Source organism: Phaeobacter sp. 11ANDIMAR09 (assembly GCF_001294455.1).
Taxonomy (GTDB): domain Bacteria; phylum Pseudomonadota; class Alphaproteobacteria; order Rhodobacterales; family Rhodobacteraceae; genus Pseudophaeobacter.
Genome location: NZ_LIKT01000020.1, coordinates 1 through 57,671, shown reverse-complemented (window position 1 = coordinate 57,671; position 57,671 = coordinate 1). Strand labels below are relative to the sequence as shown.

Here is a 57,671-nt window from a genome sequence, read left to right as displayed (position 1 = left end):
CCCACAATAGCGAGGGTAAAAGACATCGGACCCAACTTTCAGCGTTTGAGACGCGCCCAATAGCGCATCTCGGCGCCCACGGCTAGAGCCGATTGCGCATTAGCGGAAGGCGAGCAGGTTACCCTTACTCGAAACCACGTAAAGAGTATTGCCTGCCACGACCGGTGCCGCAGTGGCGCCGCCAGGGATTTCGATGCTCTGCGACAGGTTACCATCGCGCGGATCAAACAGGCGCAGCAGACCATCATTCGAGGCAATGAGCACCTGGCCACCAGTCACAATCGGGCCGTAATGGGCAACAACGGCTGCCCGTTTGCCAGGCTTATCCTTCAGATACCCCGGCAGATCGACGGCCCAGATCACTTCGCCGCTACTGGCATCAAGCCGCAGCAGCTGGTTCCGGTCACTGATCTGGAACAGGCTGTTTCCAGCAGGCCAAACCGGACCGATTGCCCCCTCCTGCGCAGTCCAGATGCGATCTCCGTTTGTGGCGTCAAAGGCCACGGTACGACCCGAGTGGTTGCCCACATAGGCACGCTTGCCAACCAGCACCGGTTCGCCAGTGACATCGCTGATCCGCGCCAAGGTGGACCCAACCCGCTGTCCCGCAACCGAGGCGCTCCACCGCCGCAGCCCGCCCCGACGGAAGGCCGCAACCAGATCGCCAGAGCCAAAGGCAAAGATCACCAAATCATTGGTCAAAACAGGCGCAGGGGCCCCCAATACGTTAGAGCCGCTTGGCGTGCCTTCGATCTGCCAGGCAATTCGGCCATCTTTGGTGTGGATGGCCCAGGCCGTATCATCGCCGGCAACCAGATACAGCAGTCCATCGCGGATGGTCGGAACCCCGGAACCGGTGGCTTCCAATTCCTGACGCCAGAGCTGTTTGCCCGTCGTCCCCTCTAGGGCTGTCAGCACGCCATAGCCCGAGGAGACATAGAGAACCCCATCGGCATAGGCCATGCCGCCGCCAGTCGCCTGGCCCTCATCATCGCGTGCGGGCAGAATATTGCTGTGCCACAGGGGCTGCCCAGCGGGAGAGACCGCGGAAACCCGCGCGGAACTGTCCAGGGTGTAGATCCGCCCATCGGCCACAACCGGGCGTGTATTGATCCGCTGTTTGCGTCCGTCACCCGCGCCAATCGGCACCGACCAGGCCAAACGGGGTGCATTGCTCAGCGCCGGGTGAGCCGTCCGGTGAGCAGGATTACCGTGGCTTTGCGCCCAGGTCGCATTTGCCACCTGCGCGGGCAGAGAAATGGCGGCAGATTGGTTTGCCGTCTCGATTTCTGCATCGGGGCGGATCGCTTCACGCTTGCCCGGCAGAATCACCTCCGGCTCGGTGCAGGCAGAAAGACCCAGCGCCAGGGCGCTGCTGCACAGCAAGATCCGTACCAAAGAAAAGGAGTTAGCTGCCATCATGACCCTGCCTCGTACCCGTTGTCTGTTTTCGCAAGTTGAACCTACGATTTTTGTTAACCTTCAGAGACCTCAGCCTCGTCCAGCTTGCCCCCCAGGGCCACAATCACTTGCGTTGCCCGTTCTTTCAAGTCCGCAGTGACGCCTGCATCCTCAACAATTGCCTTCAGGCGGTCAATTGCCGCATCCACGTCACCCGCTTCAACATCCAACAGCGCCATCTGCTCTGAGGCCAGCAACGAAAGCGGCGCCCCCGGCTGGGCCAGAGCCTCAAACTGCAGGCGCCGTTCTTCAATGCTCAGGCTGTCCTGTTGCAACCCCAGAGCCTTGAAACTGGCGATATGGCGATAGATCAAAGGCAGCTCAGCGTTGAGCGCAACCTCTTGAAGCCGCGCGACCGCATCCTCTGGCTTGTCGGTCTCTGCCAAGGCACCAGCCTGCAGCATGGCCAGAATGGCGCTGCCACCCGCTGTCTCGGTGGAAATTGCCGCAAGCGCATCTGCACGTCCGGCGTCATCATCCGAAGACAGCGCCGCAATCATCTCGTCCCCGAGTTTTTGCGAGGCCGCGAGTTGCTTGGATTTGTTGTATTCATTGAATGCCGCACCGCCGACGATCAGCACAACCGCCAGGCCGCCGATCCAGCCATAGCGTTTCAGCATCAAAAACAAACGGTCGCGGCGCACCTCTTCCGTGACTTCTTCGATAAAGCTGTCCGTGTCGCTCATGGTATCTGCCCCTGAAGTGCCACCCCTGCCCGATTTGCAGTGGGTGACGTTTTTCCTCTTTTGCCCCTCATATCCTGCCTGTTGCATCAAGCCAAGGGCTGCATTGCAGGGGAAATTTCGCGAAACCTATACTTTTTTCTAATATTTTCGAGCTGAACTGTTCCGTTTAGTATGGACAATACTTAGATCGCAACTATCAATTCGCTTCAGATCTGGCGGGATCTCCGGTGTGTTTGGTCACCTGCGTTTACCAAGCGAAAATGCATTTGAAAGGCCTGAGATGAAACTGATCCCCCTGATAACTGCCATTCTGGTATCCCTTGGCCTGTATTTCCTGGTCATCGACCGCGAGACACTGCTGGCCTTTGCCCGTGGTGAAGAGGTCCAGGAAATCCAGGACACAGAGGCCGCATCTGCTTCAGCCGCTCCGTTAGAGAGCGGCGCACTTGTGGCGGAAAACCGCGTTGGTGTGGTTGCCCTACACAGCCAGGCACAGGAATTTGACCGCGCTGTTGTTCTGCGCGGCATGACCCAGGCGGTGCGTCAGGTGACGCTGCGCGCCGAGACCTCTTCCACCGTTATCTCAGAACCACTGCGCAAAGGAATTCAGGTGAGCAAGGGCGATGTACTGTGTCGACTTGATCCCGGCACCCGCCCGGCCACCCTGCTTGAAGCCAAGGCGCGGCTCATCGAAGCCCGCGCCAACATCCCCGTTTCAGAAGCGCGCCTGGATGAGGCCAACGCAAAACTGGGTGAGGCCATGATCAATCTCACTGCCGCCGAAAAACTCTCAGAAGGCGGCTATGCCTCTGAGACGCGTTTGGCGGCCACCAAGGCAGAAGAGCGCGCAGCCGTTGCTGGCGTCGCCAGCGCCAAAGGCGGGCTGGAAACCGCCAAGGCTGGTATCGAATCCGCCCTAGCGGCCGTGGGGGCGGCGGAAAAGGAACTTGAACACCTGACCATTCTCGCGCCCTTTGACGGGTTGCTGGAAAGCGATAGCGCCGAACTGGGGAGCCTGGTTCTGCCCGGTGATGCCTGCGCCACCGTCATTCAGCTCGACACCATAAAGGTTGTGGGCTTTGTACCGGAAACCCAGGTCAACCGCGTCAGCCTGGGCGCGCCTGCCCGGGCCGAACTGGCGACAGGTGATCAGGTTGAGGGTCTGGTGAGCTTTGTCAGCCGCTCGGCTGATCAGGCGACCCGGACTTTTGAAGTGGAAATCACCGTTGCCAATCCAGACCTCGCCATCCGTGACGGCCAGACCGCCGATATCGCCATTGCCGCGCCGGGGGCGACCGCACACAAACTGCCCCAGTCCGCGCTCACCCTGAACAAGGATGGCCAGCTTGGCGTCAGAATCGTCAATGAGGACCAGACGGCTGGCTTTGTTGCGGTAGATCTGTTGCGCGACGAGGTTGATGGTATCTGGGTGGACGGGCTGCCGGAACAGGCTGACGTCATCATCACCGGGCAGGATTTTGTCACCAGTGGCGTCGCAGTAGCGCCCAGCTATCAGAATGAGGCAAACCAATGATCGGCATTGTCTCCTGGGCGGCTGAACGCGCCCGAATGGTCATCGCCTTTATCCTGATCTCGATCCTGGTGGGGGGCTTTGCCTATTCCAGCCTTCCCAAGGAAGGTGAACCCGATATCGACATCCCGATGCTTTTTGTCTCTGTGGAATTCCCGGGCATTTCTGCGGTGGACAGTGAATCCCTGCTGGTCAAGCCGATGGAAACCGAAATGGTGGACCTGGACGGGTTGGACAAGATGACCGCCACCGCCGCGGAAAACTACGCGGGCATCCTGCTGGAGTTCGACTTTGGCTGGGACAAGAGCGCCACCATCGCGGATGTGCGCGACGCCATGAACACGGCGCAGGCGGATTTTCCCAGCGGTGCTGAACAATACAGCATCACCGAGATCAACTTCTCGGAATTTCCCATCGTCATTATCAATCTCACAGGCGCCGTGCCGGAACGCACCATGGCTCGTATCGCCAAGGACCTGCAGGACGATATCGAAGCGCTGGATGCGGTGCTGGAGGCCGGGATTGCCGGCAATCGCGATGAGATGGTTGAGGTTGTCATCGACCCCCTGCGTCTGGAATCCTATAACATCACCGCCGTTGAGCTGATCAATGTGGTGCAAAACAACAACCAGCTGATTGCGGCGGGTGAGGTCGAAACCGAACAGGGCACCTTTTCGGTCAAAATCCCCTCCTCCTTTGATGATGTAAACGACATCTACGCATTGCCCATCAAAACCAATGGCGACCGGATCGTCACCCTGGGTGAGCTGGCCGAGATCAACTATACCTTTGAAGATCGCATTGGCACCGCCCGGTTTGAAGGCGAAGACACCGTTGCCCTGCAGGTGGTCAAGCGCAAGGGCTACAACCTGATCGATACCGTTGATTTGGTGAAAGAGGTGCTGGCCAAGGCCCAGACCAAATGGCCGGAAGAACTGAAAGCCACCGTGACCCTTGGCACCTCCAACGACCAAAGCCGGGTTGTCGGCTCCATGGTTGGCCAGCTGGAGGGCTCGGTTCTGACCGCTGTGGCTCTGGTGATGATCGTTGTTCTGGCCTCGCTGGGCAGTCGCGCGGCGCTTTTGGTCGGTTTTGCCATCCCAACCTCCTTCCTTTTGTGTTTTGCCTTCCTCGCCCTGATGGGCGTATCGATCTCCAACATCGTGATGTTCGGCTTGATCCTGGCTGTGGGGATGCTGGTGGATGGCGCCATTGTGGTGGTGGAATATGCCGACAAGCGCATAAAAGAGGGCACCGGCCCAATGCATGCCTATGTCGAGGCCGCTCAGCGGATGTTCTGGCCCATCGTGTCCTCCACCGCGACCACGCTCTGTGCCTTTTTGCCGATGCTGTTCTGGCCCGGCGTGCCGGGAGAGTTCATGGGCATGCTGCCGGTCACATTGATCTTTGTGCTGTCGGCGTCCCTGGTGGTTGCCCTGGTCTATCTGCCCGTCATGGGTGGGCTGTCCGGCCGCATGAGTCGCCTGTTTGAGGGCACTTCTGGTTGGCTGCGCCGGGTCTTTCCCTGGTGGCTGCGCGCCATCATGGTGCCGCCTGCCCTGTGGGGAATATTCGCCGGTGCCATGCAGATGCTGAACCCGGGCTATCTGTTGCCCGAAGGCACCTCGGCGAACCTGGGGACTGCCTTTGGCGGGCTGGTCTTTATCCTGGCGGCCTTTGCGGCCTCCATCACGCTGGGGGCGACAAAATTCCAACGTCGCGAACACCGCGTCGAGGCGGGGTATCATCACACGGCCTTTGGCTATGTAATCAAATTCATCACCGGCAACCCGGTGATGCCCATCGTGGCGCTGCTTGTTGTCGCCTTTGGCATTGCAACGGTCTTTAAGGCCTTTGGCGAAAACAACTATGGCGTCGAATTCTTTGTCTCAACCGAGCCGGAACAGGCCACCGCCTATGTCCGGGCCCGCGGCAACATCAGCCTGGCCGAAAAAGACGAGATGGTGCGCCAGACCGAAGAGGTCATCATGGCGCATCCAGCCGTTGTCAATGCCTTCTCCTTTGCCGGTGAAGGTGGCTTGAGCACCGGCGGGCCCTCGGCAGATTCCTCGCCCGCGGATACCATTGGTCAGGTCCAGTTCGAGATCATCCCCTGGGAGGATCGTCCAACGCAGACCGAAACCTGGTTCTTTGGTCTGCTCACCCGCGAAGTCACAGCAACGCTCTATGATGGCAATACCGTGCTGGATGAGCTGACGGCGGAAACCTCCAAGATCCCCGGCATCGCTGTCGAGGTCAAAGCGCTGGAACAGGGGCCAGGCTCTGGCAAACCCCTGCATCTGCGCGTTCGCGGCGACAACTGGGAGGCGCTGACCACCTCGGCCCAGGCCGCCCGTGCCCGCTTTGATGCCACCCCCGGCCTGACTCTCACCGAAGACAGTCTGCCCCTGCCCGGTATCGACTGGCAGATCGACGTGGATGTCGAAAAAGCTGGCCGTTACGGCGCAGATGTCGCCACGGTTGGCGGGATGGTGCAGCTGGTGACCCGTGGCATCCTGCTGGACACCATGCGTGTTGACAGCTCTGACGAAGAGATCGAAATCCGTGTCCGCCTTCCCGATGAAGACCGGGTACTGGCCACGCTGGATACGCTCAAGGTCCGCACCACCGATGGGCTGGTGCCCCTGTCCAACTTCATCTCCCGTAAGCCCGTGCCCAAACTGGCCGAGATCAACCGGGTTGATCAGGAGCGCTATTACGATGTCAAAGCCGATGTTGAACCCGGGCTGAGCAGTGTCCTGGTGCCACAGGACGACGGCGAGGCTCTGGTCACCCTCGGTCTGATCAAAGCCATTCCTGATGGGCTCACCCCTAGGGGTGAGATTGTTACCGATGCCAATGGCACCGAATACACTCTCTATGAGCTGGTTGAGGCTGAGACCACGCAAGCGCTGCAAGAAGCGCTGACCGACGGGGCTAAGATCGCGCCGGTAAATGCCACTGAACGCATCGGCGAAATCACCAAATGGCTGGAAACAGATCCGTTGGATCCCCGGGTAACCTGGGAATGGACCGGTGATCAGGACGAACAGGCCGAATCTGGCGCCTTCCTGTCCAAGGCCTTTGCTGGGGCCTTGGCCTTGATGTTCGTGATCCTACTGGCGCAGTTCAACTCCTTCTACAATTCGGTTCTGGTGTTGCTCGCCGTGGTTTTGTCGACCACGGGTGTGCTGATCGGCATGATGGTGATGCAGCAGCCCTTCTCGATTATCATGACAGGCACCGGGATTGTGGCGCTGGCGGGGATTGTGGTGAACAACAATATTGTTCTGATCGATACCTATCAGGAGTTCAGCCAAAAAATGCCCCGGATCGAGGCGATCATTCGCACCGCCGAGGCGCGGATTCGTCCGGTGTTGCTGACCACCGTCACCACCATGGCGGGGCTTGCGCCAATGATGTTCGGCATCAGCCTCGATTTCATTGATGGCGGCTATTCCATCGACAGCCCAACGGCACTGTGGTGGAAGCAGCTGGCCACGGCCGTGGTCTTTGGGCTGGGCATTGCTACTGTGCTGACGCTGGTGGTGACCCCCTCGCTGCTGGCCATCCGTGTGTGGCTTTCCACCTATATGAGCTGGATGGGACGCCTGCTGGCCCGGATCAGCGGTGGCCGTTCCAGCCGGATTGCCAAGGACATGCGCCTGGCCAAAAAGGCCCGAAAACTCGCCACCAGCGAGATCCTCTGGGATGATCTGATTGGGTCGGGGTCGCAAGCGAGCGCCAAACCCGAGGCAGGCACCGAAGAGGCTTTGGCAAAGCCGGGCGCTGGTGCTCTGCGGGCAGCGGAGTAGGTCCTCGGACCAAAGCTGCCGGGGTCACGTCCTGTCAAAACATAAGCGAAACGCTGCCAGATCCAATCTGGCAGCGTTTTTCATAGGGGCAATTGCCTCTGTTTTGACCTCATTATTTTACGATTTCTTAGAACGGCAGCGTGATTATCCAAAACAGTCACATTTGCTTCAAATAGGGAATTCTAAAACTTGCTGAAAAACCCAATGCCAGAAACGGCAGGCATCCAGCCCCAAGGCGCGGCAGAGGCAGAACGCCTTGTGCAGCGTGCAAAATCCGAACCTCTCGTCGACGGCGGTCTCAAGACCTCACACCTGCTGTCTGCGGCCCTCTCCCATGATCCGCACCACCATGCGGCCCAGGTGTTTCAGGAACGCCTGCATCAGATGTTTGTGCCCCGCTGGCACTTTCCGATGCTCGCAGATACCGCACGCAACCAGGCCTATGCCAAGGCCATTGCAGCCAAGGTGACCCCCGGAGATGTGGTGCTAGATATCGGCTGCGGCGCCGGTCTGACGGCAATGCTGGCGGCACGGGCGGGGGCAAAACATGTCTATACCTGCGAGCAGCAGCCCCTGATCGCCCAGGCCGCACGGCAAGTGATCACGGACAACGGTCTTGCCGACCGCATCACCGTTTTGCAGAAGTGGTCGCATGAAATTGTGATTGGCGAGGACATTCCCGAGCCCGCAGATCTGGTCCTGTCAGAGATCGTCGACACCGTCTTGCTCGGCGAAGGCGCGCTGGCCACGCTAAGCCACGCCATGGCGCATCTGGCCAAACCCAATGCCCGCACGATCCCGGAACGTGGGGTGCTAAAGGCGCAACTGGTTCAAAGCCAGAGGCTTGTGGATCAATGGCAGCCCCAGCAGGCGGAGGGCTTTGACCTCACAGCCTTTAACCAGCTTGCCAATGTGGCACAGATCACGCCTGGTGACTTTTCCACCTGCCAGATGCGGCCCCTAGGGGGCCCAACAGATCTGTTCCGGTTTGACTTTGCCAAGCCAGACATCACCCCCGGCGCAATCACCACGCAGTTGCCCTGCACCGAGCCCGGCACCCTGCACGCGGTTCTGGTCAGTTTTGAGATGGAGTTGGCGCCCGGCATCCTGGTCAGCAACGATCTGCACTCCGGCGGTCATTGGGGGCGTACTGCCTATCTGCTGCAGAGGCCTACAGCGGCGCAGCCGGGAGATCAGATGACCATCACCGCCCAGCATGACGCCTCCCATCTGAGCCTTTGTGCACATGAGGAAGAGTTCAGCGCGACGCGCGTCCCTGCCGCCACCATCTGGGTGAACCAAGCCTGGAGTCAGCCACATCAGATGGTCAAGGCGCCTGCCCCGCAGGTCAATGCCCCATGGCATCCGACTGTGGCTATGCCTGTGGAGCACCAGGTCTCTCCGGTTCACTGACCTGTGCAGACTGGAAAAGACATGAGCTGCGACCCTTCCTCCGGTATCTGCGGGGGAAGGGCCGCATTTTTGATGCAAGCGCTACCAAGTCAAACCATCACGCAGCAGTCTGATCATCCGCCTGCTGTCGATGCCACAGATGCGCATAGCGGCCTTCGCGGGCCAGCAGCGCCTCGTGATTGCCCTGCTCCACCACTTCGCCCTGTTCCAGAACCACAATCAAATCGGCCTCGGCCACAGTCGACAGCCGATGGGCAATAGTCACAACTGTACGCCCCTCTGCGGCCCGCTCCAGCGCGTCCTTGATCTCTTGTTCGGTCTCAGTATCCAACGCCGATGTTGCCTCGTCCAACAACAGGATCGGTGGGTTCTTCAATAGGGTACGGGCAATCCCCACCCGTTGCTTTTCCCCACCTGAGAGTTTTAGCCCACGTTCGCCAACCTGGGTGTCATAGCCTTCGGGCAGGCTGACGATGAAATCATGGATCTGCGCATCGCGGGCCGCCTGTTCGACCTCAGCCGTACTGGCACCATCGCGGCCATAGGCAATGTTGTAACGGATGGTATCGTTGAACAGCACCGTGTCCTGTGGCACCACGCCGATGGCGGCATGCAGGCTCTCCTGGCTGACTTGGCGCACATCCTGCCCATCAATGGTCAGCGCGCCGCCAGTCACGTCATAAAAGCGAAACAGTAGCCGCCCGATTGTGGATTTCCCGGATCCCGTAGAACCAACAATCGCCACCGTCTGGCCAGCCCCCGCCACCAGATCGACGCCTTTCAGGATCTCGCGGTCGCTGTCATAGCCAAAGCGCACGTCTTTGAGCCGGATCTCGCCGCCCGTGACCTTCAGCTCAGAGGCATCCTTGGCATCAGCCACATCGGCGGGCTGCTCCAGCAGGTCAAACATCTCGCCCATATCCACCAGGCTTTGGCGGATTTCGCGGTAGACCGTGCCCAGGAAATTCAGCGGCACGGTGATCTGGATCATATAGGCGTTGACCATAACAAAATCACCGACCGTCAATTCGCCATTTTGCACCCCGATCGCCGCCATCACCATCACGGCAATCAACCCAGCGGTAATGAACAGGCTTTGGCCAAAGTTCAAAAATGCCAGCGAATAGGCGGTCTTCAGGGCAGCCTTGGCATAGGCGCGCATGGCCCCGTCATAGCGGTCTGCCTCACGCTTTTCGGCTCCGAAATACTTGACTGTTTCATAGTTCAGCAGACTGTCGATGGCCTTTTGATTGGCATCAGTATCCTGTTTGTTCATCTCGCGGCGCAGCTTTACCCGCCATTCGGTGATGGCAAAGGTGAACCAAATATAGAGCCCGATGGTCCCCCCCACCGCCAACAGATACCAGGCGTCAAACAGCACCGTCAGGATCACCGCGACCAAGAGCAGCTCGAGTACCAGAGGGCCAATGGAGAACAGCAAAAAGCGCAACAAGAACTCAACGCCTTTGACGCCACGCTCGATGATCCGTGACAGTCCCCCGGTCTTGCGCGTGATGTGATAGCGCATCGACAAGCGATGAATATGGGTAAAGGTCTCCAGCGCCAGATGGCGCAGGGCGCGCTGCCCCACCGGGGCAAAGATCACATCCCGAAGCTGCTGAAACCCGGTGGTAAAGATCCGCGCTACGCCATAGGCGATGGTCAGGCCAACAGCCCCCAAGGCCAGCGGTGGCACGCCTTCGGCCGCCAGACTGTCCACCGCGCCCTTGTACAGCACAGGTGTGTAGACGGCGATCAGCTTCGCCAGAACCAACACCGCAATGGCCAAAACCACCCGCTGTTTGACCCATAGATGCCTGCTTGGCCACAGATATGGCCCCATCCGGCGCAGGGTTCGCAGGCCGGACCGACGCTCGTCGCTGGCGATAGATGTTTCTGCTGGGGGCATGGGGCGTGCTTTCCTGGCTCAATGCATGACAAATAGGGACTGGCAGGTGTCGCCGCCAGGGGTGCAGCAAAAAACGCGCCCCAAGAGGGCGCGTCTTGCGTCAGGTTTCTCTGGTTATTCCGGCAAGGCAAAAACCTGGCCTGGATAGATCAGATCCGGGTCGCGGATGGCATCCTGATTGGCTTCAAAAACCCGTACAAACAGGAACCCGCTGCCGTAGCGCTGTTGCGAAATCGCCCAGAGCGTATCGCCCTCCTGTACGGTGACAGCGCGCACCAATGGAGCGGCCTCGCCTGTCGCACCTTCGGAAACTGGCGGCTGCAGGACCTCAGGAGCCTCGCGTTTGAAAGGCGTTTCCAACCGGCTCAGAACCTTGCCCGCCGCATCGACCTCATCCAGGCGCAGGGTGTAAACACCCGGCTCAACAGCCTCCAGACGACCGCCCCAGCTGCCATTCTCCTGAGCGGTAAACTGCGCTGCCGGCGCATTGTCCAGATAAACCAGGACACCAGAGGCAGCGCCAGCCCGGCCCGCCAATTGCACCTCGCCCCTGTCGGAATAACTGATGGTGTCCAGCACCACCTTGCCCTGGGGCTTTTGCGCGACGGGCTGCACCAGGGTGACCCCGTCAGCATCGGCGCGCAACACCGCAACCTGCGCAGGTTGCGGCTGCGGCGCTGGTTGGGTCACGACCTCAGTTGTGTCTTCGGCAGGTCCCGGGCTGGTGGCCATCGGTTCAGCCCTTGCAGTTGCGGTATCCGCTGCTGCCCCTGCCTCGGGGGAAGTCACCGCAGTCGCGGGCTCTGTGGGCTCAGGTGCATCCGTCGCGACACCTTCGGGTGCCTTGGCTACAAGCGTATCCTGTTCAGCATCAGAAGTATCGAGAGCGGTTTCGGCCATCGCAGATGCCACAGTTGCGGCACCTTCGCCCTCCGTTTCAGCCTGAACCGAAGCGCGTTCTTCACGGTCATCAGACGCGGCCTCGGTTGACGGCACCGTTCCCTCGGCCAGGTCTTGCGCTTCGGACTGCACGATCTCCTCAGAGAGCGGCTGCTCGGGTGCCGATGTTTCCTCCGGCGCGGAGGCAACAACAGATGCAGCAGGCAGCGGGCTGGCCGGCGCGACGATAAAGCTGCTGTCGGACAGCCGCTCTTGGCCCTGGGCACTGGCGCGCAGCGAAATCACTCGCGGTTGGCTGCTAGGCGGCAGATCGGCAAAGGCGACAAAATCCCCGCCTGGCTGGACCTCTGCCTGCTCGACAACTTCGCCGTCCACCAGGATCTCGACCAGAAGCCCCTCGGTGGCGCGACCTGCGATCACTGTTTCGCCACTGGGCCCAACCCGCACCAGGTCAAGCAGTGGCGCATCAAACAATGCCACCTCTGCCCCGTCTTCCAAATCGGCAGAGGTCTGCCCCACAGCGCTGCTGTCTTGGGGGGAAACATCTGTGGCCTCAGCGGCAGCGCCCTGGGCGACAGAGGCGTCAGTATCTAAACTGGTGACACTGTCTGTACTGTCATTCTCTGCAGTTTCGCCTGTTTCGGCTGTTTCGGTGCCCCCCGCAGAGGCCGCGTTCTCGGCCCCGGCAGCAGCCGGTGCATCCGCTTCGTTGTCCGCGCGCACCTCTTCCTGTGAGGTCTCGGCAGCTTCGACCTGATCCATTTCCTGAGAGGCAATCTCCGAGCTTGGCTCCGGCGCAACGGCTTCGGCTTCCAAAACAGTGGGCGCAGCCACGACAGGGTCGGGTTGCTGCGACACCCCTTCGATCACCACCGGCGGTGTCGCCGAGGGAGAAATAGCAACCGAATTGGCAGCCTCATCCCGTGGAACAGGCGCATTGCCACCGCCATTGAACAGGCCAAGCCAGGCCATGGTTGCTCCGCCAACCACGACAACCGCCGCAACAGCCCCTCCCAGAGCCAATCCGCTCAGCCCACCTGTCTCACCTGTGCCCGCCATCTTCTTCCTTCCTTCAGTGCCAATGGGTTTCTTGTTGAAACCACGTCATGCACCTGGTTGAGGCAGCCTATCAATCACGCTATCTAGGGTCAAAACACCAGTTTAGTTTCCCCTTGAAATCTCAGCGAAAGGCCCACTCATGCGTATCAAATCGGTCTGTGTGTATTGCGGATCCCGTTCTGGGGCAATGCCCGCCTACGAAAGCGCCGCCGAAAGCCTGGGGGTGATGCTTGCAACACGCGGATTACGTCTGGTCTATGGTGCCGGAGATGTGGGTTTGATGGGGGTTGTGGCCCGCGCGGCTCAGGGCGCGGGCGGTGAAACCTTTGGCGTCATCCCCGAGCATCTGGTGAAGCGCGAGGTGGGCAAAAGCGATCTTACCACCTATGTCGTCACCGAGACCATGCATGAGCGCAAGAAAGTCATGCTGTATAATGCCGATGCGGTGGTGGTGCTGCCGGGGGGACCGGGCTCGCTGGATGAGCTGTTCGAGGCGCTGACCTGGCGTCAATTGGGGCTACATAGCAAACCCATCGTGATCCTGAACGTGGCGGGATATTGGGACAAGCTGCGCGCCCTGGTGGAGCACATGCTGGAACAGGGCTTCGCCGAAGACACATTGCGCGACTACCTCATCTGGGCCGAGACGCCAGAGCAAGTGATGGAAATCCTGAGCGCCTGATATCAGGCATTGGTGGCCTTGGCGGCAGCGCGTGCTTGTCTCACCTCCTGGCGTGACCGGTGGAGCGCGCCAAGGGAAAAGATGATGACCGCGCCCCAGATCAGGGCAAAGGCCATGCTATGCCACTGGGTGAAGAGCTCTCCAAAAATCAGTGTTGCGACAAGAGCTTGTAGCGTTGGGTTAATGTATTGTAAAACGCCAACGCTGCCCAATGCCACGCGCCGGGCCGCATAGCTGAACAGGATCAGCGGCATCCCGGTCAAGGGACCAGAGAGCATCAAAAACCCTGCATCCAGCGCATTGCCCTGAAAACCGCCCCCCCCTGTGAGCACAATCACCACTAGGGCGATTGGCAGCAGTAGCAAGACTTCGGCGGTGACCGAGACAACAGGGCCAATGTCGAGCCCCTTTTTGACCACGCCGTAAATGGCAAAGCTGCAACCAATCACCAGGGCAATCCAAGGTGCCACCCCCAGGCCATAGGTCAAAACCACAACTGCCAGAGACGCCAGGGCAATCGCCAGGCCCTGCGATGGGCTGAGCCGTTCCGCAAAGATCAGGCGCCCCAAAACCACGCTGACCAAGGGAAAGATGTAATAGCCCAACGAGGCCTCGGTCGCGCGTCCGATCTGCACAGAGGTGATAAAGATAAACCAGTTCAGAGAGATCATCGCTGTCGCCAGCATCAGCACCCGTACCTGCCGCCACTCTGACAGCACCGTTGTCAGCAGCGCCAAGCGTCCCTGCAGAGCCAGAACACAGGCAAAAAACACTGCGGACCACAGAACACGATGAGACAGAACCTGTTCGGGAGGGATATGGGCCAGCAGTTTATAGAAAATCCCGGACAGCCCCCAGACCGTGCAGGCCAGAATCATCGCCGCCACACCCTTGGTGGTCTCGGTCATGGTTTCTGTTCCAAAAGTCACCTGTTCCCATTGCGCACGTTGCGGCCAGCAAAACCAACAACGCCCGGCCAAAAGGCCGGGCGTTGTCGTTAATTCATCAGGCGGTAGGGCTTAGCCCAGACGCGAAGCAACGTTTTCCCAGTTCACCAAGTTGTCGAGGAAGTTCGACAGGTAGGCAGGGCGTTTGTTGCGGAAATCAATGTAGTAGGAGTGCTCCCAAACGTCACAGCCCAGCAGGGCGGTCTGGCCAAAGCACAGCGGGTTCACACCGTTTTCGGTCTTGGTCACAGCCAGCGAACCGTCAGCGTTCTTTACCAACCAAGCCCAGCCGGAGCCAAACTGACCAGCGCCAGCTGCAGAAAACTGAGACTTGAACTCGTCAACCGAGCCGAAGCTTTCGACCAGAGCCTTCTCCAGCTCGCCTGGCATGGTGTAATCGCCGGGGCCCATCATTTCCCAGAACTGGTTGTGGTTCCACAGCTGTGAGATGTTGTTGAAGATGCCGTTCTGCGCCACCGAAGAGGCGTCATAGGTGCCCTTGATGATCTCTTCCAGCGATTTGCCGTCCCACTCGGTGCCGGCGATCAGCTTGTTGCCGTTGTCGACATAGGCTTTGTGGTGCAGATCGTGGTGGTATTCCAGAGTTTCTGCCGACATGCCCTTGGCGGCCAGCGCGTCATGTGCATAAGGAAGATCGGGAAGTTCAAAAGCCATGATGGACCCCTGTAAATTTATTGTTGCGTTCCTGTGCAGATACATGCGGCTCAGGCGGCAGCAGGTCAAGGGCCAAGACACGAAAACCCCGCATGTCTTATGTGCAAAAATGAGGAAATTCGAGATGATCGCACAGAAGGTCACCAAGACCTGGACCGCCGCGCGCAAGATGTTTTACCGCGCCCGGGGCTATTATCTGGGCTCGCTCAATGGCATTCCCTTTCGTCTCGACCCCTATCACTCCAAATTCTGGCGCAAGGCCTCTGCAGGATCCTGGGAGCCGGAAACCTTTGCCGTTCTGGATGCCCATCTGGACCGGGATCACGACTACCTGGATATCGGCGCCTGGATTGGCCCCACCGTTCTTTATGGTGCGGCCAAGGCACGCCGGGTCTATTGCTTTGAGCCCGACCCGGTGGCTTTTCGCCATCTGGCCTGGAACCTGGAACTGAACGCGGTGAACAACGTCTCGGCCTTCTCCGTGGCGCTCAGCCAAGGCGTTGGGCTTGCTCGTATGGCCTCCTTTGGTGGCGAGGCCGGCGACAGCATGACCAGCCTGCTCAATGATGGCGAACACGGCTCTGACGTGATCACCCTGGGCTGGGAAGATTTTGCAAGCTCCGCCAACCTGAGCCGGGTGTCCCTGGTCAAAATGGACATTGAGGGCGCTGAATTTGACGTGCTTCCCAGCCTTCTTCCCTGGCTGAAAGAACACCGCCCAGCCCTGTACCTGTCCACCCATGCGCCGTTTCTGGATTCCGAAACGCGTAAACAGCGCATGCAGGAACTGGCCGACAGCCTGTCCTTTTACAACACCTGCCTCGAGGACAATGGCCGGGCCTCTGGCTTTGACACCCTCACGCAAGAGCGCGCACTGACCCAATTTCCAACCTTTTTGTTCAAAGGTTGATTTCAGCGTCAGGAGAGACCCAATGTCCCGCCGTGAAAAAAGGCATCTCGGTTCACGGTCTATATCTCATGTTGCGTGGATCAAACAGTGCTTGGACCAAAATCGCCCCCTCTCCGTTCCGGATGCTGCGTAGGCCTCCAACACAGAGATCTAGGGAATTGAACCGTCGATGCGAATACAAGTCCCTGCCCCGCGCGGCGAAAGGGTGCCAGGCATTGTTTCCGTCAAAACCTGCAGCGAAACCTTCAGGTTCCCCAGGTTCAAAACCGCCCTGTAGCGATCACTGCTCAGTTCAGTGGCTTTGGCCATGAGGGCCCGGCTCGGGGTCCAGTCCAGGAGATAAGAGCTATCGCTGCGCCGTTTCATCACCGCGGGTGCCGGTCCCCCCTCCTCCGAGGCACGAATACGCGCCATCTCATGCCCTTCCAAAAACTGCACCAAGACCCGCGCTGGGATCCAGCCGGATTTAGTCACAGGTTCTAATGAGCAACTGAATGTCTCTGCCACAGCGATATTGGCGCCGAATATAAAAACACACGCAGGCAACAAACTGTTAAAATACCAAGCCATTCCGCTCTCAGGACCACCTACGCAACATAAAAACCTGCCCGAACCCTCCAGGAAACGCGAGGGAGGCAAGTTTGACAAAATCCACCAGGGGTTGTTTACCACACCGCTTAGTTTCACAAAAGTGAAAAAATAGGTGATTTCCCTTAGGAAACAGCGCGTTTCTCTCAGGGGCAACTGCCTTTCCAGCCCAAAGAACCCTATGTCCTGTTAGTGCGTCCCTTTTCCTAAAATCTCTGGGGAAGTGGCTTGCTCTAGATCACCGGCGGCCCTGCAAAAAAGCGCAAACAAAAAGGGTGCCCCCAAAGAAAATTGAGGGCACCCTAGATTTACTTTTCTGCATTTTGTTCAGCACCTGCCCCTAGGCAGTGTAAACCCCAACCGCGGATTGAGGATGTGCCGAAGCTGACAAGAGATTGAACATATAGGCGCCAACCGAGCGGAAGCAGACCACGCGGAAGCTGCCGTCCTTTTGCAACCAAAAGGCCGCGGCCACCTGGGCTGTCCGGCTGCGGCGGAAGTCCCCAGGCTTGAAGGCCTCAGCCGACAGATCCACCGGTGCGATCTTGGCCAGGGTCTCGCGGGCGCCCTCTCCTGCAATGCTAAGGAAGGAGCGCGCATCCGACACATTGGCGGCCAGGGCGTGCTCGCCCTTCAGCGCCTCTGCCAGTTCCGCAGTCTTGGCCACGGCCTGCTCATAAGGAACCAGCAGCAGCAGCTCATCCGGTGACATCCAGGCGGCAGCGCCGTTGTCAGAAATCTCGATCTTGCGCTGCGCAGGCACCGCGGCCCCGGTGGCGGCCTTAACGGCCGCCTGCAGAACCGAAGAGGAAAGATCGCCGCGCAGGGTGATCATCCCCTGCAGCCCGGCATCTGCGACAGTGGCAATGCCCGCAAACTGGGCGCCATTGGTTGCGGTGACAGGATTAGACATTCTGCTTCTCCCCTTCCTTATCGTAGAAGACCGGGTCAACGATCTTGGCCTTATAGATGGTGCCATCGGTCCCGGGGAACTCGATCACTTCGCCCATGCGTTTTGGCCCGTGTTTAACCAGACCCATGGCAATACCACGGCCCAGCGTCGCCGAATAATAGGTCGAGGTCACCCGGCCAATCACGTTCTGCTGGCCGTTAGCATTGACGCCATTGCCACGTGCATAGGCGCCATCGGGCAGCACTGAGCCATCGGTGGTTTCCAGACCCACCAGTTTCCAGCGGTCCGGATCGGCCATATGCGAGCGCAGATGGGCGCGTTTGCCCAGATAGTCTTCCTTCTTTTTGGACAGGGCCCACTGCAGGTTGAGATCCTGCGGAATTACAGTCCCGTCGGTCTCATCCCCAATCATAATGAAGCCTTTTTCGGCCCGCAGAATGTGCAGAGTTTCAGTGCCATAGGGCATGACATTGAACTCTTTACCCGCTTCCATCAGCGCATCCCAAAAGGCCTGGCCTTCCGAAGCCGCAACCGCGATCTCGTAGGACAGCTCCCCCGAGAAGGAGATCCGATAGGCGCGCGCATCAAAGCCGCCGATCTGACCGTCACGCCACTCCATAAAGGGCAGCGCGTCTTTGCCGAGGTCCATGCCGCCACCGGCCTGTGCGTTGAGCTTTTCCAGCACCTTGCGGGCCTTGGGGCCAACTACGGCAACCTGCGCATATTGCTCGGTCACATTGGCGACATAGACTTTCCAGTCCCACCATTCGGTCTGCAGCCATTCTTCCATATGGGCGTGGATGCTTTCGGCACCGCCCGTGGTGGTGTGGCACAGCCAGGTGTCCTCGTCGATGCGGGCAACAACACCATCATCGGACAAAAAGCCATTCTCGCTGCACATCAAGCCATAGCGGCATTTGCCGATTTTCAGGGTCGACATCATGTTGGTGTACATCATGTCGAGGAACTTGCCCGCATCCGGGCCCTTGACGATCAGCTTACCCAGGGTCGAGGCATCGAGCAGCCCGAGATTTTCGCGGGTGTTCTTCACTTCGCGGTTCACCGCGTCATGACGGCTCTCGCCGCTGCGGGTATAGGCAAAGGGACGGCGCCACTGGCCAACCGGTTCCCAATCCGCGCCATTGGCATCGTTCCAGTCGTAGATCGGCGTCTTGCGCACGGGCTGGAAGATTTCACCGCGCGCCTCGCCGCCAATCGCACCCATGGAAATGGGGTGATAGGGCGGACGGAAGGTGGTGGTGCCAACCTGCGGAATTTCCGAATTCAGACTGTCCGCAAGGATCGCCAGACCGTTGATATTGGAGAGTTTCCCCTGATCGGTCGCCATGCCCAATGTGGTATAGCGCTTGGTGTGCTCAACGCTTTCATAGCCTTCACGGGCCGCCAGCTGCACATCCGAGACCTTGACGTCGTTCTGATAATCCAGCCAGGACTTCATCCGCAGCTTGATATCTGCCTTGGCAGGCATCAGCCAGACCGCTTCCATCGCGGTCTCGGCCTCCGACACGCCTTTGGCAGAAGCCACGGCTTTGGCGGGGAAACCAGCGGCCTCAGCCGCCTGTGAACCTGCCGCAGCTGCATCCTCGAGCACAGCCCCGAGACCCAGATTGCCATTGGCAGCGCCGGTGGCAATCACAAAGCCTGTTCCATTGTCGCCCAGTGGAGGACGGGCGGGATCGGGGCGGAAGAAGGCATGCTCCTTGTCCCAGTTCAGCTTGCCGCCGCAGTGCGACCACAGGTGGACAACAGGCGACCAGCCGCCGGACATGGCAACCGCATCGGCCTCGACCTCTTCCTGAGCTCCGCCTTCGCCATTTTGGGCACAGATGGCGACCTTGGTGACACGGGGCCCATCCTTGACCTTGGCAATGGCGCGGCCCAGCTCAACCCGGATACCTTTTTCGCGCACCGCTTCCATCAGAGCACCGCCGCCGGTTTCGCGGGCATCCACCACGCGGACCACTTCGACACCCGCCTCATGCAGCGCCAGGGCGGTGCGATAGGCATCGTCATTGTTGGTGGCAACCACGACCTTTTGGCCAGGGGTTACGCCCCAGTTCACCACATAGTCGCGCATTGCGGCCGCCAGCATCACGCCGGGCACATCGTTGCCAGCAAAGGAGAGCGGACGCTCAATCGCACCGGTTGCGGTGACGATCTGTTTCGTACGGATCCGCCACAGACGATGACGCGGACCACCCTGGCCTGGTGCGTGATCTGTCAGGCGCTCATAGCCCAGAACATAGCCGTGGTCATAGACACCCGAGGCCATGCAACGATCACGCAGAGTGACGTTGTTCATGCCGCGCAGCGCGTCCAGGGTCTTTTCAATCCAGACCTCAGGCTCTTCACCGTCGATGGTGCCGCCATCCACCGACGCACGACCACCCCAGTGCTTGTTTTCTTCCAGCACCAGAACCTTGGCACCGCTCTCGGCAGCAGCCTTGGCCGCTTGCAGACCAGCCACACCGCCACCGATCACCACAACGTCAGCAAAGAAGTAGAAGTGTTCGTAGGTGTCAGGATCCTTCAGCTCATTGTCCGGCGCTTCGCCCAGACCGGCGGATTTGCGGATAATCGGCTCGTAGACGTGTTTCCACAGCGGGCGCGGATGGATGAACATCTTGTAGTAGAACCCAGCCGTCAGGAACCGGCTCAGCTTGTTGTTGATCGACAGAACGTCGAATTCCAGGCTGGGCCAGTGGTTCTGCGATTTGGCGGTCAGGCCGGAAAACAGCTCGGTGGTGGTGGCGCGCTGGTTGGGCTCGTAGCGATCGCCCGAGCCCAGCTGCATCAGCGCATTGGGCTCTTCCGAGCCTGCCGCAACGACGCCACGGGGGCGGTGATATTTAAACGAGCGGCCCATCATCATCTGATCATTGGCCAGCAGGGCCGAGGCCAGGCTGTCACCGGCATAGCCCTGCATGCGCTTGCCGTTAAAGGTAAAGTCGATCTGTTTGGACCGGTCAATCAGCCGGCCCTGTTTGGCGAGACGCGTGCTCATGTGCTCAGACCTTTCAAAGTAAAGGCGAAGGTTTCAAAGTGGCGGATCATTCGGAAGCATCCGAGAATTCGCGCCAGCTCCAGCCGGGGCGTTTGGCGGTGATCTTGTCCTTGATCTCCTGCGGCGGCTCATAGGTCTGCGCCGAATAGGTGCCAAAGACCTCCATGGTCATGGTGCAGCGCGCGGCATGAAACCACTTGCCGCAGCCATTGGAATGGCGCCAGCGTTCAAAATGCACGCCCTTGGGGTTTTCGCGCATAAACAGGTAATCGTGGAACTGGTCATCGTCCGAGCCAGGGCCATAGCGCTTCAGATGCGCTTCGCCACCGGCGCCCAGTTCGGTTTCTTCGGCTTTGACGCCGCAATAGGGGCATTCAAGGATTAGCATTTGCTCCATCCACTTCCATTTATCCAACAGTGGAAGATATCCCCATATCCCCACTGTAAAGTCGCGACAGTCAACAATATGACTTCAGTAGAATAGACACGGTAAATCAGCCGATTTTCCACATGTGTCATAATCAAAGTCAAACTCTGACGTTCTGAGTTATCTGAGACCCAACGCATCGCCCCTTTTGAAGGGGCCAAGCGCCTCAAAAAGCTCACTTTCGATCCAGAGAACGTTAGTTCCTCCAAACCACTAGGTTCATTTATCAAAGATACTATCCCAGACACGGTCAGGCGCGAAAATCCGAACAGCAACACCAGAATAGCTACCCACAAAGACCCAAGACGTTGAAATGAATCTGCGGTCCAAAAATCGAGCACAAGAAAGTTAACAACCCAAAAGGTAACGTTGACAATGTTCATCCCCCACACCATCGGGCGGGTTAGAGTTTTGGCAATTTCCTTTTGGTCAAAGACAGTCATCAGTGCGCCACACCGGCAGCAACGCTCTCGTCGATGAACTTGCCTTCTTTGAAGCGATCTATCGTGAACTCTTCGGTCAGCGGCGAATGACCCGTGGCCATCAGCTCTGCCATGGCCCAGCCAGATCCCGGGATCGATTTGAACCCCCCGGTGCCCCAACCACAGTTGATAAAGCAGTTGCCCACGGGCGTTTTCGAGATCAGCGGCGAACGATCACCGGTCACATCCACGATCCCGCCCCACTGACGCAGCATCTTCAGACGGCTGACCATCGGGAAGGTCTCAACCAGGGCGCGCACGGTTTCCTCGATATGATGGAAAGAGCCACGCTGGGTGTAGTTGTTGGCCGCATCCGTGCCGCCACCGATAACCATCTCGCCCTTGTCGGACTGAGACATATAGCCGTGCACCGTATTGGCCATGACAACCACATCCATGCAGGGCTTGATCGGCTCTGAAACCAGCGCCTGCAGGGCAACAGATTCCATTGGCAGGCGGAAGCCGGCCATTTCAGAGAGATGCGAGGCATTGCCCGCAACAACCATGCCCATCTTGTCGCAGTCGATCGGACCTTTGGAGGTCTCAACACCCGCAACGCGGCCGTTTTCAACCCGCACACCGGTGACTTCGCATTTCTGGATGATGTCCATGCCCATGTCGGAACAGGCGCGGGCATAGCCCCAGGCCACGGCATCGTGACGGGCGGTGCCGCCGCGTTCCTGCCACAGCCCCCCCAGAACGGGGTAGCGGGGGCCGTGCAGGTTGATGATCGGGACGATCTCTTTCACCCGCTCGGGGCTGATCCATTCGGTCTGCACACCCTGCAATGCATTGGCGTGCGCAGTCCGTTTGTAGCCGCGGATCTCATGCTCGGTCTGCGCCAGCATGATGACGCCACGGGGGCTGAACATCACGTTGTAGTTCAGATCCTGAGACATTGTCTCATAGAGGCTGCGGGCCTTTTCATAGATCGCAGCCGAAGGATCCTGCAGATAGTTCGAGCGAATAATGGTGGTGTTACGACCGGTATTGCCGCCGCCCAACCAGCCTTTTTCGATAATCGCGACATTGGTAATGCCGTAATTCTTGCCAAGGTAATAGGCAGTGGCCAGACCATGGCCGCCTGCCCCCACGATGATCACATCGTAATGGCGTTTCGGTTCCGGCGAGCGCCATGCGCGCTCCCATCCGGTATGATAGCGCAGGGCTTCCCGCGCGACAGCAAAGGCTGAATAGCGTTTCATGGGCGAATCCGATTGGTTCGAGACTGTAAACAGGTATGCCTCAGAGGGCACCGCATCCGACGCCGTTTATCGTCGCATTTTTGCATTCTTGCGACATGCGCCCCGTCTCACCGCAGTTGGACAGGAGCGCGCAGCTGCCCAGTTAGGTCTTTTTTCCCGAGCGCTGCCCCTGTAGACGGGTTCCAGCGGCGACCCAGCCCAATATATGTGACCTGAGAGGCAGCGTAACCATGGTATTCTGGATCCTGATTTCCTTTGTGGCTTTGGCAATGACAGCCCTGTTGGGACTTGTTCTGCTGCGCGCCCATACAGTAGGAGAGCCCCCAGCGGCCTATGATCTGCGCGTTTATCGCCAACAATTGAGCGATGTCGACAAGGATTTGCAGCGCGGCGTCATCAATCAATCCGATGCACAACGCATCCGAACCGAGGTGTCACGCCGCATTCTGGCGGCTGACGCCCAGTTGCAAAAACAAAGCTCCGGCAGCACGCAACCAAAAACCGTAAGCCGCCTGACCGTAGCTCTGACAGCCGCATTGTTGATCGGTGGCACGCTGATACTCTATCGTCTTCTGGGCGCCCCGGGATATGTCGATATGAGTCTGGCCTCGCGCATTCAGGCGGCAGAAATCTATGCCCAGACCCGGCCCGATCAGGCAGAAGCCGAAAGCAAAGCCCCAGCCCCGCCCAACCCTGAATTTGAACCCGGCTACACCGATCTGGTGGCGCAGCTGCGCCAAACTGCAGGTGAGCGCCCCAATGATGCCCAGGGACAGGCGCTATTGGCCCAACATGAGGCCAATCTCGGCAATTTCATCGCGGCCTACAAAGCAAAAGAAAACTACATTCGCATTATGAGCGGCGATCTGGAGGCACAAGACTACGGCGAACTGGCGGAGCTGATGATCATGGCGGCTGGCGGCTATGTCTCACCGGAAGCCGAAGCGCTGCTGGATGACACCCTTGGTCTGGACCCACAAAATGGCCCGGCCCGCTACTACTACGGATTGTTGCAGGGGCAACTCAACCGCCCTGATATCGCCTATAGGGTCTGGGCGGACACCCTCCGCCAAGGCCCCAAGGGCGCGCCCTGGATCAACGGGATCGAGGCCCAGATCGAAGAAATGGCATTCCGTGCCGGGGTTGACTACAGCCCGATCACGCCCCCCGCAGCCCCTGATGCCGCGGCCCCCGTACTGGCCGGCCCCAGTGCCGAAGATCTATCTGCAGCCCAGGAGATGAGCCCGCAAGACCGTCAGGAGATGATCCAAGGCATGGTGGCGCGCCTGTCCGATCGCCTGGCCACCGAAGGCGGCACGGCACCGGAATGGGCGCAGTTGATCGGCGCACTGGGCGTTTTGGGGCAAACAGATCGCGCCAAGGCCATCTATGCCGAAGCAAAGACCCGTTTTGCAGAGGATAACGAGGCCTTGGCAGGTCTTAAAGCCGCAGCACAGCAGGCAGGGCTGACCCCATGATCTATGACGCATTCGAAGAGTTTGCAGCGGCAGCGCCTGGCTTCACCGCGCTGGCGGGGTTGGATTTTGGCGACAAGACCATCGGCATTGCCATTTCGGACCGTATGGGAACCGTTGCAACACCGCTGGAAACCATCCGGCGCAAAAAGTTCACTCTGGACGCCGAGCGCCTGTTTGAAATCGTCAAATCCCGCGAGGTCGGCGGTCTGGTCCTGGGCCTGCCGCGCAATATGGATGGCTCCGAGGGCCCGCGCTGCCAAAAGACTCGCGCCTTTGCCCGCAACCTGGCCAAGCTGACCGAGTTGCCGATTGGCTTTTGGGACGAACGCCTGAGCACCGTTGCCGCCGAAAGGGCGCTATTAGAGGCAGATACGTCACGCAAACGTCGCGCAGAGGTTATCGATCATGTCGCCGCTTCCTATATCCTGCAGGGAGCACTGGATCGTATGAGGCATCTGAAGAATGACTAAGAGCACCGGCAAGGACGTTTGGCAGCGGGATGAAATTCAGTCTCCCTGTATCAATATCTGCGTGGTCCACCCCGAGGCCCGCATCTGCACCGGCTGCTACCGCTCGATTGACGAGATCACCAGCTGGTCCAAGATGTCCAACGATGAGCGTGCCGATGTAATGGCAGACCTGCCGGGGCGTGCCAGCACCCTGACCAAGCGGCGCGGTGGCCGTGCCGCGCGGCTCAAACGCTAGCCCTCCCGGCTAGGGATCCTTGATCCAGGCTGCAACCCCCGAGGTCTGATCCGGGCGAAAATAGGCAATGGCCCGCCCCTGAGTGTCAGCCTTCTCAACCTTCGGCATCTCCTCCCAAGCCGCCACCCCGTGCAGGCAGAGGCGATGCATCAAATAGGCCTCGCCGGGGCGCGCATGCACGCAGACCCGCGAACAGGTTTCAAACACTTCGGCGCGCGCTTTCTTGTAGGCCTCAGTCACATCCACCAGATGCCAGTCCTGCGGATCATGCCCCGCAAAAGCACGGGCAAAGCCGCGCCGCATCACCTCATGGCTGCCCTCCCAGACCACCAAAGGCGCCGCATCTGTGGGACTGTCGGTTAGCGGGATACCCAGCACCCAGGCATGCGGCTCTTCCACCCGGCGATGGCGGGCAGCTCCAAACATCTTGACCCCATCCACATGGGCCGCATCGCGCCGGGACCTATAGCGAAAGGCCGCGTCATTCTCACCGGCACGCGGGCGCGGATAGCCGGGATAGACCACCGAGACCTGCGCCCTGTGCAAATCCGCGACGCCGCCAAAATGCCGGGCGATAAACTCCAAAGGCGCCCCCTGCAGAGGCGGTCCCCCCGCCAGCTGCCCGGAGAGGTCATTGGGCAATGCATCAACACCGATGAACCAGGTGCCTTGGCAATCCAGCCACTCGGCATGGGCGGGATCCTCCGCCGCCTGCAGCGCCAGCGGACGCGCATGCTCGGCCCAGGCCTGCAAGGCTGTGTCCTGGTCAAACCGGATCCAGCCCCTGTCCAAAAATTCTTGCCATTGCGCCATAAGACTCTCCAATGATCGCCCGGCAAAACGCTTGCCTGCAGATCACTTAGGTCCGACTTGTCGCAGATGCTACCGCACAAGCGTCAGATCGTTGACGATCCGCGGCCAGAGGCGGCGATGCCCTCAGCCAGCGGCCAGTTGCCGCGTCACCTGCGCCAGAGCCTCTTGCACCAGCTCAGGCCCCGCTTCCGGACGATGTGCCCCTTCGGATAGGATACGTCGCCAGGCCCGGGCGCCTGGGCGGCCAGAAAACAACCCCAACATATGTCGAGTGATCTGATGCAAACGCGCCCCCTGCCCCATCTGCGTCTCGATATAGGGCAACATCTGCATCACAACTTCAAAGGGGTCGCGCACCGCCTCGCCCCCAAAGATCCGCGCATCCGCTGCCGCCAGAATATCGGCTGGCTGATGATAGGCCGCGCGCCCCACCATGACACCATCAAGGCCCTGCTCCAGTTGGGAAACCACCTCATCCAAACTGTTGACGCCGCCATTGAGCGAGATATGCAGATCGCCAAACTCGCGCTTCATCTCGTGGACCAGGCCATAGTCTAGCGGAGGAATATCGCGGTTTTCTTTTGGGGACAAACCTTTAAGCCAGGCTTTGCGGGCATGGATCGTCACCCTTTGACATCCGGCGGCACGAATTTTCTGCAAAAACACCGGCAGGATCTCACGGGGCTCCTGCTCATCCACGCCAATGCGGCATTTCACCGTCACCTCAACGTCGACCTTGGCACGCATCTGCGCCACACAATCCGCCACCAGATCAGGGCTTTGCATCAAGACAGCACCAAAAGCCCCCGATTGCACCCGGTCACTGGGACAGCCACAGTTGAGATTGATTTCATCATAGCCCGCTTGCGCGCCTAACTGCGCGGCTTGCGCCAATTCAATCGGGTCCGAACCACCCAGCTGCAGGGCCAGGGGGTGTTCTTCGACGTTGTAGTCCAGCAGATGCAAAGCCCGCCCCCGCACCAAGGCCGGCGCTGTCACCATTTCAGTATAAAGCAGCGCCCTTTGGCTCAGCAGTCGATGCAGGTAACGACAATGGCGATCGGTCCAATCCATCATCGGCGCCACGCTTAAACGCGCTGCAGTTTGTGCGTTACTGTTCATAGCGTTAGCTCCATTGGTTGCGCCGTAGCCCTGTGGCGTCCTTCCCTGGCTCCATGCCAATTGGCAGATCTCAGGGGGACGGCGATTCGAGCGTGCTAGGGTGTACCATATTTGACCGGACCGAAAAGAGGCTCATACCCAGTGGATTTCTAGGGTAAGCCAGCATGATGCAGTCCAATACCTCTACCGCTCACAGATCACATCAAGCCCGCCTTCGCATCTCACCCGCAGTTCAGCGCCTACCGATCCGAGCGGCCCGGCCCTGTCAGACCGCTGCAGTTTTCCATCGAGCTGCGCGACCGCAATCCTGGGCGTCAGCCGCAAAGACTACATACAAAAAAGCCCTCTAAGGCATTCACCTTAAAGGACTTTTTATGGCTCCGGCGGTAGGGATCGAACCTACGACCAATTGATTAACAGTCAACTGCTCTACCGCTGAGCTACGCCGGAATATGGCGCTCGTATAGCTTTGGTATTTTTGCGCGTCCAGAAGAAAAACACATCAAACCGATTTTTTTCACCTCCCCCCCACGCGATCAACAAATCACCTCGGAAGACAGAGCAAAATCAGCGCCAAGCGCTTTGGGGTTGTTGAAGATCTAGCCTCTGTGGGTCTGACGCAACCCGAGTTGCAACTCGCTCTCACCTCCCATCATGACGCATCCGGAACAGGGGGCTGCAAAACCGGTCAGCTCAAAATCTGCGTGCAGAGGCAAATAGAAAAGGGGCGGAAGCATAGCCCTTCCGCCCCCCTTTTGAAACGCATTGGTGTTGCCACGACCGCTACTGTGCGAGGCTCGGCAGGTAGAGCACAATCGCTGGGAAGGCCACCAAGAGCGCAATGGTGACACCATCCGCGATGAAGAAGGGCATCACGCCGCGGAACACATCCTGCACGCTCAGATCATCGCGCACCCCGGCCACAACAAAACAATTGAGACCGATGGGCGGGGTGATCAGGCAGAACTCGGCCATTTTCACCACCAGAATGCCAAACCAGATCGCACACATCGGCCCCGACATTCCAAAGGCACTGTCGGCAGCGGCAACGCTTTCGCCGCCGTTCAAGGCCATTACTGCCGGGTAGACCACCGGCAGGGTCAGCAAGAGCATGCCAATGGCATCCATGAACATCCCCAGCACCGCATAGGCCAGCAGGATACAGACCAGAATGACCATGGGCGACATCTCAAGGCTGGTGATCCAGTCAGAGAAGGCCCCCGGCAGATCGGCAAAGCCCAGGAAACGCACATAGATCAGCACACCCCAAATGATGGTGAAAATCATCACCGTGAGCTTGGCAGTTTCCAGCAGGGCCGATTTGAACTCGCTCCAGCGCATGCCACGCCAGAGCGCCATACAGAAGACCACAAAGGCCCCCAAGGCGCCGCCCTCGGTTGGGGTGCCCCAGGCATCGCCGCCAAAGGGGTTATAGACAAAGCAGATGATGATCACGACGACAAAGACAATTGGCAGCGCACCGGGCAGTGATTCAAAACGCTGGCGCCAGGTAAAGCCCTTGACCGGTGGACCGACGTTTTTGAAAACGAGGGCAATGCCGACGATCAACAGAACATAGACCACAGCACTAAAGGCACCGGGAATGAACCCCGCCAGCAAGAGCTTGCCCACATCCTGTTCCACAATGATCGCATAGATCACCAAAATGGCGGAGGGCGGGATCAGCGAGGCCAGGGTGCCGGCGGCAGCGACCACACCGGCGGCAAAGCGTTTGTTATAGCCAATCGCCAGCATCTCGGGGATGGCGATACGGGCAAAAACAGCCGAGGTCGCAACGGATGCGCCCGAAACGGCCGCAAAGCCAGCGGTGGCAAACACCGTTGAGACCGCAAGCCCGCCGGGTAGCCAGGCAATCCAGCGCTTGGCGGCCTCAAACAGGGCGCGGGTGAGACCGGCGTAATAGGCCAGATAGCCAATCAGGATAAAGGTTGGGATCAGGCTCAGCGCCTGGCTCGAGACCTTGGAATGCGGCACCTGCCCGGCAATTTTGACCGACACGGTGAGCGCCTTGCCAAACTTGTCGGGGCTATAGCCAAACTTGGCCCAGAAAATCCAGACCAGCCCGACAAGTCCGGCCAGACCGGCGGCAAAGGCCACCCGCATGCCGACAACAACCAGCACCAGCAGAAAGCTCGTGACCCAGAGGCCAATTTCAATTGGTTCCATGTCTGCTACCCCTGCCCGCCAATGGCGTCATTGTCGTGACCGCTTAATGCTTCCGCCTCAGCCGCGGCCTGTTCCGCTGCATCTTGGATCAGTGGCACCGCAACCGGAGCCTCCAGCCCCAGCACCATGGCCCGGCCATAGCCCCAAGCCTGCAGAACCAGACGCATGCACAGCACCGAAAAGGCCACTGGCGCCAAGAGCTTGGCCGGCCAGATTGGCAGGCCGATATCGATGGAACTGTCGCGGCTCCACAGGGGCGCTGCAAAATCAAAGGAGCGTCCAAAATGCGACCAGCTGCCCCAGACCAAGGCCAGCATCAGCACCAGAATCAACAAGACCGAGATCAATTCAAACAGCCAAAGCGCCCGGCCACGCAGCGAGCCGATGACAATATCCATCCGGATATGGCTGCCATCGCGCTGCACATAGGCGATCCCCATAAAGGCAATCAGCGGCATCGCCTGTTCGATCCAGTCCACATAGCCCGGCAGCGGCGCATTCATCGTGTTGCGCCCCCCAACCGAGACAACAGCCAATAACATGAGTGAAAAGACTGCCAGCCCGCTGACCAGCGCAAGCAGCTGCTCCAGCTTTAGCAATTTGCGGTCAAGACGGCTGATCAGGCTGCCATCTTCCAGCACCGCGGCGTTTCCCGCCATGGGGCCCACCTTTCGTTAGAGAGTTCCAGAACATAAAAATCGGGGCCGAGAGATGTCTCTCAGCCCCGATCCTGTAAAGCGCGGCTTAGTTTCCTGCGCGGGTGTCTTCCAGTGTTTTCATCACCAGATCATAGAGCTCCTGACCAGGAATGCCCTGGGCTTCCATGTCTTTGATCCACTGTTCACGGATCGGGTCAGCCGCAGTAGCACGGAAGGCCGCCAGTTCGGCCTCGGGCAGCATGACTTTGGTCACGCCTTTTTCTGCCAGCACGGAATCCCATTTGTCGAGCAAGGCGCCATAGTTGGCCAGGTAATGCGAGATCGCCTCGTCGACCGAGCTGTCCAGAGCCGCACGCTCAGAATCCGACAGCGCTTCATAGGCATCTGTATTTACAACAACTGGGCAGTTCACCGTGCCGGGGTTCAGGTTGGCGGTCCACCACTCAGCGCGGTTGATGGTGCCAAAGGCCAGATGCGCGTGCTGGGCAAAGGCGACAGTGTCCACAACGCCGCTTTCCATGGCGTTATAGGCCTCGGTTGCCGTCACAGATGTTGGCACGGCGCCCACAGCCGAGAAGGCTTTGCCGATACCGCCGGTGGCACGGACACGCATGTCTTTGAATTCGGCAACCGCGTCACGGGGCTCGCCGGTGCCCACAATGTTGTACTGTGGCATGGGCGAGGTCATCAGCAGCTTGGCATTCCAGCGCGCCAGATCCTTTTGCGCCGCCTCATGGCCATAGACAGCATGGCTCACTGCCACTTCTTCTTCCAGGGTGTTCACGCCCAGGAAGGGCAGTTCCAGCACGGTGATCGAAGGGTTCTTGTCGCGGTGATAGCCAGCACAGAACTGCGCCATTTCAAAAGCACCGATGGAGATACCATCCAGGTTTTCTTTGTTCTTGGACAGGCCACCATAGCTGATGTTCAGGGTGAATTCGCCATCAGTCTTGGCGCTGACCAGCTCGGCCAGTTTTTCAACATGTTCTGTAAAGGCGCGGCGCTTCCCCCAAACCGACACATTCCATTCCGTCGCGGCCGCTTCTCCCACAAGCGCAAAACCGGCAGCAGCCGTCACAGCGGCAGTCAAAATCGTTTTCATTTTGTTTTCTCCCATTGTGCGCCCGTCCCGACCCATTGGCCCAAATTCGGCAGAGGCTCTGCAGGCGCTTGGCCGACACGCTAACGCCAAGAAACACAGCTGCCAAGCCCACAAGACATCCTAAACACTCAGTTTACCTTTGCATTTGCAGGAGAAGGCAGCCCCATCCACCCACGCTCGAATGACGCACAGGCTCGGCAATCTGAACGCAAGAAAATTGCGCAAAACTGGCCATTTTGTTGCTTTGCCCACCCTAAAAGCACAAAATGCCGCAGGTAACGGAGGGTCACAAAGGACGCGCTCCCTTCCTCAAGTCGGTCTTTTCCTACGATTTACAAAAAATCCAAGGCAAAGGCGTTGACATCTAACGTCCAATAAACACTAGGGATTTCACTTACATTTTTGCATTAAGTTTTCATTTTTAACAGAGGAAAGGAAATTCATTTACAAGCAAATCGTTATTTTCCCGGATCTTATTCACTTATTTTCCACTCGCCCTATGATCACCGGGAGGGAAGGAAACGGTTTGACAGTCACGCCCAGCAGTTGTGGTGTCGAACCGATTAAATATCTGGGAGGATAACAGCATGTCACAGCAGCCCGAAGGTAAGGCCTATGCGCCATCCGAGGAAACCGTTGCCCGCGCCCATGTGGACAGTGCCAAATACGATGAAATGTATGCCGCTTCGATCAACGACCCCGAGGCTTTCTGGGGTGAGCACGGCAAACGGATCGACTGGATCAAACCCTTCACCACTGTGAAGGATGTGAATTACAACTTTGGCGAAGTCTCGATCAACTGGTTCGCCGATGGCACGCTGAACGTTTCGGCCAACTGTATCGACCGTCATCTGGACACCCGCGGCGATCAAACTGCGATCATCTTTGAGCCTGATGACCCAACCGAGGCCGCGCAGCATATCACCTATAAGGAGCTGCACCGCCGCACCTGCCGCATGGCCAATATTCTGGAAACCATGGGCGTGCGCAAAGGCGACCGGGTGGTGATCTACCTTCCGATGATCCCCGAAGCCGCCTATGCGATGCTGGCCTGTGCCCGTATCGGCGCAATTCATTCTATCGTTTTTGCGGGCTTCAGCCCGGATGCCCTGGCCGCTCGGGTCAACGGCTCTGACGCAAAGGTGGTAATCACCGCTGATGAGGCCCCCCGTGGTGGCCGCAAGACCCCTCTGAAATCCAATGCTGATGCTGCCCTCTTGCACTGCAAAGACACGGTGAAATGCCTGGTGGTCAAGCGCACTGGCGGCCAGACCACCTGGGTTGACGGGCGCGACTACGACTACAATGAGATGGCGCTGGAAGCGAACGACTACTGCAAACCCGCAGAGATGAACGCCGAAGACCCGCTCTTTGTGCTCTACACTTCCGGCTCCACCGGCCAGCCCAAGGGGGTTGTGCATACCTCTGGTGGCTATCTCGCCTATGCGGCGATGACCCATGAGATCACCTTTGATTACCACGATGGCGACATCTACTGGTGTACCGCTGACGTAGGCTGGGTCACCGGCCACAGCTATATCGTCTATGGCCCGCTGGCCAATGGTGCCACCACCTTGATGTTCGAGGGCGTACCAACCTATCCGGACGCCAGCCGCTTTTGGCAGGTCTGTGAAAAGCACAAGGTCAACCAGTTCTACACCGCCCCGACCGCGCTGCGCGCGCTGATGGGTCAGGGCAATGAATGGGTCGAAAAATGCGATCTGTCCTCGTTGCGCCTGCTGGGCACCGTGGGCGAACCAATCAACCCCGAGGCCTGGAACTGGTACAATGAGGTTGTAGGCGGCGGCCGCTGCCCCATCGTTGACACCTGGTGGCAGACTGAAACCGGTGGCCATCTGATGACGCCGCTGCCCGGCGCCCATGCCACCAAGCCCGGCTCGGCAATGAAGCCCTTCTTTGGTATCAAGCCCGTGGTTCTGGACCCGCAGTCCGGCGAAGAGATCTCTGGCAACGATGTCGAAGGCGTCTTGTGCATCAAGGACAGCTGGCCTGGCCAGATGCGCACGGTCTGGGGCGATCACGAGCGCTTCCAGAAAACCTATTTCTCGGATTACAAAGGTTACTACTTCACCGGTGACGGCTGCCGCCGTGACGCCGATGGCGACTACTGGATCACGGGGCGCGTCGATGACGTGATCAATGTTTCCGGTCACCGGATGGGCACCGCCGAGGTCGAAAGCGCGCTGGTGGCCCATGCCGCCGTCGCCGAGGCCGCCGTGGTAGGCTACCCCCATGACATCAAGGGCCAGGGCATCTATTGCTATGTCACCTTGATGAATGACCGCGAGCCTTCGGATGAGCTTCTGAAAGAGCTGCGCACCTGGGTCCGTACCGAGATTGGCCCGATTGCCAGCCCCGATGTGATCCAGTGGTCCCCTGGCCTGCCTAAGACCCGCTCGGGCAAGATCATGCGCCGTATCCTGCGCAAAATTGCCGAAAACGACTTTGGCGCCTTGGGTGATACCTCGACACTGGCTGATCCTTCTGTGGTCGACGATCTGATCGCCAACCGGGCCGTAAAGGGGTAACGAAGCCATGACAACCGACGTGATGACCCGCCCCGCTGTTCTTATTCTTCTCGGTCCTCCCGGCGCCGGGAAAGGTACACAAGCCCGTGTTCTGGAAGAGAAGTTTGGCCTCGTCCAACTCTCGACCGGGGATCTTCTGCGCGCTGCCGTGGCAGCCGGCACCGAAGCCGGCAAGGCCGCCAAGGCGGTGATGGAATCTGGTGGTCTGGTCTCGGATGAGATCGTCATCAACATCCTGCGCGACCGTCTGGCAGAACCCGACTGTGCCAAGGGGGTCATCCTTGATGGCTTCCCCCGCACCACCGTTCAGGCCGAGGCCCTGGATGTGTTGCTGGGCGAAACCGGTCAAAAGATCAACGCTGCCATCAGCCTGGAAGTGGATGACAGCGCCATGGTGACCCGGGTTTCCGGGCGCTACACCTGCGGCGGTTGCGGCGAGGGCTACCACGACAGTTTCAAGCTGCCAGCAGTTGCCGGAACATGTGACAAATGCGGCAGTCAAAACATGACCCGTCGCGCCGATGACAATGCCGAAACCGTCGCCAGTCGTCTGGCGGCCTATCACGAACAGACCGCGCCGCTGATTGCCTACTACAAGGGTAAAGAGGCGTTGCAAACCATTGACGCAATGGGAGAAATAGAAGCGATCTCAGGGGGCCTAGCCAAGATCGTTTCCGAAGTAACGAGTTAACTTTTTATGTTCCCAGGGGGGCTGTCGGCTCAGCAGCCTCCCACACCACAAATTGAAAATCCGTGTAGATTTGCCGACCCTCCGTCGGCGGAGGTGCGGAGCAATGCCCGATGTCCCCTGTTCAAACGAACAGAGCACCGCGGGCAAACACAGAGCGTTTGCCTGATCAGGTCCTGATCAGGTCCTGGAGGAAGAAGGAGGAGCCGCTATGGCGGATCACACAACAAAAGCTGCACAGACAGCCGAAGCCGATAAGGGCTATTGGCAGGCCAATGTGCGGATCATTCTCGTCAGCCTGGTGATCTGGGCTGTCGTTTCATTTGGTTTTGGCATTCTACTGCGCCCGATGCTCTCCGGCATAGCGGTCGGTGGCACCGATCTGGGCTTCTGGTTTGCCCAGCAGGGATCGATCCTGGTCTTTTTGGGCCTGATCTTTTTCTACGCCTTCCGCATGAACAAGCTGGACCGTGAATTCGGCGTCGAGGAGGAGTAAACAATGGATCAGTTTACCATCAACCTGCTGTTTGTGGGCACGTCTTTCGCGCTCTACATCGGCATCGCGATCTGGGCCCGCGCGGGCTCCACATCAGAATTTTACGCGGCGGGTCGCGGTGTGCACCCCGTCACCAACGGTATGGCCACAGCGGCCGACTGGATGTCTGCGGCGTCGTTCATTTCGATGGCGGGCCTTATTGCCTTTACCGGCTATGACAACTCTTCCTTTCTGATGGGTTGGACCGGTGGCTACGTGCTGCTCGCCCTGCTGCTGGCGCCTTACCTGCGCAAGTTCGGCAAGTTCACCGTGTCCGAGTTCATCGGCGATCGGTTCTACAGCCCCACTGCGCGTATTGTGGCGGTGATCTGCCTGATCGTTGCTTCAACCACCTATGTTATTGGTCAGATGACTGGCGTGGGCGTGGCCTTTGGCCGCTTCCTCGAGGTCTCCAACACCGCGGGGCTGTTAATTGGCGCCTGTGTTGTGTTCGCTTACGCGGTGTTCGGAGGTATGAAAGGTGTAACCTATACGCAGGTTGCGCAGTATTGCGTGCTGATCATGGCCTATACCATTCCGGCCATCTTCATCTCGCTGCAGCTGACCGGCAACCCGATCCCGGCCCTGGGTCTGTTTGGCGATCACGTCGCCTCGGGTGAGCCGCTGTTGCAAAAGCTGGACGCCATCGTGCGCGAACTGGGCTTTAACGAATATACCGCCCACCATTCTGATACCTTCAACATGGTGCTGTTCACCCTGTCGTTGATGATCGGTACGGCTGGTCTGCCCCATGTGATCATGCGTTTCTTCACCGTCCCCCGCGTGGCAGATGCGCGTTGGTCCGCAGGTTGGGCGCTGGTCTTTATCGCGCTGCTCTATCTCACTGCCCCTGCGGTTGGAGCCATGGCACGTCTGAACATCACCGACATGATGTGGCCCAACGGAACAGATGCGGCAGCGGTTTCAGTCGAACAGATCGAAAACGATGCACGCTATGACTGGATGGCCACCTGGCAGAAGACCGGTCTCCTGGCCTGGGAAGACAAAAACGGCGACGGCCACATTCAGTATTACAACGACAAGAATGCTGACATGCAGACCAAAGCGGCTGAAAATGGCTGGGAAGGCAACGAGCTGACCAAATTCAACCGTGACATCCTGGTTCTGGCCAACCCTGAAATCGCCAACCTGCCTTCTTGGGTAATTGGTCTGGTGGCCGCTGGTGGTCTCGCGGCGGCGCTGTCCACGGCGGCGGGTCTGCTGCTGGCGATCTCCTCGGCTGTGTCCCACGATCTGATCAAAGGCTCGATCAATCCGAATATCTCGGAAAAAGGTGAGCTGTTGTCGGCGCGTATTGCCATGGCCGTGGCCATTGCGGTTGCCACCTACCTGGGTCTCAACCCTCCCGGCTTTGCGGCGCAGACCGTGGCCCTGGCCTTTGGCCTCGCAGCGGCCTCGATCTTCCCGGCACTGATGATGGGTATCTTCTCCAAGAAGATCAACAACACCGGTGCTGTGGCAGGTATGCTGGCTGGTCTGGGCGTCACCCTGATCTACATCTTCCTGCACAAGGGCTGGCTGTTCATTCCGGGCACCAACTCCTTTACCGATGCGGATCCGCTGCTGGGCACAATCAAGTCGACCTCCTTTGGTGCCATTGGGGCCGCGGTCAACTTCACCGTTGCCTATGTAGTTGCCGGCATGACCAAGGAAACGCCTCAGGAGATCAAAGATCTGGTCGAAAGCGTGCGTATCCCACGTGGCGCAGGTGCAGCACAGGATCACTGATCCCCCACTGGACGGGTCTCTCCCTCAGAGCCCTGCTCTTAACGGCCCGTCCTTTTTTATCCTCGTGCCCGCCCCGGTTCCTGCCCGGGCGGGCATCCCCTTTCTCCCAAGCTTGTCATTTTACACATAGGAGCCGTGATGCCGATTTCCGAGACAGATCTGATCCGCTTTCTGACCTCTGTTCATCCCTATGACAGTCTCGAGCTGAGCAAGTTGCGGGATCTGGCGCCCAAGTTTCAGGTCCTATCGGTCAAACCCGGCGAAACCATCTATGAGCTGGGCACCGATCTAGCCGGGCTCTATCTGGTACACCACGGAGAAGTCGAGGTTTTTGATGAAAATGGCATGACCATCTCGATCCTGGGGCCGCGCAATTCCTTTGGAGAACGGGGATTGACCCGCAGTGGCCGGGCTGTGACCTCAGCACGGGCCGGGATGGCAACCGTTTTGCTGCTTCTGCCACGGGTGGATTTTGATAACCTGATGCAGGCCGAACCTGCGGTCACCCGTTTCTTTGACCGCCGTCGGCCCGATGCGCCGATCCAGAATGGGCTCACCACCACCCGCGCCGAAAGCTTCATGGCAGCGCCGCCCGTGACCTGTTCTCCGGGCCTGACCTGTCAGGGGGCAGCGCAGCTGATGCGCCAACATCATATCTCCTGCGTCTGCATCACTGAGAGCGACAGCCTATTGGGGATCCTGACCACCCGCGATCTGACAGAGAAACTGCTGGCCGAGGGCCTGCCCTTCTCCACCCCCGTGTCGCAGATCATGACCAAAAATCCCCGCAGCCTGCCGCCCTCGGCGATTGGCTCGGATGTGCTGCATGCGATGATGGAGCATCACATCGGTCATATCCCGGTGGTCCAGAACCATCAGCTGGTTGGCATCATCACCCAGACCGACCTCACCCGGTTTCAGGCCGTCAGCTCAGCCGAGCTGGTCTCCAGTATCGCCCGCGCAGGCGGTGCCGCAGAGATGGCAGCGGTCACCGCCGAAATTCCGCGCCTCCTGGTGCAGCTGGTGGCGGGCGGCAACCGGCACGAAGTGGTGACCCGGCTGATCACCGATATCGCCGATACCGCCACCCGGCGCCTGCTCACCCTGGCCGAAGAACAGCTAGGGCCCGCTCCTGTGCCCTATCTCTGGTTGGCCTGTGGCAGCCAGGGTCGCCAGGAGCAGACCGGTGTGTCGGATCAGGATAACTGTCTGATCCTGTCAGATGACGCAACTGAGGCGCATGATGCCTATTTTGCAGCCCTCGCGGAATTTGTCTGTGATGGGCTGAATACCTGTGGCTATGTCTTTTGCCCCGGCGAGATGATGGCGACCAATCTACGTTGGCGGCAGCCCCTACGCGTCTGGCGGGATTATTTTGGTGGCTGGATCACCAAACCGGGCCCCGAGGCGCAGATGCTGGCCTCGGTGATGTTTGATCTGCGCGCCATTGGCGGCGACAAGGGGCTGTTTGATGGCCTGCAGGCAAGCGTTCTGGCCTCGGCCTGTGCCAATTCGATTTTTGTCGCCCATATGACCTCGAACGCGCTGAAGCATACCCCGCCCCTGGGGCTGCTGCGTGGCTTTGCCACCATTCGCTCAGGCGAGCATCGCAACACCCTGGATATGAAGCACAATGGCGTGGTGCCGGTCACCGATCTGGGTCGGATCTATGCGCTGCAGGGCAAGATTGCGGCGGTGAACACCCGCGCCCGGCTGGAAGCTGGCGCCGCCTTGGGGGTGATCAGCAGCAGCGGCGCCCGCGACCTGCTGGATGCCTATGACCTGATTGCACAGACCCGGCTGGAGCATCAGGCGGATCTGGTGCGCCAGGGACAGGCGCCAGACAATTACTTGGCGCCGTCAGATTTGTCCGACTTTGAGCGAAGTCATCTGCGCGACGCCTTTGTCGTGGTAAAAACCATGCAATCGGCGCTGGGGCACGGTAAGGGCATGTTGGGATAACATATCGCTTGGGGCTTATGTCGAAGCCTCCGGCGGGAATATTTTTGGAAAGATGATAGGCCTAGGGTGACACAACATCCGGGCAGTCTTGGGGGAAAGATGTTTCTGGAACTGATCGCTGTGATTTTTGCTGGTTTTGCTGTTGCCGGGGTGGTGATGCTCCTCAACAGCGCCACTGGTTCTCGCCTGCCGCGCTGGCTGGCGCCCGTGGCGGCGGGCCTGGCGATGATCGGCGTCACGATTGCCTCAGAGTACAGCTGGTACAGCCGCACCGCAGCCAATCTGCCCGAAGGGCTGGTGGTGGCCGAGGTGGTGGAGAGCCGCAAGCTCTATCGCCCTTGGACCTATGTCGTGCCGCTGCGCGAGCGCTTTGTCGCGGTGGATATGGCCACCGCCCGTAGCCATCCCAAGCAGCCCCACCGGCATCTGGCCGAGGTGTTCTTTTTTGGTCGCTGGGCGCCGATCAGCCAGTTGAGCATTATGGCGGACTGCGCCGACTGGCGGCGGGCGGTGGTCGAAACTGACACCCGTTTTGCCCAGGACGGGGCTGTCAGCGGCGCAAACTGGATCTCCCCCCCGGCCCAGGATCCACTGTTGACAACCCTCTGTGGAGGCTGATCCATGTTGACCCATCTGAGCCTGCGTCTGCGGATTTTCCTGTTTTTCTGCCTTCTCGCCCTGGGCGCAATTGCCGTTAGCCTGGGCAGTCTTTGGCTTAGCTATCAACGGGCGGCGACCCCTGCATTGCTCGATCCTTTTGTCTTTGCCGGCCTCATGGGAACCTTTGCCATATTGGGGCTATGTGCCGGTATCTGGCTGTTGTTTGACGAAAATGTTGCCAAGCCGATCGAGGTGCTCGCGGCGGAAATGCGGCTGCGCGCCCATGGCGGGGTCTCGCGCGGGATTGACGCCAAAACCGCGCGCTATCTGGGGGATCTGGCGCCGGCCGCCGCCGGGCTGGCAGGCCAGCTGGGCGACAGCACTCTGCTCACGGCCCGCAATATCGCAGAAGAAACCGCCCGGCTGGAAGCGGACAAACGACAGCTCACCACATTGTTGAGCGAGCTGCCGGTGGCCACTGTGATGCTGGGCTCGGATCACCATATCGTACTCTATGATGCGCAGGCTGCCGATGTTCTGGCGCAGATTGCCCATCCGCGGCTGAATGCCTCTATGTTTGACTATCTGGACAGAGTGGCGCTGCAGGCAGCCTATGAACAGATGAACAAGACAGGCAAGGAGGTCCAAGCGCAGGTTTGCGGCCGGGACGAGGTGCAGAGCTATTCTGTAAGCCTGAAACCCCTGGGCCAGGGCGAAGGCTATGTGCTGATTTTTGATGCCGCCGTCGCCAGAATCGCTCCTGACGCTGCCAGGCCCCTGATCTATGACTTTGCGCTGCTCGAGCGCCCATTGCTGGATATTGCGGACCGCCCCCTCAAAGATCTGTGCTTTGCGGTGTTTGATACCGAAACCACCGGACTGTTGCCGCATAAAGATGAGATCGTCCAGATTGGCGCGGTCAGGGTGCTGAACGGCCGCATGATCGAGGGAGAGCAGTTTGATACGCTGGTCGACCCGCAGCGGCCCATCCCCGAGGCCTCGACCCGGGTGCACGGGGTGAGCAATGCAATGGTACAGGGGGCCCCAGTCATCACCAAAGCAGCTGCCCAGTTTCACCTCTTTGCCAAGGATGCGGTGATCGTGGCCCATAACGCGCCATTTGACATGGCCTTCTTGCGCCGTCACGCCAAGGCAACCGGGGTGAAATGGGACCATCCGATCCTGGACACTGTTTTACTGAGTGCTGTACTGTTTGGATCCTCGGTTCCCCATACGCTGGATGCCCTGTGTGAACGGCTGGATATCACCATCCCCCCTGCCCTGCGCCATACTGCTCTGGGCGATGCCCATGCAACTGCAAACGCCCTGGTGCAGATGATTCCGATGTTGCAGGCGCGTGGCTTTGACAGCCTGGCACAGGTGATTGAGCAGACCCGCCGCCATGGGCGGCTGCTAGAGGACCTCAATCCGGTGGACAATCACGGCGGCACATGGCAGGCAGGCCAAAAGACCTGATGTGAGGCGCGCGATGCCATCAACCCGTTTTACACCCGGGACCGATACGGTCCGGGCTTACCGAGATGCTTTGGGCTGTTTTGCCACCGGGGTCACCGTCGTGACCACCCTGACGCAACAGGGCCCGCTGGCGATTACGGTCAACAGCTTCACCTCGGTCTCGATCGAGCCGCCGCTCCTGCTCTGGTGTCCTGACCGCAGCTCGCTGCGCCATGACGCCTTTGTCGCAGCCGAGCGCTTTGCCATTCATGTACTGGCCGAAGATCAGCTCACCTTGGCGCAGCACTTTGCCCGCAACGCAGAGGGCTTCAGCGAGGGCAACTGGCACAAGAGCACGGCAGGGACCCCGGCTCTGGACGGTTATATCGCCCGGTTCGAATGCCAGAAATATGAAAGCCACCCGGCAGGGGATCACAGTATCATTCTGGGTCAGGTGTGCGAAGTCGAGACGCGCCCGGGCAATGGGCTGGTTTTCAAACGCGGGCAATTTGGCGGTTTTCTGGAACAGATCTAACCCCAAAAGCCAGATAAAAAACCCGCCCAACCAGATGGTTCGGCGGGTTCATATTTTTCCGGCCCCCTTCACCGAAACTCCGGCAAAAAGAGCAAGGCGGGCTTACTTCAAAGCCGCGTCCGTGATGACATGGGTCCAGGCGCCTTCTGGTGCCTTGGTGATCACTGGCGAAGAGCCGCCCTCGAGCAGGGTCTGAACCGTGCGCTCGTAGTCGGCGGGGTCAAGCGCGCCATTGCTGCCCGCGGTCAGTTTAGCCACTTCCCGCATCATGCGCTGCTGGTGGACTTCGGTCTGGGCACCAGAGGCATCGTTTTCCAGAATGATCTCGGCAGCTTCATCGGGGTGTTCTTCGGCGTATTTCCAGCCCTGCATCGAGGCACGCACAAAACGTTCCATCTTGGCAACAAAGGCCGGATCATCGAGGTTCTCTTCAAGAACATAAAGACCATCTTCCAGTGTGGCGACGCCCTGGTCTTCATATTTGAAGGTGATCAGCTCATCCTCGGAAACACCAGAATCGATCACCTGCCAATATTCATTGTAGGTCATGGTCGAAATACAATCCGCCTGACGCTGCAGCAGCGGATCAACGTTAAAGCCCTGTTTCAGCACTTCGACGCCATTGTCGCCCTTGGCTTCAGTGGAAATACCCAGCTTGCTCATCCAGCTCATGAACGGAAACTCATTGCCAAAGAACCACACACCCAGGGTGCGGTTGGCCAGGTCGGCAGGGGAAGCAATACCCGTGTCATTCCAGCAGGTCAGCTGCATGCCCGAGCTCTTGTATGGCTGGGCAATATTGACCAAAGGCAGGCCCTTTTCGCGCGCGGCCAAAGCTGCCGGCATCCATTCAACGGTGACATCAGCACCGCCGCCTGCGATCACCTGGGTAGGGGCAATATCCGGGCCGCCCGGCAGGATGGTGACATTCAGATCCTCGGCCTCGTAAAAGCCTTTGTCCAGTGCAACATAGTAGCCAGCGAACTGTGCCTGTGTCACCCATTTCAGCTGCAGCTTCACGTCATCCGCAGCCTGGGCCGCGCCGACAGATGCAAACGCCAGACCGGCGGCTGTCAAAATGTGTTTCATGAGATCGTTCTCCCGTTGGTTATGATAAAAGCTTGCGCGAATTTGACCCTTCGATCAAATATTTTTCTTGCGTTTTTATCAGGCATTCAGCGCCTTTGCGCAGCTATTGGGCGCTAATTTTGGGTCTGTGATTGATTTTTCACCACTCTTTCAGACCCTTCCCCAGAGCGCCCCTCTGGGGGCCTCCAGCGCGCAACCAAGCCACGCGCTGGAGGAATTGGTTACCCCCGTTGCGAGGGATGCCAGAAAGTCAGGCTTTTCTCGATCAGGGCAATGGCCCCGTAGAAAAACGACCCCGCCAAGGCCGCCATGACAATCTCGGCCCAGACCATATCCAGAGCCAGCTGCCCCACGCTGGTCGAAATCCGAAAGCCCATGCCCACGGTGGGGGAGCCAAAGAACTCGGCCACAATCGCTCCCACCAGCGCCAGGGTGGTGGAAATTTTCAAGCCATTAAAGATAAAGGGCAAAGCCGCTGGCAGGCGCAGTTTGAAAAAGCTCTGCCAATAGCTGGCCGCATAGGTCTGCATCAGATCCCGCTGCATGGCAGAGGTTTCACGCAGGCCAGCCACCGTGTTCACCAGCATCGGAAAGAACACCATGACCACCACCACAGCCGCCTTGGATTGCCAATCAAAGCCAAACCACATCACCAGAATTGGCGCAGTCCCCACAATCGGCAGGGCAGCCACAAAATTGCCCACCGGCAACAACCCACGGCGCAGAAAATCACTGCGATCCACCGCTACAGCCATCAGTAAGGCGGCCCCACAGCCCATCACATAGCCAGACAGGGCGCCCTTAAGAAAGGTCTGCGACAGATCCTTCCACAGGATCGGCAGCGAGGACGCAAAACGTTCCGCAATCAGGCTCGGCGCGGGCAGAATCACAATCGACACCTCCAGCCCCCGCACCAACAGCTCCCAGACCACCAGAACGGTCACGCCAAAAATCACCGGCACCAGCAGCTTCACCGCACGGGTGCCCGCCTTTGGCCCATTGGCAAGACGACTGTTCAGCCACCAGCCAAAACACCAAACCACAAGGGCAAGCAAAACCATCGTCATCTGTTGCCCCTCTCTGCGCATACCAGCTTCGCATCCAGGCAGAACCTGGATTTCATTTGGCCCAAAATATCCCGGGGGAGCCGCATGTCTGCGGCGGGGGCAGCGCCCCCTTTATACAGTTGCATCATGACGCCATCCCCATGCGTTTCAGCACATTTTTCTCAATGACTTCCAACAGCGCTACCAATAGCCCCGCCAAGATGGCAGCCGCAAACAGCGCCGACCAGATCTGCACCGTCTGGCCATAATAGCTCCCAGCCAATAGACGCGCGCCAAGTCCGGCAACCGCCCCCGTCGGCAGCTCACCAACGATGGCCCCCAGCAAAGACGCTGCAATCCCGATTTTCAGTGAGGTAAAGAGATAGGGCATCGACGACGGCAGTCGCAGCTTCCAGAATCCCTGGCTGGTATTGGCGCTATAGGTCTTCAGCAGATCCAGCTGCATTGCATCGGGGCTGCGCAGCCCCTTCACCATGCCAACCACCACAGGGAAAAAGCTCAGATAAGCCGAAATAATCGCCTTGGGCAGGATCCCCTGTACCCCGATTGAGTAAAGCACCACGATGATCATCGGCGCCAGCGCAATGATTGGGATGGTCTGGCTGACGATGGCCCAGGGCATCACCGACATATCCATGACCTTTGAATGCACGATCCCCACGGCCAGCAAAATGCCCAGCCCCGTACCGATGACAAAGCCCAGCAGGGTCGCATTCAGTGTCACCTGTGCATGATAGACCAGCGAGCGTTTCGAGGTGACCTTCTTCATCACTGTGGTCTTCCACAGCTCAGAGATCACCTGATGCGGCGCGGGTAGGCGCGGACGATCCTGTTCCCAGGTCTGCGCGATGGCAAAGGTATTGCCAGCAACCAGCCCAAAACTCCCCATGTCACGCCGCACTTTTGAGGTCGCAGGCATGACTTCAGCGCCACCACGCTCGGCTGCATCCAACACGCCTTTGATGTTCATCGGCACACAGGCCGCATACCAAAAGGCCACAATGGCCGCGAGAACAGTAAGAACAGCGAAAAAACTTTTCATAGTTCGCCCTCATTCTGAACGACGCGCCTAACCAGAACATATCGCCTTATCACCACATAGAGGCTACCGACCGCCAATAGCGGGATAGACACGAAAAAGAACAGCGAACCAAAGCTCCAAATGGGTTCCAGCTTCGCCGATTGAACGTTGGAATAGACAAAAAAGAGCATCGACCAGAACAAAACGAAACCAATTAGCTTCGCAACAAAAGCCCGAACAATTCTTTTTTCATCCCTCAGGTTCGCGTTCTCAATCATCGGCATGCCCTGCCCGCAGGCCCTCGCGCACGCGGTGGGCAATATCGATGAACTCCTGGCTGTCGCGAATATCCAGCGGGCGCTCGCGCGGCAGGGTGCTCTCGATCACATCGGTGATCCGACCGGGACGCGGCGACATCACCACGATCTTGGTCGACAGATAGACCGCCTCCGGGATTGAGTGGGTCACAAAGCCAATGGTCTTATTGGTGCGCGCCCAGAGCTTCAACAGCTGCTCATTCAGGTGATCGCGCACGATCTCATCCAGGGCCCCAAAGGGTTCATCCATCAACAGGATATCCGCGTCAAAGGCCAGGGCGCGGGCAATACTGGCCCGCTGCTGCATGCCGCCTGAGAGCTGCCAGGGATACTTGCCGCCAAAGCCCGCAAGCTCCACCAGTTCCAGCACCTGCTCGACCCGTTTGTCCTGCTCGGCCTTGGAATAGCCCATGATTTCCAGCGGCAGCTTGATATTCTTGGCAATGGTCCGCCAGGGATAGAGCCCCGCCGCCTGAAACACATAGCCATAGGCGCGCTTCTTGCGGGCCTCATCCGGGCTCATGCCATTCACCGTGATCGAGCCACCGGTAGGATGCTCCAGCGCCGCCATCACCCGCAGGAAAGTGGTCTTGCCACAGCCCGATGGGCCGATGAAAGAAACAAAATCCCCCTTATTGATGGTGAGATTCACATCCTTCAGCGCCTGCACCGGCCCGTCATTGGTGGGAAAAACCAGATCCAGATTTTTTGCTTCGACGACGGCCTCGGGGGCACCGGATTGGGCCGTGGCCTGGGTAGTCGTTTGAGTATTCATGTCTTCGCCTTATTCAGACTATGAGCGGGCCGCACGCGGGGTTTCCACCGGCGCAGCCCTGCTCCTTGATGTCACACCGATGTTTAAACGCCAGTGGCAGGAATGCCAGAGCGTTCCACAGGACGTGGGGCCGTCAGCTCTTTCCAGGTCGACAGCGCCTTGTTCACGGTTGCATTGGCTTCGCGTTCCACAAAACGGCCATGGCCTTCCTGGGTGCGGATTTCGCCGTCATGTACAGCCACATGACCCCGCGTCAAGGTAAAGCGTGGCAGGCCTTTGACCTCATGGCCTTCAAAGACGTTGTAATCAATGGCCGATTGCTGGGTGCTGGCGGCAATGGTTTTGGACTTTTCCGGATCCCAAACCACCAGATCCGCATCGGCTCCCACCAGGACCGCACCCTTTTTAGGATAGCAGTTCAGGATCTTGGCGATATTGGTCGAGGTCACAGCGACAAATTCATTTGGCGTGATCCGCCCCGTGGCAACCCCTTGGGTCCAAAGCATCGGCATCCGGTCTTCCAACCCGCCGGTGCCGTTGGGGATCTTAGTGAAATCCCCTACCCCATACCGTTTCTGTTCTGTCGAGAAGGCGCAGTGATCCGTTGCCACCACCGAGAGCGATCCCGACTGCAAACCAGCCCAAAGACTGTCCTGATGCTGTTTGTTGCGGAAGGGCGGTGACATAACCCGGCGCGCCGCATGGTCCCAATCCGGGTTGAAATATTCGCTCTCATCCAGCGTCAGATGCTGAATCAGCGGCTCGCCCCAGACGCGTTTGCCCTGCATCCGGGCGCGGCGAATAGCCTCGTGGCTGTCCTCACAGGAGGTATGCACCACATAGAGCGGCACCCCGGCCATATCAGCAATCATGATGGCGCGATTGGTGGCCTCGCCTTCCACCTGGGGAGGCCGCGAATAGGCATGGGCCTCTGGGCCAGTATTGCCCTCCGCCAGCAATTTGGCCGACAGTTCCGCAACCACATCGCCGTTTTCCGCGTGAACCATGGCAATGCCACCCAGTTCCGCCAGACGCTGAAAACTAGAGTACATCTCATCATCATTGACCATCAAAGCGCCCTTATAGGCCATGAAGTGCTTGAAGGTATTGATACCACGGGTCTCGATCACGGTCTTCATATCGTCAAAGACCTGCTCGCCCCACCAGGTCACCGCCATATGGAAGGAATAGTCACAATTGGCCCGGGTTGATTTGTTGTCCCAGCGCTTCAGCGCATCCAGCAGGCTTTCCCCTGGATTGGGCAGCGCAAAATCCACCACCATGGTGGTGCCCCCCGCCAGACCCGCACGGGTGCCGCTTTCAAAATCATCTGTCGAATAGGTCCCCATAAAGGGCATCTCCAGATGGGTATGCGGATCAATCCCGCCCGGCATGACGTAGCAGCCGGTGGCATCGAGCTCCTCATCGCCTTTCAGGTTCGGCCCAATCGCGGTGATCACGCCATTTTCAATCAAAACATCCGATTTATAGGTCAGATCCGCGGTGACGATCGTCCCGTTCTTGATAACTTTGCTCATGGTAAAACTCCCTGTCTCGGGCGCAGAACGCACCCCTTATCTGGTTTTGGGACCAGCTCCCTGTTCACTTGACCCAGGCTTCAAAAGGCCCTGGTTTGGCTTGGTTTTTTCAGCCGACCCTGGTTTCATTTGGCCAAAAATATCCCGGGGGAGCGGCCCCTTAGGGCCGCGGGGGCAGCGCCCCCAGTTGGGTCAGGACACGATCTCGGCTGTCTCAACGACCGCATGGAACAACACATTGCCCCCGGCTTCCGCCCAGTCCTTGCTGATCTCTTCCGCTTCATTATGGCTCAACCCATCAACACAGGGGCACATGATCATCGCCGTTGGCGCAACCCGGTTGATCCAGCAGGCGTCATGCCCGGCACCGGAAATGATATCGAGATGTGAATACCCCAGACGATCTGCCGCACTGCGGACAGCCGTAACACAGGTCTCGTCAAACTTCACCGGATCAAAACCGCCAACCTTCTCAAATGCGATCTCAACGCCCATCGCCTCGGCAATCGCAGAGCCCTCATCATGCAGACGCTGTTCCATATCCTGAATGACCGCCAGTTCGGGCGAGCGGAAATCGACAGTAAAGACCACCTTGCCGGGGATCACATTGCGCGAGTTGGGGTAAACATCGATATGGCCCGCAGCCCCAACCGCACTGGGGGCGTGGGACCAGGCTATTTCGTCCACGGCCTGCAAAACCCGCGCCATAGCCAACCCGGCATTTCGGCGCATCGGCATCGGGGTCGACCCGGTATGGGCATCTTTTCCCGTGATGGTCACCTGGGTCCAGCTCAATCCCTGACCATGGGTAACAACGCCAATATCCTTACCCTCGGCCTCCAGGATCGGCCCCTGTTCAATATGCAGCTCAAAAAAGGCATGCATCTTGCGCGCGCCAACCTCTTCGTCACCCCGCCAGCCAATGCGCTTCAGTTCATCGCCAAACTTCTTGCCCTCGGCATCCTCGATCTCATAGGCCCAGTCCTGGGTGTGAATACCTGCAAAAACCCCCGAAGAGAGCATGGCCGGCGCATAGCGCGTGCCTTCTTCATTGGTGAAATTGGTCGCCACAATGGGGTGTTTGGTCTTGATCCCCAAATCATTCAGAGAGCGGATCAGCTCAAGCCCGGCCAAAACCCCAAGCACCCCGTCGTACTTGCCACCCGTGGGCTGGGTGTCCAGATGCGAGCCCACATAGACCGGCAGCGCCTCCGGATCGGTGCCTTCGCGCCGGGCAAACATATTGCCCATCTGATCCAAGCCCATGGTGCAACCGGCCTCTTCGCACCATTTCTGAAACAGGGCGCGCCCCTCGGCGTCTTCATCGGTCAAAGTCTGGCGGTTGTTGCCCCCTGCGACACCGGGGCCAATCTTGGCCATCTCCATCAGGCTCTCCCAGAGCCGATCGCCGTTGATTTTTAGATTCTGTCCCAAAGACGTCATCGCAGCTTCCTTCCTGTTCCCCCCGCTGATCTTGCGGGTTATTCTTGGCTTGGCACCAATTGGTGGCTTTGAAGCGTTGGTCTGGATCCAGGGAGCTGGATTTGACCAACTGGTCAAACTCACGCTATCACGGGTTCCGCACCAGTCAAGAAATTGAGTCATATTGACTCACAAATCCCCTTAAATTAGGGGCGAAACGCGCAAATTGCGGGCAATTGCCCCGCACAAATGGCCAGCAAGGATCGCTTATCCACAATGCCCAAGGACCGATCACCAACCCGCATCCAGAAAAAGAATCGCGCCACCATTTTGGAGGCCGCACTTGAGGTCTTTTCGGCCCATGGTTTTCGCGGCGCAACCGTCGATCAAATTGCAACCCAGGCAGGTTTATCCAAGCCCAATCTGCTCTATTACTTCCCCTCAAAAGAGGCGATGTTCACCGCCCTTTTGTCGGAGTTGCTGGACACCTGGCTGGACCCGATGCGGGAAATCAATCCAGAGGGAGAGCCGCTGGAGGAGATCCTCGCCTATGTGCAGCGCAAGCTGCAAATGAGCCGGGATTTGCCACGCGAAAGCCGATTGTTTGCCAATGAAATCGTACAGGGGGCCCCGCGGATGCTAGAGGCGCTTTCGACGGATCTGCGGGATCTGTTGGAGGAAAAATCCGCCGTGCTCGAAAGCTGGATGGCAGCTGGAAAAATCAACCAGACCCACCCAAAACACCTGATGTTTTCGATCTGGGCCCTGACCCAGCACTATGCAGATTTTGATGTTCAGGTACGCATGCTGATGGGAACAGAGGATCCCTTCGATGCTGCACCCGAGTTCCTAGAAACCTTTTATCGTCGGATGCTTACGCCCAAAAGTTAATAGGGATTGACCAAAAAGGCTTCCAAGGCGCAGGCAATCATAGGATCACCAAGAAATAGAAAAAGGCAGCGCATAAGCGCTGCCTTTTGCTATTATTAACAATCTATTAAAAGACCAACTTCACTCAGCTGCAGTGGCTGATGGGTTGTTGGGGTGCGTGGTCCAGTTGGCATATTCATCGGAAACCACCTTGCCGGTGCGCTCATCAATTTGACCGGCTGGCACTTCTTCCATGGTGATGCAGCCTTCGATCGGGCAAACATTCACGCAGAGGTTACAGGCCACGCATTCATCATCCTTAACAGTGAAAACCCGGTCGGCGCTCATCTCGATGGCCTGGTGCGAGGTATCTTCGCAGGCAGCAAAGCAACGGCCACAGCTGATGCAGTCTTCCTGGTTGATCTTCGCCTTGGCGATAAAGTTCAGATCCAGATACTGCCAGTCGGTGACATTGGGAACCGCCATGCCGATGAAATCCTGGGTTGAAGTATAGCCCTTTTCATCCATCCAGTTGGAGAGACCTGAGATCATCTCTTTCACAACGTTAAAGCCATAGGTCATTGCCGCGGTGCAGACCTGCACATTGCCGGCGCCGAGCGCCATGAACTCGGCTGCATCTTTCCAGGTGGTGACACCACCAATGGCAGAGATCGGCAGATCATGTGTCTCGGGGCAGCGAGCGATTTCCGCAACCATGTTCATGGCAATCGGCTTTACCGCCGGACCACAATAGCCACCATGGGTCCCCTTGCCGCCAACGGTTGGCTCGGGCGCCATCTGGTCCAGATCCACCGAGACAATCGAGTTGATGGTATTGATCAGGCTGACCGCGTCACCACCGCCATTTTTGGCCGCGCGTGCTGGGAAACGCACGTCGGTGATGTTTGGCGTCAGCTTCACGATCACTGGCTTGGAGTAATATTTTTTGCACCATTCCGTGACCATTTGAATGTATTCAGGCACCTGCCCCACAGCCGCACCCATGCCACGTTCGGCCATACCATGCGGACAGCCAAAGTTCAGCTCGATGCCGTCTGCGCCGGTGGCTTCGACCTTGGGCAGGATGTCCTTCCAGGCCTGTTCCTCGCAGGGCACCATGATCGAAACGATCACCGCACGATCCGGATAGTCCTTTTTCACCCGGGTGATTTCCTCGAGATTGATCTCCAGCGAACGGTCGGTGATCAGCTCGATGTTGTTCAGCCCCAGCAGGCGACGGTCGGCCCCAAAGATCGCGCCATAGCGCGGACCATTGACGTTGACCACAGGGGGGCCTTCGGAGCCCAGGGTCTTCCAGACCACACCACCCCAGCCAGCCTCAAAGGCACGACGTACGTTATATTCTTTGTCCGTTGGCGGCGCCGAGGCCAGCCAGAACGGGTTGGGGGATTTAATGCCTAAGAATTCTGTTGTCAGATCAGCCATTTGTCTGTTCCTTTTCATGCTCGCTTGGGGCTCTCAACCAGTAAGAGCCCCGGCTTGCTCAGCCCATCAGGCTCGCGTGAATGTCCATTGCAGCGTCGCGGCCCTCAGCCACGGCCGTTACGGTGAGATCTTCGCCACCAGAGGCGCAATCCCCCCCGGCCCAGACATTGGCCACCGAAGTGCGCCCCGTGGCATCGACCATGATCTTGCCGCCCTCCAGCTCAACCGCTTCAGGCTGTCCGACCAGGCTTTGGCCGATGGCCTTGTAGACCTGATCCGCCGACAGGCGCGTGGTTTCACCGGTGCCGCGCACCCGGCCCTCTTCGACACTGGTGTATTCCAGTTCGATCTCTGAGGCCGCGCCGGCCCCGTGGATGGCCTTGGGCATCACATTGAACATCAGCTTGACGCCCTTGGAGGCCGCAAGATCCTGCTCGAACCGGCTGGCGCCCATGGCGTCACGCCCACGACGATAGGCAATGGTGACGTTCTCAGCGCCCAGTAGCTTTGACTGAACAGCCGCATCCACAGCCGTCATGCCACCACCGATCACCACGACATTGCGCCCAACGGGCAACGCGCCGAGATCATCAGCCTGGCGCAGGTCTTCGATGAAGTCCACCGCGTCACGCACACCGTCCAGGTCCTCGCCCTCGGCGCGCAGGGCATTCACCCCGGCCAGGCCGATCGACAGAAAGACCGCGTCATACTCCGCCTGCAGCCCGTCCAGTGACAGTTCAGCCCCCAGCTTTTTGCCGTAGTCCATGGTGATACCACCGATTTTCAGCAGCCAGTTCACTTCGCGTGCGGCAAAATTTTCTGTGGATTTATAGGCGGCGATGCCAAATTCATTCAGACCACCGGCCTTTGACTTGGCATCAAAAACCACAACATCATGGCCCAGCATGGCCAGTCGGTGCGCTGCGGACAGACCGGCAGGGCCGGCGCCAACAACCGCAACCTTTTTGCCGGTGCTTGCGGCGCGGCTATAGGGGTGCACGTCCTTGTCCATCACCACATCAGTGGCATAGCGCTGTAGACGCCCGATCTCGACGGGCTTGCCTTCGGCAGCTTCCCGAACGCAGGCCTCTTCACACAGCGTTTCTGTTGGACAGACCCGTGCGCACATGCCGCCCAGGATGTTCTGGTCCAGAATGGTCTTCGCCGCCGAGGACGGATGGCCTGCCTGGATCTCGCGGATGAACTGCGGGATGTCGATGCTGGTAGGGCATGCTGTCATGCAGGGCGCATCATAGCAGAAATAACAACGATCCGCGGCCACTGCGGCTTCATGTGCGTCGTAAGCGGGGTGCAGATCCGCAAAATTGTCGGCGATGTCAGCAGCGGCCAAACGCCCTGTCTGAATCCCTGATGCCTGATGGCTACTCGCCATTGGGTGTCTCCCTGACTGTGTTCTTATTCGACTCAAAGAGTGCCACAGTTTGATTTTTTATCAACTGGTAAAATTTTTAAGATGGCAATTTTTTCCTGAAACCAAACATGAAAACTCCATAGGGCACTGAAAAAATTGAATTATTAAACAAGCTCATTTCTTAGGCGTTTGGTCTTGCAAATCGCATGACCGATAATTTCACGCAACAGGCGCGGAAATTTATTACGCCGCAGTGCAGAATTCACCACCCTCCCCGCCCGGCGTTCCCCCTGTCCTGGCAGCCGACATGCCCGCGTTGACAACGCAAAAAGGCCGGAGCTCTGCCCCCGGCCTTTTGATCCTCATGGTATTTTTGATCGGCGGCTTAGCTGGGCAGGACAGCCGTAGCTTCGATCTCAATCTTGGCCTCATCCTCGACCAGCGCCGAGACAACAACCATGGTCATCGCAGGAAAATGATACCCCATGACGGCACGATAAGCGGCCCCCACTTCGGCCTGATGCGCCACATATTCCGCCTTGTCGGTCACATACCATGTGAGCCGGGTGATATCGCTCGCCTGGCCCCCTGCAGTCTCGACCACTTCGAGAATGTTGCGCAGAACCTGGCTCATCTGACCAATGAAGCCATGTTCTTCAAAGCGTTGATCTGCATTCCAGCCGATCTGGCCGCCAACAAACAGCAGCTTTCCCTCGGCAACCATGCCATTGGCATAGCCCTTGGCCGGCTTCCATCCTTCGGGATGTACAGAAATGGCGGGCATAGGGCTCTCCTTTGGGTCACTTGCTATCTACAAACTGATCGCTTCTGCAGCTTATGCTGTCATATCAGGCAGATTGGATATATTTCAAGCTTAAAATTTATAACCCTGAAGTAAAATCTCTTTGGGCAAGGCCGCCTGTCGCAGAAGCATCGCCCCAAGAAAACCCAGGCAGGAAGTCAGGACCGGAAGTCCAGCGTCAGCCGTTTGGTCTGCGCAAGACTTTGACAGGTCAGAATATGACCCGCGGCAATATCCCCCTCCGCCAGCGCCATGTGGCTGCGCATATGCACCGCGCCATCGGCCAGTTGGGCGCGACATGCGCCACAGACCCCTGATTGGCAGCTAAACGGCACCGTCAATCCATTGGCGCGGATCGCAGCCAACAGGTTTTGCCCCTCTTGCACCGAGATCTCGTGCTGCCCGTCCTGCAATCGGATGACAGCGCTTGCAGCGCATCCCTGCACCCCATCATCGGCGGGCTGAGCCGCGCCAAAGCTTTCCATGTGGATACGATCTGCGGGCACATCCAGATCATTCAGGCCGGATGACAGATCTCGGTTCATCGCCCCCGGACCGCAGATCCAGTACTGCACATCCTGGGCAACAGGCGGCGTTTGCGTGATGGCGGCCTTGACCGCCTGCGCATCCACGTGGCCCTGTCGCCAGGGCGAAAACCAGCTCCAAAGCGAGGCGGCAGAGAGCGCGTGGCGCAGGGTGAACCGGTCGGGGTGTTGCGTCACCAATTGATCCAGCTCTTTGCGAAACAAGATGGTGTCGGCGGAGCGATTGCCAAAGATCAGATGGGCCACAGATTCGGGTTCATCCGTCAGGACAGCCTGGACCATTGCAAAGAGCGGCGTGATGCCACTGCCGGCGCCAAAGAAGTAATGGGTCCGGCGTGCATGGCGCCGCGGCTCCAGGGCAAAACGGCCGATGGGCGGCGCCACCTCGATCCGGTCCCCTACGGACAGGGCATCGGCGATATGGTTCGAGACCAGCCCGCCGCTTTCGCGCTTTACCGTGATCCGCAACGGCGCGCCCGGTGGGTTTGACACAGTATAGCTGCGGCGCTGCTCCTGAGCTTCCAGGACAAAACGCAGGGTCACATGCTGCCCCGCATGCCAGGCAAAACGGTCGATCAGGTCAGCGGGAAGTTCAAAAGTGACGCTGGTGGCCCCGCCACCAATTTCAGCGTTCAGCTCTGCAACCCTCAAACTGTGAAATTCAAACATCACCTGCCCCCATTTGTCGGGCCTGCAGATCCATAAAGTCCAAAACCGCCCGCTGATGGCGGGTGATAGGGCTTTCCCCTGTGGCGGCAGGGCCGATTTCCAGATAGGGGCTGGCCAGGGATTTTTGCTGCTGTTCGCAGGCATAGACATCCTCCGCGGTGAAATCCCCCGAGGCCATCGGATCCTCTTTCCCCGCAACATCTTCGCCGCTGTATTTTGGCCCGCCAAAGCTCTTCCAGAACCCGGAGCTGAGCCATTCCTGCTTGCTGAATTCCCAAGCAGAGGCATCGGCCAGCTTGGTGCGGTTCTCAACCCGGGTGAGCTCGGGGCCAAGCGGCGTTAGGATAAAGATGTTCCAACTGTCTTCGCTGGCCCCGATCCCGGTGCCTGGAAACAACATGGGCACCCAGGCGCCGACATGCGGCTTTGGGATCACCCGAGGGCTCGGCAGGTTTTGTTCCAGATCCTTAGCATATCCCGGCGCAGGGGGCTCCCAGAAGTGATAGTGCGGCCCCTTCCAGCCGTATTCAGCCCGGGCATGATCATACATATGCAGCGTGTTCGAATGCAGGTGGCTCAGGTGGTAGACGTCGATATAGTTTTCCACCACTATCTTCCAGTTGGCCTTGATCTCATAGCTCTGCCGAGCCTCGGGGTATTCCACCAGCTTGGCAGGGTCATGCGGTCCCAGCAGCGGCTCCACCGCGCCAAACCATTCCACCAGCGAAGGCGCATCGGGTTCAGGATGAACAAAAAGCATGCCGCGCCAGATATCGACGCTGGCAGGCTTCAGCCCCAGACAGGACTTGTCCAATCCGCCTGGGTATTCGGTCTCCTCATCGGGGACCGAGATCAGGTTGCCTTCCAGATCATAGGTCCAGTCATGATAGGGGCAGGTCAGCGCCTTTTGCGTCTTGCCAACCGCCCGGATCAGCTGAGTGCCGCGATGGCGACAGATATTGTGAAAGGCCCGCAGCCGGTGGTCACGCCCCATGACAATAAAGATATTGTTCACCCCCGCCTGAACCGACAGATAGTGACCGGGTTCAGGCAGATCCTCTGCCAGCCCGGCATAGCGCCAACTGCGGGAAAAAATGAGGCGTTGTTCCCGGTCGAACCAATCCTGCGTGGTATAGGCTTCAACGGGCAAATGGTGATACATTTTGGACATCTTGAACCTCAGACCAGCCAAAGGGCATATTGGGGAAACAGGCTGGCAGCCACCATCATCAGGCCAAACAAAGCCCAGAGGATCACCACAGCCCAAAACAAAATGGGGTCTTCGGCGCGTTTAACGTCAAAGACCAGTGCGGTCTGACCTGCCAAGACTGAAGGCACGGTCCACCACAGGAACAAGAGCCCCCACAACCAATAGGCTTGCAGCAAGGCCGCCAACAGTAGCACTGGCAGGGCCAGGTAGTTGACCACACGTGTCTTACTCATTTCACTCATCCAATTTGTTCCGGCGTTACATCTGATGTCAGGCTAGCGGCCAAAATCAGGGCGGCGTGCCTCATCTCGGCACGCCAGTTTTCCGGCGGGTTCAAAGGCGAGATGGAATCCAGCGTCACATAGGGCGCGACAATCCCCTGGGTGACAGCCCGAATACGCGCCAGCCCGGCCTGCGGCGCAACCCGGTTCAGGGTGGCGGCGATGGTGTCGACAAACTGCGCCAGACTGTCCAGCAGAGGCTCTCGCATGTCGGGGTAATCGGCCACAGCCACGGTCAGCGCCTGCCAGGCCAGCATGAGGCGCGGATCACTTGCCGGATCCTCCTGATAGAGATAGGCAACCAGATCTTGGGGGGTTTCCACAGCGGTGAGCTCGCCCTGCACAAATGCCGTCAAAGCCGCATATTCTGCAACCACATGGGTGGCCAGAGCCGCAATCATCTCATCCTTATTGCCAAGGTAGTGGCGCAACAGCGGGCGTTTGACACCGGCCTGCGTGGCAATGCGTTCCTGGGTGGCTCCGTCCAGACCATAGCGGGCGACACAGGTCAGGTAGGCATCCAGAATTTGTTCCGATCTTTGATCCTTCAGGCTGGGGCGGGGCATGGCGACTCCATTTATTGTCACTTATGACAAATAACCCCTCTCGGTATTTTGTCAATAGTGACAGCAAACCTCTGTCCGCCCCATCCATCCGGCTCTTAGCCAAGGGGCTGCCGTAAAGAAAGCACTGGAACGCCGCCATGCAGGACATAGCGAGACACCGGTGCCATCACGCGGATCAAGATTTTGGAGAACGTTTTGAGAAACCCTCGAGAGAGAGAGAGAGAGCAAAATATGCGCCACCACCTGGGTGCAATTTCCCAGGTACAATGAAACCCTCGCCCCAAGGGCGCTTGCCCCGCTGGGGCGAACACTCAAAGGCAGGTGTAAAAGGCTCCTGGGCTATGGCCCTGCGCATGCAAGGCCCACCCCCGCAATGGATCGGGAATGTATGGTCTCCGCCCCATCTGCCCAGACAAACAGCAGGAGCGGAGATAGGATTTCAAGTCGCGCCAACCAGAGGCTGGCGCCTTTGGCCTTAGGTCATGCCCAGGGCTTCTTTGATACATGTTCTGCATTGTCGCTTAGATGTACCTATACTGGCTTTCTTGACTACTAAACGCCTTTAGAACCGACTAGACGTGCTACCCTGTAAATCGAAGGTTGGCTTGAGAATGCATGGTTGGCATCATGCTGGCAAATCCAGCGCTGACGCAAAGCATTGATCTCTCATCAGTAAAGAACTTGCTGCAAGGCATCGTCGACACGATCACCGCCCCCTTGGGAATCGTGATCGACACGCTGGCCCTGATCGGCGTGTTCCTGTCCTGGCTCTCTGGCATTCTGGATTGTCGCCAAGCGCTTTGGGTGCTCCTGGCCATCGCTGGCATCGCAACCGCACCCACCATTGTCGCCGCCATCTGGAGTACGTGACACACAATGACCGTACCAACCCTTCCCTTCCTTAGCTTGATCCACCCGCCGAAGCTCATCGGCTTGCCGATCATGTACGCAATGGTCTGGCTCTTCGGATCTGTGCTGGTGTTTTTGTGACTGCAAAGCTGGCCTGTCATCATTCTTGCAGGCCTCGCCTATCCGGCTCTTTGGAAAGCGGCAGATTGGGATCCAGCCTTTCTAGAGGCGGTTTTGGTCACCGTTCAGGAAACGCCGCCAACATCCAATCGCAATATCCATAGAGGGAGCAGCTATGCCCCGTGATGAGACGACCTCCCTGCCCGATTGGGCCCGTCGGGAACGCCCAATGGCCAGCATGCTGCCCTATGTATCGCTAGTGGATGACGTGACAGTCCGCACGCGCGGCAACGAATTGTTCCAATGCATCCGGCTAGTCATTGCTGAGGTCCTTTTTGTTCTCTATTTCGATGAAAAATTAGGGGATCAGGGGCCAAGGATCAGGATCAAGCGCAAATGCGGAGGGTCCGCCCCAGGTGGAAACCGTATTTGCGCTTGAAGGTGTTTGACGTCAGCGCCTATGGGTCCAAATAGCTGTATTTGATGCCCATCTGGCGATCATAGCGGGCCACCACCAGGGCTCTTCCCTCTGTCGTCTTTGTGATCATGCAATCTACGGCTTCTATGGCCGACGCCATCGCTTCAGTCCATCATGGGAAAGGCCCCCCATGGGGCGTTTGTGTTCTATTTCGACCCATAGCCATCAGTTTGTCTGTCCTGCACATGGCAGTAACCGCAAAAAGGCTCAGAACGTTTCCCCTGCCGCACAATGTCTCCCTGGTGTCCGCAGAGGCAGCAGGTGATGGCCGAGAGGTTTTCTAGCCGCTCGACATAGGGCTCAACCCAGTCGAAATACCAATGCCAGCCGATGGATGCCTCGCCAACACGCGTGGTTTTGACATCAGAGATCTGCAGGTGTCCTGGGGGCGACTTTGCAAATTCTGGATCTGCTTCAACGCTCCGCAGAAACTGATCCAGAATTATAGACCAACCAGGCCCGATAAC

General features: G+C 58.6%; 51 protein-coding genes, 1 tRNA gene and 1 pseudogene (1 of these 53 running past the window's edge). 19 read left to right on the top strand and 34 right to left on the bottom strand.

The features are described from left to right. The 3 genes from der to AN476_RS16045 all read right to left on the bottom strand — a co-directional run. Positions 1-26 carry the beginning of a ribosome biogenesis GTPase Der gene (gene der / locus AN476_RS16055; RefSeq protein ID WP_054462615.1) on the bottom strand. Its footprint begins 1,447 nt before the window's first position, so the window shows 26 of its 1,473 coding nt (coding positions 1-26); the start codon lies at positions 24-26; its stop codon lies off the left edge, out of view. A gap of 73 nt (positions 27-99) precedes the next feature. Beyond that, a complete protein-coding gene (locus AN476_RS16050; RefSeq protein ID WP_054462614.1) occupies positions 100-1,422 on the bottom strand; it encodes a PQQ-like beta-propeller repeat protein in 1,323 nt (440 codons plus the stop codon). A 53-nt stretch (positions 1,423-1,475) separates the two neighbouring features. Further along, positions 1,476-2,147, bottom strand: a complete 672-nt coding sequence (locus tag AN476_RS16045; RefSeq protein ID WP_054462613.1) for a hypothetical protein — start codon at positions 2,145-2,147, stop codon at positions 1,476-1,478. Between the two features lie 280 nt (positions 2,148-2,427). Here AN476_RS16045 and AN476_RS16040 point away from each other — a divergent pair, with 280 nt between their 5' ends. The 3 genes from AN476_RS16040 (at position 2,428) to AN476_RS16030 (ending at position 8,906) form a co-directional block, all read left to right on the top strand. Continuing rightward, on the top strand, positions 2,428-3,681 hold the full coding sequence (locus AN476_RS16040) for an efflux RND transporter periplasmic adaptor subunit (RefSeq protein WP_054462612.1): 1,254 nt from the start codon (positions 2,428-2,430) through the stop codon (positions 3,679-3,681). Further along, positions 3,678-7,493, top strand: a complete 3,816-nt coding sequence (locus AN476_RS16035; protein WP_054462611.1) for an efflux RND transporter permease subunit — start codon at positions 3,678-3,680, stop codon at positions 7,491-7,493. Before AN476_RS16040 ends, AN476_RS16035 begins: the two co-directional genes overlap by 4 nt. Positions 7,494-7,697: 204 nt before the next feature. Then, on the top strand, positions 7,698-8,906 hold the full coding sequence (locus tag AN476_RS16030; protein ID WP_054462610.1) for a 50S ribosomal protein L11 methyltransferase: 1,209 nt from the start codon (positions 7,698-7,700) through the stop codon (positions 8,904-8,906). Positions 8,907-9,003: 97 nt separating this feature from the next. On the opposite strand, the gene AN476_RS16025 is transcribed toward AN476_RS16030, so the two are convergent. Next, positions 9,004-10,815, bottom strand: a complete 1,812-nt coding sequence (locus AN476_RS16025; protein ID WP_054462609.1) for an ABC transporter ATP-binding protein/permease — start codon at positions 10,813-10,815, stop codon at positions 9,004-9,006. 114 nt (positions 10,816-10,929) lie between these two features. After that, a complete protein-coding gene (locus AN476_RS16020) occupies positions 10,930-12,774 on the bottom strand; it encodes a LysM peptidoglycan-binding domain-containing protein (RefSeq protein ID WP_054462608.1) in 1,845 nt (614 codons plus the stop codon). Positions 12,775-12,913: 139 nt separating this feature from the next. Between AN476_RS16020 and AN476_RS16015 the strand changes: the two genes are divergently transcribed. Then, entirely contained in the window at positions 12,914-13,456 is a 543-nt protein-coding gene (locus tag AN476_RS16015; RefSeq protein WP_054462607.1) for a TIGR00730 family Rossman fold protein, read from the top strand. 2 nt (positions 13,457-13,458) lie between these two features. Here the strand turns inward: AN476_RS16015 and rarD are convergent, their stop codons facing one another. After that, the gene (gene rarD, locus AN476_RS16010) at positions 13,459-14,364 is read right to left on the bottom strand and encodes an EamA family transporter RarD (RefSeq protein WP_054462606.1); all 906 of its coding nucleotides are present in this window, start codon (positions 14,362-14,364) and stop codon (positions 13,459-13,461) included. Between the two features lie 111 nt (positions 14,365-14,475). After that, entirely contained in the window at positions 14,476-15,078 is a 603-nt protein-coding gene (locus AN476_RS16005) for a superoxide dismutase (protein WP_054462605.1), read from the bottom strand. Positions 15,079-15,202: 124 nt separating this feature from the next. Here AN476_RS16005 and AN476_RS16000 point away from each other — a divergent pair, with 124 nt between their 5' ends. Then, on the top strand, positions 15,203-15,988 hold the full coding sequence (locus AN476_RS16000) for an FkbM family methyltransferase (RefSeq protein ID WP_253279917.1): 786 nt from the start codon (positions 15,203-15,205) through the stop codon (positions 15,986-15,988). 150 nt (positions 15,989-16,138) lie between these two features. Here the strand turns inward: AN476_RS16000 and AN476_RS15995 are convergent, their stop codons facing one another. From AN476_RS15995 to AN476_RS15970, 6 genes are all read right to left on the bottom strand, one after another. Beyond that, positions 16,139-16,402, bottom strand: a complete 264-nt coding sequence (locus AN476_RS15995) for a hypothetical protein (protein WP_054462604.1) — start codon at positions 16,400-16,402, stop codon at positions 16,139-16,141. 514 nt (positions 16,403-16,916) lie between these two features. Further along, complete coding sequence (locus AN476_RS15990) at positions 16,917-17,489, bottom strand: sarcosine oxidase subunit gamma (RefSeq protein ID WP_054462603.1); 573 nt, start codon at positions 17,487-17,489, stop codon at positions 16,917-16,919. Then, positions 17,482-20,514, bottom strand: coding sequence for a sarcosine oxidase subunit alpha family protein (locus AN476_RS15985; protein ID WP_054462602.1), 3,033 nt, complete (start codon positions 20,512-20,514; stop codon positions 17,482-17,484). Before AN476_RS15985 ends, AN476_RS15990 begins: the two co-directional genes overlap by 8 nt. A 46-nt stretch (positions 20,515-20,560) precedes the next feature. After that, the gene (locus tag AN476_RS15980) at positions 20,561-20,902 is read right to left on the bottom strand and encodes a sarcosine oxidase subunit delta (RefSeq protein WP_054462601.1); all 342 of its coding nucleotides are present in this window, start codon (positions 20,900-20,902) and stop codon (positions 20,561-20,563) included. Beyond that, a complete protein-coding gene (locus AN476_RS15975) occupies positions 20,896-21,384 on the bottom strand; it encodes a hypothetical protein (RefSeq protein WP_054462600.1) in 489 nt (162 codons plus the stop codon). The genes AN476_RS15980 and AN476_RS15975 overlap by 7 nt, the downstream gene beginning before the upstream one ends. Continuing rightward, complete coding sequence (locus tag AN476_RS15970; RefSeq protein WP_054462599.1) at positions 21,384-22,628, bottom strand: sarcosine oxidase subunit beta family protein; 1,245 nt, start codon at positions 22,626-22,628, stop codon at positions 21,384-21,386. The genes AN476_RS15975 and AN476_RS15970 overlap by 1 nt, the downstream gene beginning before the upstream one ends. A gap of 230 nt (positions 22,629-22,858) precedes the next feature. Here AN476_RS15970 and ccmI point away from each other — a divergent pair, with 230 nt between their 5' ends. The 3 genes from ccmI to AN476_RS15955 are packed head-to-tail and all read left to right on the top strand — an operon-like array spanning position 22,859 to position 24,811. Next, positions 22,859-24,106 carry a c-type cytochrome biogenesis protein CcmI gene (ccmI, locus tag AN476_RS15965; protein ID WP_054462598.1) on the top strand — a complete coding sequence of 416 codons (1,248 nt, stop codon included), beginning with the start codon at positions 22,859-22,861 and terminating at the stop codon, positions 24,104-24,106. Beyond that, the gene (ruvX, locus tag AN476_RS15960; RefSeq protein WP_054462597.1) at positions 24,103-24,576 is read left to right on the top strand and encodes a Holliday junction resolvase RuvX; all 474 of its coding nucleotides are present in this window, start codon (positions 24,103-24,105) and stop codon (positions 24,574-24,576) included. The genes ccmI and ruvX overlap by 4 nt, the downstream gene beginning before the upstream one ends. Further along, positions 24,569-24,811, top strand: a complete 243-nt coding sequence (locus AN476_RS15955) for a DUF1289 domain-containing protein (RefSeq protein WP_054462596.1) — start codon at positions 24,569-24,571, stop codon at positions 24,809-24,811. Before ruvX ends, AN476_RS15955 begins: the two co-directional genes overlap by 8 nt. Before the next feature lie 9 nt (positions 24,812-24,820). Here the strand turns inward: AN476_RS15955 and AN476_RS15950 are convergent, their stop codons facing one another. From AN476_RS15950 to AN476_RS15925, 6 genes are all read right to left on the bottom strand, one after another. Continuing rightward, positions 24,821-25,624 carry a hypothetical protein gene (locus AN476_RS15950; RefSeq protein ID WP_054462595.1) on the bottom strand — a complete coding sequence of 268 codons (804 nt, stop codon included), beginning with the start codon at positions 25,622-25,624 and terminating at the stop codon, positions 24,821-24,823. Positions 25,625-25,747: 123 nt separating this feature from the next. Next, entirely contained in the window at positions 25,748-26,746 is a 999-nt protein-coding gene (gene dusA / locus AN476_RS15945; protein WP_054462594.1) for a tRNA dihydrouridine(20/20a) synthase DusA, read from the bottom strand. Positions 26,747-27,121: 375 nt separating this feature from the next. Beyond that, positions 27,122-27,196, bottom strand: a tRNA-Asn gene (locus AN476_RS15940). Positions 27,197-27,529: 333 nt separating this feature from the next. Then, entirely contained in the window at positions 27,530-28,933 is a 1,404-nt protein-coding gene (locus AN476_RS15935; RefSeq protein ID WP_054462593.1) for a TRAP transporter large permease, read from the bottom strand. 5 nt (positions 28,934-28,938) lie between these two features. Beyond that, entirely contained in the window at positions 28,939-29,592 is a 654-nt protein-coding gene (locus AN476_RS15930; RefSeq protein ID WP_054462592.1) for a TRAP transporter small permease subunit, read from the bottom strand. 85 nt (positions 29,593-29,677) lie between these two features. Next, positions 29,678-30,694 carry a C4-dicarboxylate TRAP transporter substrate-binding protein gene (locus AN476_RS15925; protein ID WP_054462649.1) on the bottom strand — a complete coding sequence of 339 codons (1,017 nt, stop codon included), beginning with the start codon at positions 30,692-30,694 and terminating at the stop codon, positions 29,678-29,680. 587 nt (positions 30,695-31,281) lie between these two features. On the opposite strand from AN476_RS15925, the gene acs reads away from it, so the two are divergent. The 8 genes from acs (at position 31,282) to AN476_RS15885 (ending at position 40,767) form a co-directional block, all read left to right on the top strand. Next, a complete protein-coding gene (acs, locus tag AN476_RS15920) occupies positions 31,282-33,243 on the top strand; it encodes an acetate--CoA ligase (protein ID WP_054462591.1) in 1,962 nt (653 codons plus the stop codon). Positions 33,244-33,250: 7 nt separating this feature from the next. Then, a complete protein-coding gene (locus AN476_RS15915) occupies positions 33,251-33,934 on the top strand; it encodes an adenylate kinase (protein ID WP_054462590.1) in 684 nt (227 codons plus the stop codon). Between the two features lie 208 nt (positions 33,935-34,142). Beyond that, complete coding sequence (locus tag AN476_RS15910; RefSeq protein ID WP_054462589.1) at positions 34,143-34,427, top strand: DUF4212 domain-containing protein; 285 nt, start codon at positions 34,143-34,145, stop codon at positions 34,425-34,427. 3 nt (positions 34,428-34,430) lie between these two features. Beyond that, positions 34,431-36,215 (top strand): sodium:solute symporter family protein, encoded by a 1,785-nt coding sequence (locus AN476_RS15905; protein ID WP_054462588.1) that lies wholly within the window; start codon positions 34,431-34,433, stop codon positions 36,213-36,215. Between the two features lie 138 nt (positions 36,216-36,353). Then, a complete protein-coding gene (locus AN476_RS15900; protein ID WP_054462587.1) occupies positions 36,354-38,177 on the top strand; it encodes a DUF294 nucleotidyltransferase-like domain-containing protein in 1,824 nt (607 codons plus the stop codon). Positions 38,178-38,276: 99 nt separating this feature from the next. Further along, the gene (locus AN476_RS15895) at positions 38,277-38,795 is read left to right on the top strand and encodes a hypothetical protein (protein ID WP_054462586.1); all 519 of its coding nucleotides are present in this window, start codon (positions 38,277-38,279) and stop codon (positions 38,793-38,795) included. A 3-nt stretch (positions 38,796-38,798) separates the two neighbouring features. Then, on the top strand, positions 38,799-40,253 hold the full coding sequence (locus tag AN476_RS15890; protein ID WP_054462585.1) for a 3'-5' exonuclease: 1,455 nt from the start codon (positions 38,799-38,801) through the stop codon (positions 40,251-40,253). 13 nt (positions 40,254-40,266) lie between these two features. After that, on the top strand, positions 40,267-40,767 hold the full coding sequence (locus AN476_RS15885; protein ID WP_054462584.1) for a flavin reductase family protein: 501 nt from the start codon (positions 40,267-40,269) through the stop codon (positions 40,765-40,767). Between the two features lie 102 nt (positions 40,768-40,869). Here the strand turns inward: AN476_RS15885 and AN476_RS15880 are convergent, their stop codons facing one another. The 7 genes from AN476_RS15880 to AN476_RS15850 form a co-directional block, all read right to left on the bottom strand. Next, on the bottom strand, positions 40,870-41,856 hold the full coding sequence (locus tag AN476_RS15880; RefSeq protein WP_054462583.1) for an ABC transporter substrate-binding protein: 987 nt from the start codon (positions 41,854-41,856) through the stop codon (positions 40,870-40,872). Between the two features lie 221 nt (positions 41,857-42,077). Next, positions 42,078-42,923, bottom strand: a complete 846-nt coding sequence (locus tag AN476_RS15875) for an ABC transporter permease (RefSeq protein ID WP_054462582.1) — start codon at positions 42,921-42,923, stop codon at positions 42,078-42,080. Between the two features lie 124 nt (positions 42,924-43,047). Further along, a complete protein-coding gene (locus tag AN476_RS15870) occupies positions 43,048-43,965 on the bottom strand; it encodes an ABC transporter permease (protein WP_054462581.1) in 918 nt (305 codons plus the stop codon). Then, the gene (locus AN476_RS15865) at positions 43,962-44,222 is read right to left on the bottom strand and encodes a hypothetical protein (protein ID WP_054462580.1); all 261 of its coding nucleotides are present in this window, start codon (positions 44,220-44,222) and stop codon (positions 43,962-43,964) included. The genes AN476_RS15870 and AN476_RS15865 overlap by 4 nt, the downstream gene beginning before the upstream one ends. Then, positions 44,215-45,036 (bottom strand): ABC transporter ATP-binding protein, encoded by an 822-nt coding sequence (locus tag AN476_RS15860; RefSeq protein ID WP_054462579.1) that lies wholly within the window; start codon positions 45,034-45,036, stop codon positions 44,215-44,217. Before AN476_RS15860 ends, AN476_RS15865 begins: the two co-directional genes overlap by 8 nt. 83 nt (positions 45,037-45,119) lie before the next feature. Further along, positions 45,120-46,574, bottom strand: coding sequence for a dihydropyrimidinase (hydA, locus tag AN476_RS15855; protein ID WP_054462578.1), 1,455 nt, complete (start codon positions 46,572-46,574; stop codon positions 45,120-45,122). Between the two features lie 192 nt (positions 46,575-46,766). Then, positions 46,767-48,017, bottom strand: coding sequence for a Zn-dependent hydrolase (locus tag AN476_RS15850; protein WP_054462577.1), 1,251 nt, complete (start codon positions 48,015-48,017; stop codon positions 46,767-46,769). Positions 48,018-48,272: 255 nt separating this feature from the next. Between AN476_RS15850 and AN476_RS15845 the strand changes: the two genes are divergently transcribed. Then, a complete protein-coding gene (locus AN476_RS15845; protein WP_054462648.1) occupies positions 48,273-48,887 on the top strand; it encodes a TetR family transcriptional regulator C-terminal domain-containing protein in 615 nt (204 codons plus the stop codon). A gap of 120 nt (positions 48,888-49,007) precedes the next feature. Here AN476_RS15845 and preA read toward each other — a convergent pair whose 3' ends face one another. The 7 genes from preA to AN476_RS15810 all read right to left on the bottom strand — a co-directional run bounded on the left by preA (position 49,008) and on the right by AN476_RS15810 (position 55,757). Continuing rightward, positions 49,008-50,312, bottom strand: coding sequence for an NAD-dependent dihydropyrimidine dehydrogenase subunit PreA (gene preA, locus AN476_RS15840; protein WP_054462576.1), 1,305 nt, complete (start codon positions 50,310-50,312; stop codon positions 49,008-49,010). A gap of 58 nt (positions 50,313-50,370) precedes the next feature. Beyond that, positions 50,371-51,705, bottom strand: coding sequence for an NAD(P)-dependent oxidoreductase (locus tag AN476_RS15835; protein WP_054462575.1), 1,335 nt, complete (start codon positions 51,703-51,705; stop codon positions 50,371-50,373). 364 nt (positions 51,706-52,069) lie between these two features. After that, positions 52,070-52,468: a RidA family protein gene (locus AN476_RS15830; protein WP_054462574.1), complete on the bottom strand. Its 399-nt coding sequence runs from the start codon at positions 52,466-52,468 to the stop codon at positions 52,070-52,072. 176 nt (positions 52,469-52,644) lie between these two features. Further along, positions 52,645-53,700 (bottom strand): ferredoxin--NADP reductase, encoded by a 1,056-nt coding sequence (locus tag AN476_RS15825; protein ID WP_054462573.1) that lies wholly within the window; start codon positions 53,698-53,700, stop codon positions 52,645-52,647. Next, positions 53,693-54,871 (bottom strand): aromatic ring-hydroxylating dioxygenase subunit alpha, encoded by a 1,179-nt coding sequence (locus AN476_RS15820; RefSeq protein ID WP_054462572.1) that lies wholly within the window; start codon positions 54,869-54,871, stop codon positions 53,693-53,695. Before AN476_RS15820 ends, AN476_RS15825 begins: the two co-directional genes overlap by 8 nt. An 8-nt stretch (positions 54,872-54,879) precedes the next feature. Beyond that, positions 54,880-55,143, bottom strand: coding sequence for a hypothetical protein (locus AN476_RS15815; RefSeq protein WP_157063779.1), 264 nt, complete (start codon positions 55,141-55,143; stop codon positions 54,880-54,882). A gap of 5 nt (positions 55,144-55,148) precedes the next feature. Further along, a complete protein-coding gene (locus tag AN476_RS15810; protein ID WP_054462570.1) occupies positions 55,149-55,757 on the bottom strand; it encodes a TetR/AcrR family transcriptional regulator in 609 nt (202 codons plus the stop codon). Positions 55,758-56,372: 615 nt separating this feature from the next. Between AN476_RS15810 and AN476_RS15805 the strand changes: the two genes are divergently transcribed. Beyond that, on the top strand, positions 56,373-56,627 hold the full coding sequence (locus tag AN476_RS15805) for a TrbC/VirB2 family protein (protein WP_054462569.1): 255 nt from the start codon (positions 56,373-56,375) through the stop codon (positions 56,625-56,627). 6 nt (positions 56,628-56,633) lie between these two features. Continuing rightward, positions 56,634-56,912: pseudogene (locus AN476_RS23580) on the top strand (type IV secretion system protein VirB3). A gap of 438 nt (positions 56,913-57,350) precedes the next feature. On the opposite strand, the gene AN476_RS23245 reads toward AN476_RS23580, so the two are convergent. After that, a partial coding sequence (locus AN476_RS23245) for a hypothetical protein (RefSeq protein ID WP_216598389.1) occupies positions 57,351-57,671 on the bottom strand: 321 nt, incomplete at its 5' end.

What these genes read in the sequence shown, in the direction of transcription:
- AN476_RS15990 (WP_054462603.1), bottom strand. Translation starts at nt 17,489, where the DNA reads ATGTCTAATCCTGTCACCGCAACCAATGGCGCCCAGTTTGCGGGCATT.
- AN476_RS15835 (WP_054462575.1), bottom strand. Translation starts at nt 51,705, where the DNA reads ATGGCGAGTAGCCATCAGGCATCAGGGATTCAGACAGGGCGTTTGGCC.
- AN476_RS15975 (WP_054462600.1), bottom strand. Translation starts at nt 21,384, where the DNA reads ATGACTGTCTTTGACCAAAAGGAAATTGCCAAAACTCTAACCCGCCCG.
- AN476_RS15875 (WP_054462582.1), bottom strand. Translation starts at nt 42,923, where the DNA reads ATGACGATGGTTTTGCTTGCCCTTGTGGTTTGGTGTTTTGGCTGGTGG.
- AN476_RS16030 (WP_054462610.1), top strand. Translation starts at nt 7,698, where the DNA reads ATGCCAGAAACGGCAGGCATCCAGCCCCAAGGCGCGGCAGAGGCAGAA.
- ccmI (WP_054462598.1), top strand. Translation starts at nt 22,859, where the DNA reads ATGGTATTCTGGATCCTGATTTCCTTTGTGGCTTTGGCAATGACAGCC.
- AN476_RS16025 (WP_054462609.1), bottom strand. Translation starts at nt 10,815, where the DNA reads ATGCCCCCAGCAGAAACATCTATCGCCAGCGACGAGCGTCGGTCCGGC.
- AN476_RS16050 (WP_054462614.1), bottom strand. Translation starts at nt 1,422, where the DNA reads ATGATGGCAGCTAACTCCTTTTCTTTGGTACGGATCTTGCTGTGCAGC.
- AN476_RS15830 (WP_054462574.1), bottom strand. Translation starts at nt 52,468, where the DNA reads ATGCCCGCCATTTCTGTACATCCCGAAGGATGGAAGCCGGCCAAGGGC.
- AN476_RS15870 (WP_054462581.1), bottom strand. Translation starts at nt 43,965, where the DNA reads ATGAAAAGTTTTTTCGCTGTTCTTACTGTTCTCGCGGCCATTGTGGCC.
- AN476_RS15925 (WP_054462649.1), bottom strand. Translation starts at nt 30,694, where the DNA reads ATGAAAACGATTTTGACTGCCGCTGTGACGGCTGCTGCCGGTTTTGCG.
- AN476_RS15825 (WP_054462573.1), bottom strand. Translation starts at nt 53,700, where the DNA reads ATGTTTGAATTTCACAGTTTGAGGGTTGCAGAGCTGAACGCTGAAATT.
- AN476_RS16020 (WP_054462608.1), bottom strand. Translation starts at nt 12,774, where the DNA reads ATGGCGGGCACAGGTGAGACAGGTGGGCTGAGCGGATTGGCTCTGGGA.
- AN476_RS15880 (WP_054462583.1), bottom strand. Translation starts at nt 41,856, where the DNA reads ATGAAACACATTTTGACAGCCGCCGGTCTGGCGTTTGCATCTGTCGGC.
- AN476_RS15910 (WP_054462589.1), top strand. Translation starts at nt 34,143, where the DNA reads ATGGCGGATCACACAACAAAAGCTGCACAGACAGCCGAAGCCGATAAG.
- AN476_RS15930 (WP_054462592.1), bottom strand. Translation starts at nt 29,592, where the DNA reads ATGGCGGGAAACGCCGCGGTGCTGGAAGATGGCAGCCTGATCAGCCGT.
- AN476_RS15820 (WP_054462572.1), bottom strand. Translation starts at nt 54,871, where the DNA reads ATGTCCAAAATGTATCACCATTTGCCCGTTGAAGCCTATACCACGCAG.
- ruvX (WP_054462597.1), top strand. Translation starts at nt 24,103, where the DNA reads ATGATCTATGACGCATTCGAAGAGTTTGCAGCGGCAGCGCCTGGCTTC.
- AN476_RS15955 (WP_054462596.1), top strand. Translation starts at nt 24,569, where the DNA reads ATGACTAAGAGCACCGGCAAGGACGTTTGGCAGCGGGATGAAATTCAG.
- preA (WP_054462576.1), bottom strand. Translation starts at nt 50,312, where the DNA reads ATGGCTGATCTGACAACAGAATTCTTAGGCATTAAATCCCCCAACCCG.
- AN476_RS15905 (WP_054462588.1), top strand. Translation starts at nt 34,431, where the DNA reads ATGGATCAGTTTACCATCAACCTGCTGTTTGTGGGCACGTCTTTCGCG.
- AN476_RS15810 (WP_054462570.1), bottom strand. Translation starts at nt 55,757, where the DNA reads ATGCCCCGCCCCAGCCTGAAGGATCAAAGATCGGAACAAATTCTGGAT.
- AN476_RS15980 (WP_054462601.1), bottom strand. Translation starts at nt 20,902, where the DNA reads ATGCTAATCCTTGAATGCCCCTATTGCGGCGTCAAAGCCGAAGAAACC.
- AN476_RS16045 (WP_054462613.1), bottom strand. Translation starts at nt 2,147, where the DNA reads ATGAGCGACACGGACAGCTTTATCGAAGAAGTCACGGAAGAGGTGCGC.
- rarD (WP_054462606.1), bottom strand. Translation starts at nt 14,364, where the DNA reads ATGACCGAGACCACCAAGGGTGTGGCGGCGATGATTCTGGCCTGCACG.
- AN476_RS16005 (WP_054462605.1), bottom strand. Translation starts at nt 15,078, where the DNA reads ATGGCTTTTGAACTTCCCGATCTTCCTTATGCACATGACGCGCTGGCC.
- acs (WP_054462591.1), top strand. Translation starts at nt 31,282, where the DNA reads ATGTCACAGCAGCCCGAAGGTAAGGCCTATGCGCCATCCGAGGAAACC.
- AN476_RS15915 (WP_054462590.1), top strand. Translation starts at nt 33,251, where the DNA reads ATGACAACCGACGTGATGACCCGCCCCGCTGTTCTTATTCTTCTCGGT.
- AN476_RS15935 (WP_054462593.1), bottom strand. Translation starts at nt 28,933, where the DNA reads ATGGAACCAATTGAAATTGGCCTCTGGGTCACGAGCTTTCTGCTGGTG.
- AN476_RS15805 (WP_054462569.1), top strand. Translation starts at nt 56,373, where the DNA reads ATGGTTGGCATCATGCTGGCAAATCCAGCGCTGACGCAAAGCATTGAT.
- AN476_RS16040 (WP_054462612.1), top strand. Translation starts at nt 2,428, where the DNA reads ATGAAACTGATCCCCCTGATAACTGCCATTCTGGTATCCCTTGGCCTG.
- AN476_RS15985 (WP_054462602.1), bottom strand. Translation starts at nt 20,514, where the DNA reads ATGAGCACGCGTCTCGCCAAACAGGGCCGGCTGATTGACCGGTCCAAA.
- AN476_RS16015 (WP_054462607.1), top strand. Translation starts at nt 12,914, where the DNA reads ATGCGTATCAAATCGGTCTGTGTGTATTGCGGATCCCGTTCTGGGGCA.
- AN476_RS15865 (WP_054462580.1), bottom strand. Translation starts at nt 44,222, where the DNA reads ATGATTGAGAACGCGAACCTGAGGGATGAAAAAAGAATTGTTCGGGCT.
- AN476_RS15900 (WP_054462587.1), top strand. Translation starts at nt 36,354, where the DNA reads ATGCCGATTTCCGAGACAGATCTGATCCGCTTTCTGACCTCTGTTCAT.
- AN476_RS15850 (WP_054462577.1), bottom strand. Translation starts at nt 48,017, where the DNA reads ATGACGTCTTTGGGACAGAATCTAAAAATCAACGGCGATCGGCTCTGG.
- AN476_RS15890 (WP_054462585.1), top strand. Translation starts at nt 38,799, where the DNA reads ATGTTGACCCATCTGAGCCTGCGTCTGCGGATTTTCCTGTTTTTCTGC.
- AN476_RS15895 (WP_054462586.1), top strand. Translation starts at nt 38,277, where the DNA reads ATGTTTCTGGAACTGATCGCTGTGATTTTTGCTGGTTTTGCTGTTGCC.
- hydA (WP_054462578.1), bottom strand. Translation starts at nt 46,574, where the DNA reads ATGAGCAAAGTTATCAAGAACGGGACGATCGTCACCGCGGATCTGACC.
- AN476_RS15970 (WP_054462599.1), bottom strand. Translation starts at nt 22,628, where the DNA reads ATGAAACGCTATTCAGCCTTTGCTGTCGCGCGGGAAGCCCTGCGCTAT.
- dusA (WP_054462594.1), bottom strand. Translation starts at nt 26,746, where the DNA reads ATGAACAGTAACGCACAAACTGCAGCGCGTTTAAGCGTGGCGCCGATG.
- AN476_RS15845 (WP_054462648.1), top strand. Translation starts at nt 48,273, where the DNA reads ATGCCCAAGGACCGATCACCAACCCGCATCCAGAAAAAGAATCGCGCC.
- AN476_RS15815 (WP_157063779.1), bottom strand. Translation starts at nt 55,143, where the DNA reads ATGAGTAAGACACGTGTGGTCAACTACCTGGCCCTGCCAGTGCTACTG.
- AN476_RS16035 (WP_054462611.1), top strand. Translation starts at nt 3,678, where the DNA reads ATGATCGGCATTGTCTCCTGGGCGGCTGAACGCGCCCGAATGGTCATC.
- AN476_RS16000 (WP_253279917.1), top strand. Translation starts at nt 15,203, where the DNA reads ATGATCGCACAGAAGGTCACCAAGACCTGGACCGCCGCGCGCAAGATG.
- AN476_RS15885 (WP_054462584.1), top strand. Translation starts at nt 40,267, where the DNA reads ATGCCATCAACCCGTTTTACACCCGGGACCGATACGGTCCGGGCTTAC.
- AN476_RS15950 (WP_054462595.1), bottom strand. Translation starts at nt 25,624, where the DNA reads ATGGCGCAATGGCAAGAATTTTTGGACAGGGGCTGGATCCGGTTTGAC.
- AN476_RS15995 (WP_054462604.1), bottom strand. Translation starts at nt 16,402, where the DNA reads ATGGCGCGTATTCGTGCCTCGGAGGAGGGGGGACCGGCACCCGCGGTG.
- AN476_RS15860 (WP_054462579.1), bottom strand. Translation starts at nt 45,036, where the DNA reads ATGAATACTCAAACGACTACCCAGGCCACGGCCCAATCCGGTGCCCCC.